Origin of the sequence: Janthinobacterium sp. FT14W (assembly GCF_009208755.1) — a bacterium.
GTDB lineage: Bacteria > Pseudomonadota > Gammaproteobacteria > Burkholderiales > Burkholderiaceae_D > Janthinobacterium > Janthinobacterium violaceinigrum.
Genome location: NZ_WFLL01000045.1, coordinates 1 through 45,399 on the forward strand (window position 1 = coordinate 1; position 45,399 = coordinate 45,399).

Here is a 45,399-nt window from a genome sequence, read left to right on the forward strand (position 1 = left end):
GCCGCGGCGGGCGGCGCGGGCGGCTGCTGCGCCGCGGCGCGGCTGGCCTCTTCGCGGCGCGCCCGTTCCTGCTCGGCGCGATAGGCCGCCTCCGCCTTGGCGACGATGGCCTTGCGCTGCAATTCCTGGTGTTCCTGCAAGGCCGTGGCGGCATCGGCTTCGCGGCGCGCGCGCAACTGGCCCCGCAGCGCTTCCTTGCGCAGCTTGCGCGCCTCTTCCGCTTCGAAATGGCGCTGCGCTTCCTGTTCCCGGCGCAGCTTGTCCTGTCGCTGCTTTTCCAGCGCAGCCGCCTGGATTTCCGCCTTGCGCCGCTGGTCCAGCTCTTCCTGGCGCACGCGCGCCTCTTTCAGCGCCGCTTCGCGGGCCTGTTCCGCGGCCAGCGCCGCCTCCTTCTGCTGCTGCGCCGCGCGCGCCTGCTGCTGGCGCGCCTGTTCCGCCAGCTCTTCGGGCGACGGGCCGGCCGCGCGCTCCAGCCCTTCCAGCAAGGCCTGCACCGATTGGGGCCGCAGTTCCGCCGTCAGGGAAAAACCGTTCTGCAGCACTTGCCACTGCGCGGCATTGAGCGCCTGCGGCGCCGAGGGCAGATGGCTGGCGCTGCGCGCATCGTCGAACGGCATGCGCCCTTCCAGCATCTGGTAAATCATCACGGCCACCGCATACACGTCCAGGCGCGGGCTGGGCTGGCGCTGGTGCGTGCCCGACTCCGGCGCGCGATAACCGTGCGTGCCCGCATTCGGCGTTTCCAGCGCCAGGCTGCTGCCCGCATTGCGCACGCGCGAGGCGATGCCGTAATCGAGCAGCTTGATGTCGCCTTTCGCCGTCAGGAAGACATTGCCCGGCTTGATGTCGCGGTGCACCAGCTTGTGCTTTTCCCACGCGTACGACAGGGCCTCGGCCACCGGCTGCAGCAGTTCCTGCACCGTGGACAGGGGCAGCGCGCCCTCGCGCCCCAGGTAATGCTCGAGATCTTCGCCATCGAGGCATTCCATGATGATGAAATAGCTGGCCGTGGCCGGGTCCTGCGCCCACTCGTAGACGCGCACGATGTTTTCATGCGCGAGCTTGCGCGCCTGCGTGGCTTCCTCGATCAGCAGCTTGGCGTGCGTGGCGCTCTGCGTCAGCTGCGGCGGCAAGATCTTCAGCGCCACCATTTCGCTGCTGCCCAGTTCCGCGTGCGTGGCCAGGTCGGTGGCTTGCCACACCTGCCCCATGCCGCCCGTGCCGATCAGCCGTTCGAGCCGGTAGCGGCGGTTTTGCGGACCGATTTCCTGGCCCGTCATGAAGCCCAGTTCCGTGCCCTGGCGTACGGGCAGCGGCGCGGGCGTGGCGCCGGGCGGCGCGTACTCGGCGTCGAGGATGGCGTTCTTGCGGCGTTCAAATTCCTGCTCGCTGAGCAGCCCGTCGTCGTGGAGGGCGCGCAGTTCCCGCAGTTTGTCTCGTGCTTTTTGCATCATCTGGGGTGAAACGCTTCCATCAAGGCTGCAGGGCGGCGCCGCAGGCGGCGCAGAATTTATCTTCGGGATGGCCCGCGCGCTGCGCATGGCCGTTCTTGCAGCGCGCCGGCGCGACGGCGGCAGCGCCTGGCTGCAGCGCCTGCGCCACGGCCACGCCCAGCTGCGCCTGCGCCGACAGGCCATGCGCGTGCGCCGCATTCTGCAAATTGATCAGGTCCAGCTGCTGGCGCCGTTCGCGTTCCGCCTGGCCTTCCAGGTAGCTGCGTTCCTGCGCCGCGCTGTCCTGCGCCATGCGCAGCGCGTCCAGCGGCGCGACGCTGTTCTCGGCCGCCGCCAGCGCCGCCAGCGCGTGGATCTGCTCGGCGCTCATGCCCGCCTGCAGCTGCACCTTCAGCACTTGCGCCAGCGCGGCCGCGTTCTGCCCGGCGGCCATGGCCACCTTGCCCGTGTCGCTCAGGGAGCCGATTTTCTCGATGCGGTCGATGTCGATGCGCGCCAGTTCGGCCGCATGCGCCTGCTGCGCCAGCAGGGCTTCGTATTCGCCCTTCCAGCGCGCGTAATCGCTTTCGCGCTGCTGCGCCATGGCCAGCAGATCGCGCTGCCATTGCGCTTCCTGTTCCAGCTGGCGCAGCTGCTGGCGCTGTTCCTCGATGGCCAGCGCGTCGAGCTGCGCCAGCTGCGCTTGCTGCTGCAGCTGGCGCGCGTGCACGCCATCGGCCTCGATGGTGCGCAGCAGTTTTTCCTGCTGCGCGATGGCGTCCTCGCGCGCGCCGCCGCGCCGCAGCGCCGCCACCTTTTCCGCGATTTCCGCCGCCTGCACCTGGGCCGCCTCGTCCTTGTGCGCCTCGGCGCGCAGCAGTTCGCGCTGGCGCGCCAGCTGCATCTGGTCTTCCCACTCCTGCACCCGCTCCGCTTCGCGCTTGCGCGCCGCATTGGCCAGCATCAGGCCCTGCCAGGCGGCCTGGTGCTGCTCCGCTTCCAGCTGCGCCTCGCGCCGGGCCGCATCCGCTTCCGCCTGGCGCAGGCGCGCCAGCTGGGTGCGGCGCCCCGTCTCGTCATCGATCAGCAGCGCGCTCTCGATCTGCTGCGCGATCGACTGCAAGTGGACCTGATGGGTAAAACGCTGCTGCGCCAGCTGGATCTGTTCGCGCCCATGCAGCTGCGACAGTTCCAGCTCGCTGCGCATCTTGATGGCGGCCAGCGCCCGCACGTGTTCCCAGTTGGCCGCTTCCTCGGTGCGCTGCGCGCCCTTCTGCGCCAGTTCCTGTTCCAGCTCGCCCAGCGCCAGCGCGGCGCCGTGGTCGAGCGCCTGGCGCCGCGATTTCGCTTCCAGGATGCGGCCATACAGGTCGATCTGGCGTCCGCGCAGCGCTTGCAGGCGCTCCGCTTCCTGGTGATTCAACTCCGCCTTTTCCACCGCCGCATCCTGCTGCAGTTCGGCGCGCCGGTGCGCATGGCGCGCCGCCAGCTCTTCGCGGCGGATGCGCTGCCACTCTTCCTCGTCATACAGCTGGTCGAGCTGCTTCATGCGCTCCAGGCTGTGCTGCTCCAGCGCCTGCGCCGGCGCGCCGCCCAGCCACAGGGTGCCGATGGCGGCGTCGCCGTCGCCCTCGCGCTTGTCGTGCCGCAGGCTCAGCGTTTCCACACGGGCCACGGCCAGGCCGCTGGGCGCCAGGCGCTGCGTCAGGGCCGATTGCAGGCGTTCGTTCAATTCGGGCCGCAGGTCGGCATTCGCATCCATCTCGCGCAGCGCGCGGCTGCCGATGAATTCCAGCGCAATCTGGCGCACGGACGGCAGCAGCAAGGCGTGCAGGTGGGCGCGCGTGACGGCGCCCGGCGCGCGCATGAACTGGCGCGCGAATGCATCGGGCTGGCCCAGCGCGATCTCCACGCGCAGGGAGGCGGCGATGCCCAGCAGTTCCGTACTGGCCAGGCCCGGCAAGTCGAATTCCAGGCTGACGGCGTCGGCGCGCGCGATCAGCACTTCGGCCGGGCGCGCCGGCAGCAGCGCGGGCAGGCGGGCAAAGAAGGCGGCGCTGTCGTAGTCGCCGGCCGGTATCGAGGTGAAAGCGTCCGATTGCACGATCCAGGCGCGCGACTCGGCAGGCACCTGCAGGCGGCGCGCCGCGCTGCCGAACAGCGAGGACAGTTCGCGCACGCCAAAGAACAGCGCCAGTTGCCCATCAGCAAGATGCCATTGATTGGCATGCAGCACCGCATCGCTGTCGGGGGCGCCCAGCGACAAGCCGCATTGCGCGCAATAGCCGGCGGCAGCGCCGTTCTTGTGCTCGCAGCGGGGGCAGCGGGCGCCGCCAAAACCAAACAATTGGAACATGTGTGACTCCTGATGAGAATTATTGTGTGCGCAACCCCGCTGCTGTGCCGATTCTAGCAGGACAGCTGGCGCCGCACCTGCCGCGCGCCGCGCGTGCACGACACGGCGCACAACACTGTGCAGTGTCAAATAATGCCATAGGGCAATTGCATTCATATGCACGGATACAGGGCTAATTAGGCCTCAATTCAAGCGGTCGCCCGCCAGCCCCGTGCGCAGGCATTTCAACGCCGTTTTTTTGCAGGCCATCCCGCCAAAACCACGGCTGGTCGCATCCGCATGGCGCCGCGGCGCGCGCATGGCTACAGTGCAGACATACCCACCCGCCACCCGAAAGGAACGATCATGAAAACCCTGAAAAACATGGAAGCCATTTTCACCGTCGCCGTCGCCATCGCCTGCGGTGCCAGCTATGCCAGCTTCACCCAGCCAGCGGCGGCCAAAGCGGCCGCTACGGCGCAGGCCGGCGCCAGCCCCGTGGTGGTGGTCAGCGCCAAGCGCCTGACGGAACAGGAAAAGAAAATCTCGCTGATCGAAGAACGGCAAGCCTTGCTGGGCAACGCCACCGCCAGCACCCTGTGAGCCGCCCATGCCGACTCCACGCCGCCTGGCGCACTGCCGATAGGCGCCGCGCCAGGCCGCCATTTGCCTCCGATTTGTATCTGCCACGGATACACGGACACACAGCATTGTGTCAATTGTAATAAGTTGAATCAAAGGCGATCCGCTCGCCCGCAAGCGCCTATAGTCCATTTCACGCAATCACCGAAATGGAGCACACCATGAAACCCATCACACTCTACGCAGCAGCCATGCTTGCCATCAGCACCGCAGCCTTCCTGCCCGCGCAGGCGATGGCACAGAACCAGCTCGGCGTCAGCATTGTCATCGGTAGCGCTCCGCCTCCGCCCCGCTTTGAAAGCGTGCCCGCGCCGCGCGCCGGCTATGTATGGGCGCCCGGCTACTGGAACTGGGATGGCCAGCGCCATGTCTGGACCGGCGGCGAATGGCTGCGCGAACGGGGCGGCAACCAGTACCGCCGCGCCGCCTGGATACAGGAAAACAACCGCTGGCGCCTGGACCGTGGCGGCTGGGTCGCCGCGCAAGTGCAGCCCGTGCGCTATGACGAGATCCGCATCGCCCCGCCGCCGCCGCGCCGCGAAGCCATCCCGCGCGCCCGCCACGGCTACATCTGGGCGCCCGGCCACTGGGAATGGCGCAGCCAGCGCTACGCCTGGACACCCGGCGTGTGGATCGCCGAACGTCCCGGCTTTGTGTATGCGCCGCCCGCCTGGAACCAGCGCGACGGCCGCTGGCAGATGGAGCAGGGCCGCTGGTCGCCACGGGGCCCGAACGGCGACCGTGACCGCGACGGCATCCCCAACCGCTATGACCGCGACAATGGCAACCGCCACGACCGCGATGGCGACGGCATCCCGAACCGCGACGACCGCCGTCCCGACAACCCGCGCCGCAGCTAGGCAGCATTGACACCAAGGCCACCGTTCGCGGTGGCCTTGTCATTTTCCCGACACATCCGTGTATTAACATCGCGCGACGATCAATCACACTGCGCGAGAAAGATTCACGATGGCGATGGAAACTGCCGGCTTTACCTACGGTTCGGACACCTCGGGCCTGGTCTGGGGCTTCCTGTTTGGCCGCGACGCCCCCCCGCTGGCGCTCGATTCGACGGCCGCACTGGCCTGGCTGGCCGACGGCGCGGCCCGGCCGGCGCAGGAATTCGTCTGGCTGCACTTCAATCTGTCGCATGCGGCCAGCGAAAAATGGCTGATGACGCATACGCAGCTGGCCGACGAATTCTATGAAACCCTGCACCAGGGTTCCCGTTCGACGCGCATCGAACAGGCGGAAAACACCCTGATCGCCGTGGTCAACGATGTGGTGCACAATTTTTCGTTCGAAGCGTCCGACATTTCCACCATGTGGGCCAGCGTGGCGCAAAACCTCGTCATCACGGCGCGCCGCGCGCCGCTGCAGTCGATCGAGCGCCTGCGCCAGGCCGTCATCAAGAACCACGAACCGATCCGCTCGTCGGTGGAACTGCTGATCCACCTGCTGCGCGACCAGGCCGACGTGCTGGTCAACATCGTGCGCGACGCCGTGGCCAGGGTCGACGATATCGAGGACCACTTGCTGGCCGGGCGCCTGGTGCCGAAGCGCGAAGACCTGGGCGCCATGCGGCGCGTGCTGGTGCGGCTGCAGCGCCTGCTGGCGCCGGAACCGGCCGCCCTGTTCCGCCTGCTGCAACGTCCGCCCGCATGGGTATCCGAACTGGACAGCCTGGAACTGCGCCAGTCGACGGAGGAATTTTCCGTGGTCCTCAGCGATATGTCGTCCTTGCAGGAACGCATCAAGTTGCTGCAGGAAGAGATTGCCGCCAGCGTCAACGAGGAAAACAGCCGCAGCCTGTTCGTGCTGACCATCGTCACCGTACTGGCCTTGCCGATCAACATCATCGCCGGCATGCTGGGCATGAACGTGGGGGGTATTCCGCTGGCCCAGCACCCGCAGGGCTTCTGGATCATCGTTGCCATCATCGTCACGTTCACGGTCGTGGCTGGATGGCTGGTGGTGCGCGTGCAACGCAATAGTTGATTATTGGAAACACGGCCTGGCAGGCGAACGGCAGGCGCCGTCCGCCGTCACTGCTTGCCGCGCTTAGCGGTGGTATTCGCCAGCCCGTTCAGGCTGGTACACGATTTCCTCGATCTTCACCTTCACCACGCCGCCCGGCATGGGCCAGGCGATGCTGTCGCCGACGGACAGGCCCAGCAGCGCGCTACCGACGGGCGCCAGCACGGAAATGCGGTCGGCCTGGCCTTCCACGTCCTTCGGATACACGAGCGTCAGGCAGAATTCTTCCTTGTTTTCCACCGTGAAGCGCACGGTGGAATTCATCGTCACGACGGTCGGAGGGATTTCCTGCGGCTCCAGCACTTCGGCGCGGCCCAGCTCGTCCAGCAGGGCGGCCTTGTCCGGCGACAGATTATTACCCAAGGCATACAACAACGCTTCCAGTCGTTCCAGGTCCTGTGACGACAAAATAATTTTTGGTTTTTTTTCCAAGATATCCTCACTATTTATCATTAGGGCGACGTCCGGTTTTGCCGGCGGCGAGTTACTTGCGCGCGCGAGGCAAAACAAACAGCATCAGAACGTCCATCATCAGCGGATTATGGACGAACTCGCGGAGCAAGGCCATAGCGTTCTCGCATTCTTCATTAAAATTTATTAAAATCAATGACTTGCAATGGCTTATGCAGACAGGTAGTTAATCCGTTCCACGCCCGCCCGCGGCACGAAGTTATTCTTCATGACATTTTGTTTACCATCGGCATGTTTTTACGAGGAAAAAACCAGCCGGCAAAAAAAGGATTAAAATTCAAGTACGATTATTATTAGAAAGACACGCCCCGTTTTTTCCGCCTGTCTTGCCCCCTTGCCTGCCGCCACCGGCCCGCGGCACGGACAATAAATTGCCGCGTGCCCTGTACTTTCACGCTGCAAAATGACAATATGTCGGCCTTAACAACACGTTGAGAGTTCCGGCTCACTTCGGCTTTCATCAGACTGGAACGTAAAGTATGGCAGGGCGAGGCGGGATCACAGGGGGCGGCGGCAAGCGGGGCCGGCAGGAGAATGCGTCATGATGGCGCCATTGATGCTGCCCTCGGTGCAGTGGCGCGGCGACCGGATTGCCCGGCTGAACCTGCTGGCCGCGGCCGCCATGCTGGCCATGGCCAGCCTGCTGCTCATCCTCTTCCAGTGGTATTCCCTCCAGGCATCGTTCCAGCGCAACCTGCGCATCCAGGCCGACATGCTGGCGCCCGCCGCCGCCCTGGCCCTGCGCCAGGACAACCCTCTTGCGGCGCAACAGCTGCTCGCCCCCCTCGCCGCCGCTCCGCATGTGCAGCAAGCGCTGCTCTACAGCCCGTACGGCGCGCCGTTTGCCCGCTACGCGCGCAGCGGCAGCGATGCCGCCCCCGCGGCGCCGCGCGCCGGCATGCAGACCGATTACCTGGGCGGCCATGCCGCCCTCCTCCAGACCTTGCCCGGCGGCGGCGCGCTGTACCTGCGCGCCAGCCTGGCGCCGCTATACGTGAGCCTGGCGCAATTTTCCGCCTTCACCCTGCTGGTCTGCCTGTGTGCATTCGGCCTGACGGTCCTGATGGTGCGCCGCACGCGCGCCGCCGCCCAGCACGCGGAAAACCATCTGCACTACCTGGCCCACGTCGACCCCGTCACCCAGCTGCCGAACCGCCATGAATTCAACGACGCCCTGGCCTACGCGCTGGCCCGCGCCGACCGCCAGGACAGCAGCGTGGGCCTGCTGCTGCTGGACCTGGACAATTTCAAGGTGGTCAACGATACGCTGGGCCACCACTGCGGCGACCAGCTGCTCAAGCTGGTGTCCGAACGGCTGGTGGCCATCCTGCGCGGCACCGACATCATCTGCCGCATCGGCGGCGACGAATTCGTCGTCATCGTCGAACCGGCCGACGACGCCTCGGAAATGGCCAGCGTGGCGCGCAAGATCCTCGCCGTGCTGGCCGAACCGTTCGCCCTCGAAGGCCACCAGCTGTATGTCAGCGCCAGCATCGGCGTGAGCCTGTACCCGTTCGACGCGCAGGATGTGGCCACCCTGACGCGCAACGCCGACACGGCCATGTACCACGCCAAGCACCAGGGCAAGAACCGCTACGCCGTATTCCAGTCCGAGATGGAGCTGCGCGCGCAGCGCCGCCTGCGCATGGAAGCGAACCTGCGCCGCGCGCTGCAGAATGAGGAACTATATCTGCACTACCAGCCGCAGATCGACCTGCGCAGCGGGCGCATCGTCGGCGTGGAAGCGCTGATCCGCTGGCACTGCCGCGAAATGGGACAGCTGAGCCCCAGCGAATTCATCCCCGTGGCCGAGGAAAGCGGCATCATCGCCGACCTGGGGCGCTGGGTGCTGCAAAGCGCCTGCCGCCAGGCCGCTGCCTGGTGCAAGGCGGGCTTGCTCGATTCGCTCGAGCACGTGGCCGTCAACCTGTCGGCCTGCCAGGCGCGCGACCCGGGCCTGATGGACGATATCCACGCCATCCTGCACGAAACGCAGCTGCCGCATGGCTTGCTGGAGCTGGAAATCACGGAAGGGGTATTGATGGACAATGTCCACGCCAACGTGGAACTGATGCGGCGCCTGCAGGACACGGGCATCCACCTGTCGATCGACGATTTCGGCACCGGCTATTCCTCGATGTCGTATCTGAAACGCCTGCCCATCGACCAGCTGAAGATCGACCGCAGCTTCGTGCACGACCTGCCCGGCGAGGGCGAGGCCATCGTCACGGCCATCATCGCCATGGCGCACAGCCTGCATCTGAAAGTGGTGGCCGAAGGCGTGGAAACGCTGCAACAGGTGGAGTTTTTGCGCAAGGCGGGCTGCGACAATGCGCAGGGCTTCTTCTTTGCCCGTCCCATGACGGCGGCGCAGCTGACGGCATTGCTGCTGGAGCGGCGCGACTGGAGTACGCGCACGATCCTGCCGGCGTAAAAAAAGGGCAGAACTGCCTGTTCTGCCCTTGGCGCCTACTGCATATTCATCAAGCCAATTTTGCCGAATGCTCGCGCGTGGCGTGGAACGTCAGCTTCGGCCAGCGCTCTTCCGTCAAACGCAGGTTCACGCCCGACGTGGCCAGGTAGGCCATGTTGCCGGCCGCATCGTAGGCCACGTTGTGGCCCAGCGCGTTCTCGAAATCCTGCAGGATGCGCTTGTCGTCGCAGCTGACCCAGCGGGCGCTGCTGATGCTGGTGCCTTCGAACACGGCATCCACGCCATACTCGTTGAGCAGGCGGCTGGCCACCACTTCGAACTGCAGCACGCCGACGGCGCCCAATACCAGTTCGCCGCCCTGCACCGGCTTGAAGACCTGCACCGCGCCCTCTTCGCCCAGCTGCTGCAAGCCCTTGTGCAACTGCTTGATTTTCAAGGGATTACGGATGCGCACGGAGCGGAAGAAGTCCGGCGCGAAGTACGGGATGCCCGTAAACGTCAGCATCTCGCCTTCGGAAAAACTGTCGCCGATCTGCATGTTGCCGTGGTTCGGCAAGCCGATGATGTCGCCCGCGTACGCCTCTTCCACCTGTTCGCGCGAGGAAGCCATGAAGGTCACCACGTTCGACACCTTGATCTCGCGCCCCAGGCGCAGGTGCTTGACCTTCATGCCGCGCTCGAAACGTCCCGAGCATACGCGCAGGAAGGCGATGCGGTCGCGGTGGGCCGGGTCCATGTTGGCCTGGATCTTGAAGACGAAGCCCGTGAATGGCTGCTCGGTCGGATCGACGGAACGCACGGTGGCGTCGCGCGGGCGCGGCGCCGGCGCCCAATCGACCAGCGCGGACAGAATCTCGCGCACGCCGAAATTGTTGATGGCCGAACCGAAGAACACGGGCGTCTGCACGCCGGAGAGGAATTCCTCCAGGTTGAACGGGTTCGACGCGCCGTGCACCAGTTCCACTTCCATGCGCAACTGGTCCATCTCCAGCGGGAACATCTCCTGCAGGCGCGGGTTGTCGATGCCCTTGATGATTTCGAAGGCGCCGTCGGCCTTCTCTTCACCGGCCTTGAACAGCATGATCTCGTCTTTCAGCAGGTGATACACGCCGCGGAAGTTCTTGCCCATGCCGATAGGCCAGGTGACGGGCGCGCACTGGATCTTCAGCACCGATTCCAGTTCGTCGAGCAGGTCCAGCGGATCGCGCGTCTCGCGGTCCATCTTGTTCATGAAGGTGACGATGGGCGTATTGCGCATGCGGCACACGGCCAGCAGCTTGATCGTCTGCGCTTCCACGCCCTTGGCCGCATCGATCACCATCAGCGCCGAATCGACTGCCGTCAGCACGCGGTAGGTATCTTCCGAGAAATCCTGGTGGCCCGGGGTGTCGAGCAGGTTGACGACGTGGTCGCGGAATTCGAACTGCATCACCGAGGAGGCGACGGAAATGCCGCGCTGCTTCTCGATCTCCATCCAGTCCGACGTCGCGTGACGGCCCGATTTGCGCGCCTTGACGGTGCCGGCCATCTGGATCGCGCCCGAGAACAGCAGCAGTTTTTCCGTCAGGGTGGTCTTGCCCGCATCCGGGTGGGAAATGATGCCGAAGGTGCGGCGGCGCTGCACTTCGCGCGCGATCACGGCCGGCGCCTTGCTGCTGGCCGGCGCCGCGGCGTTGTCCGCACTGTCGCTGGAATCGGGGGGAATGATGTCGTTCTCGTTGGCCATATTGGTGACCATAATATGGCCCTCGCAAAAAACCCTCGATTTTACAGAAGGATCGGCCTTCCGTGTGAACTGCTTCACTCTGGCGAACGGCAAAATTGACGCGGGAATCGGGCAGGCTGCCGCGCACTTCATCAAGGGGTCACAATCCGCAGGCAACATTGCACTGCAGAAATGTTGCCACCCTACCCTGGAAATCCGATGAAAATCCTCCTCACCCCCGCCATCCGACTCATGCAGCGCTTGCGCCTGCTGCCCAAATTCATGCTTGTCTGCCTCGTCTTCCTGCTGCCGCTGGCGCTGGCGACCACCCTGCTGATCTCGGAACTGGGCAAATCGCTGGCGCAGGCGCAGGATGCGCAGCGGGGCGTGGCCTATGTGCGCCAACTGCAGGAAGGCACGCGGCTGCTGCAGCAGCGGCGCGGCCTCGAGCACTTGCGCCTGAGCGGCAAGGCGGGCATGGACAACACGGCCCTGAACGCGCGCATCACGGCCGCGCTGGCGGCCCTGGCGCGCTTGCCGGCCGGCGCAGGCCTGCCCCAGGCGGCCGAACTGACGAAACAGTGGCAAGCCCTGCTGGGCCGCCAGGCGGGCCTCGCGGCGCGCGACAGCTACGCGGCGCACACGGCTCTGCTGCGCCAGGCCGCCAAGCTGGGCCAGCTGGTGGCCGACCGCTCGCACCTGAGCCTGGACCCGGACGCGGGCGCCAACCACCTGAGCGCCGTCTTCACCGCCACCCTGCCCGACTTGGCCGAGAGCCTGTCCGACATCGGCGGGCGCGGCGCCGCCTACATCGACACGGGCCTGTTCGAGGCGAACGAAGACCAGCTCGTCAACGCCAACGCCCTGATCGCGCGCCACGAACTGGAACGCCTGCCGGCCCGCTACGACGAAATCCTTGCCGCCAAGCCGGAACTGCGCGCCAGCCTGCAAGGGGCGCTGAAAGCCGTGCCGGCCGCGCTGGCCTTCCTCGAACGCACGAAGAATGAAGTGACGAATTCCTACGACCAGACGTCGGGCGCGCAATTCCACGCAGCCGGCATGCAGGCCATCGACGCCCTGCACGCGCTGTCCGGCGCCTCCGCCAGCGCCCTGCACGATCTGCTGGCGCAGCGCATCGCCCGCGACGAGGCGCGCCGCGCCCTGATCCTGGCGGCCATGCTGCTGGTACTGCTGGCCGCCGCCTACCTGTGCGCGGGCTTCTACGCCGCCTTCGCGCGCGACGTGACGCAGTTGCGCGTGGCCGTCGGGGCGGCGGCGGCGGGCGACCTGTCGCAGCGCATCACCTCGCAGGCACACGACGAAATCGGCGACCTGGTACGCGACTTCGGCGCCATGACGCACGGCCTGGCCAACCTGGTGCAGGAAATCCGCGGCGGCGCGGCCGTCATCGCCGCGGCCGGCGCCGATATCGCGCAGGGCAACGCGGCCCTGTCCGGCCACACGGCCACGCAATCGGACGCCCTGGGCGCCACCGTGGACTCGATGCGCGAACTGACGGCCACCGTGGGCCGCAACGAAGCCCACGTAGGACAGGGGCGCACCCTGGTGGCGACGGCGGCCGACGTGGCCCTGCGCGGCGGCCAGACCGTCGGTGCCGTGGTCGAGACCATGGCCTCGATCAAGGCCAGCTCGCACAAGATCGTCGACATCATCGGCGTCATCAACGGCATCGCCTTCCAGACGAATATCCTGGCCCTGAACGCGGCCGTGGAAGCGGCGCGCGCGGGCGAGCAAGGCCGCGGCTTTGCCGTCGTGGCATCCGAGGTGCGCAGCCTGGCGCAGCGCTCGAACGAGGCGGCACTGGAAATCAAGCGCCTGATCGGCGATTCCGTGGCCACCGTGGATGCGGGCGGCGAACTGGTGAATGCCGCCGGCAGCACCATGCGGCAAGTCGTCGACGCGGTGCAGCAAGTCGCCGTGGTGATCGGACGCATCAGCAGCGCCGGCGCCGAGCAGAATGGCGAGATCGCCCGCATCAACCAGGCGCTGGCGCAAATCGACGACATGACGCGCCAGAACGCGGGCCTGGTCGACGAAGCCCGTGCCGGTTCGCAGCGCCTGCACCAGGAAGGCGAGGCGCTGACGCAGGCCGTCAGCCGCTTCCGCCTGGGCGAACACGAGGCGCCCGGCGCGCGCCAGACACCGGCCGCTACCGTGCGCGACGGCTTGCCCAGCGTGCGTCCGGCCGGCCTGTGGAGCGCCAACAAGCCCCGCGTCATATCACAAAATCGCGCAGAACGGCGCAAGGCTAGCTAGTCAAAAGTGTGCGCGTAGGACTAGGACTACAATTCCGCCTCAAAAGAGACTACAAAGTGGCGACTGCTAATCTTATGTTCGCCACTTACATAAGCTTTTAAAGTAGCTACATCGCGATCTGCACCGCGCGGTCGAAAAAAAACGCTGTTATCCGATGGATGCGGCACGGCTTTCGACCGGCAACGCGGCAGTCGCACTCCGATGTAAAAAGCCTGTGAGGAATACTATGAGCCATACTCAACTTAGCACCCCGGTCCAGAAGAACCAGTTGCTGCCGCGCGCCATGCCGGCGGCCGGACGGGAAATCAAGCTTGCGTCGCGGGTTAGCCTCAGCAGTGCCCAACAGAATGAATTGCTGGCCGCCCTGCCGCGCGCCGCACTCGAATCGCTGTTTGAAGACCTGGAACTGGTGGAACTGCCTTTCGGCAAGGAACTGTATGCCTACGGTAACAACCTGGAATACAGCTACTTCCCCACCACGGCCATCATTTCGCTGCTGTACGTGATGGAAGACGGCGCCACGACGGAAATCGCCGTCGTCGGCCATGAAGGCGTGGCCGGCGCCTCGCTGCTGGCAGGCGAGCGCGCCATGTGCACGGCCGTCGTGCAAAGCGCCGGCTACGGCTACCGCCTGAAGACGCAAAGCCTGCGTGATGCCTTCAATCAAGGCGGTGCCCTGCCCCAGCTGCTGATGCGCTACACCAATGCCCTGTTTGCCCAAATGGCGCAGAACGCCGTCGGCGGCCGCCACAGCTCGATCGAGCAAAAGCTGTGCCGCTGGCTGCTGGACCGCCTGGACCGTTCGCCATCGAACGAATTGAAAGTGACGCAAGAACTGATCTCGATCATGCTGGGCGTGCGCCGCGAAAGCATCACGGCAGCCGCCGGCAAGCTGCAGGAAGAAGGCTTGATCCATTATCGCCGCGGCAATATCACGGTACTGGACCGCGCCGGCCTGGAATGCTATGCGGGCGAGTGCTACAAGGTCGCCAAGACGGAATACGACCGCCTGCTGCGCGACGTTTCGCGCTGCTGATCCGCTGCTGCGCCGCTGCCGCCAAGCCGGCGGCATGGATAAAAAAATGGCCGGGCTGCATGCCCGGCCATTTTTTTATCTCAAGAAAAATTACACCTCGGCATCCGCATCGATATCTTCCGGCTCCGGCGTCAGCGGCAGCGGAATCACGGCTTCCACGCAAGTGCCCTTGCCTTCCGGCCCCTGGCGCACGGTCAGGGTACCGCCCAGCAGCAAGGCCCGCTCGCGCATGCCCAGCAGGCCGTGCGACATGGGTTTTTGCAGGGCATCTTCCGTGATGCCGATGCCGTCGTCGATCACGCGCAGCACCAGGCCATGCTCGTTGCGCTTCAATGTCACGCTGACCATGCCCGCGCGCGCATATTTGAGGATGTTGGTCAGCGATTCCTGCACGATGCGGAACAGGGCGATCGTCAGGGTGGCTTCGCGGTTGTCGATATTGATGGCCACGTCGGTATCGCAGCGCACCGAGCTCATGCGCGTAAAATCCTCGCAATAGCTTTCGATGGCGGCGCACAGGCCCAGGTTGTCCAGCAGGCTGGGCCGCAGGTCTTCGACGATGCGGCGCTTGAGTTCCACCGTTTCCAGCAAGGTTGCCTTGGCGCGGCGCAATTGTGCCGCCAGTTCCGGCTGCGTGTGCGCCAGTTGCTGCGTGACGGCCCCCAGATCCATGCTGATCGACGTCAGATTGGCGCCCAGCTCATCGTGCAGCTCGCGCGCCAGGCGCGCCTTTTCGACTTCGTTGACGCTGATCAAATGGCGCGACAGCACGGATAACTGCTCCGTGCGCTTGCTGACCGTCGATTCCAGGGTGTCGTTAGCATTTTGCAAAGCATACTCGACGGCCGCGCGGTTCTGGAAGCTGCGCCGCACCAGCTGGTAAAACATGACCAGCACGAGGATGGCCAAGGCATTGATGCCGATGCCAAGCAGCACGGCTTTCTGGTACTCATGATAAAAAGCGGCACTGCCGGACGACAGCGCTTCATTCTGCTCGCGCGTCATGATCACCACCTGCAGGCGGATTTCATCCATGGTGGCGCGGTCATCGGTCACGCGCGAAATGTTGACGATCTCGGCCAGCCCGCCCTGTTTGTAGACCTCGATCGACTGTTGCAGCATCGACATCTTGCGACGGATCAAGCTTTGCAGCTGGCCCAGGTTTTTCAGCTGGGTGGGACTGCCCGCAAGCAAGGTTTGCAGCTCATTGAATTCATTCTCGATTTCGGTGGAAGCCGTCTTCGACGGTCCCAGATACGTTTCGGAGCCGGAAATGAAATAGCCGCGCAAGCTGCTTTCCGCATCGAGCACGAGCACGTTCAAATACTGCAGGCGGTCCGCCACGCGGGCGCTCTGACTGAGCAAGGCGTTCGTGCCCTTCAACGACTGCAGATTATGGAAGAGACTGAAACCATTGAGTACAAGCAATAAGGCGCAAGTTACGCACAGGATCGTCTTGTAGAGGGGCAGGCGGTGATTCGGGGCCGGTTCAACGGTGAAATACATCCTGATGTGCATCCTTAGCAAGGTTCGGCGCGGGAAAAAGCGCCGGCGCCGGCCAATTATAGTCCTCGCCACAGACTGCTGCACTGCACAACATCAAGTTGTGCCGGCTAGCTGGCTGCGCGATCATGCTGCCATGATCGCACCGCTACGCTAGTCAAGCAAATTGTTTTTCATTGCGTAATAGGTCAAGTCGCTGTTGGATTGCAAGCCCATTTTTTCCATGATGCGCGTACGGTAAGTACTCACCGTCTTGATACTCAGCGACAAGGCCACACCGATATCGGACACGGTGGCGCCCCGCGCCAGGCGCAAAAAGACCTGGAATTCGCGGTCCGACAACTCCGTATGCAGGGCCGCGTTCGTATCGCGGTCGAACGACTGCGCCAGCAATTCGCCCACGGTGGAGCTGACGTAGCGGCGCCCCTGGAACACGGTGCGCACGGCCGTCATCAGCTCGTCGGCTTCGCATTCCTTGTTCAGATAGCCATTCGCGCCCATCTTGAACAAGTTCAATGCATATTGCTGCGCAGGATAGCCGCTCAGTATCAGCACGGGCAACTCCGGCTGGCCCTGGCGTATCGTGCGCAGGGTATCGATGCCGCTCTGGTCGGGCATGGCGATATCGAGCAACAGCACATCGCAAATTTCGCGGCGGGCGATATCGAGCGCTTCGCGCCCCGTACCGGCTTCCGCCACGACACTGAAATCGCTTGACGACGAAAAAATCTGTTTGAATCCAGCTCGTACTATTTGGTGATCATCACAAATGGCAACGCGTATCATTGTTTCCCCTTAAATTTTCCTGGCCTGGGAAAGACTACCGGAACCTGAACGCTGCTCCGGTTCAGCGTCACTAACAAAAACGCAACATTAACATTATATTTAAAATATGACGCGCCGTACGCTACCGGCAACGCCCGGGCGGCAAGCCCATGCAGCCTGGTCGGCCCGTATCGGACAACCCGACCTATATTGGTACAAATCTTATTTTAGCAAGTTTAAAATCGCAATTAATTCGTTCCGTATCCACACGCGGTCCAGTGGCGCTTCCTGCGGCAAGACGGGCAAGGCCGGCAGCACAGGCAGCTCGTCGGGGACGGCATGCGATGCGCCACGGCTATCGAGCTTGTTGCGCGCGCCGCTGATGGTAAAGCCCTGCTCGTACAACAGTTCGCGGATGCGGCGTATCAACAGCACCTCATGGTGCTGATAATAACGGCGGTTGCCACGTCGTTTGACCGGCTTGAGCTGGGAAAACTCCTGCTCCCAGTAGCGCAATACATGCGGTTTGACGCCGCACAACTCGCTCACCTCGCCGATCGTGAAATAGCGTTTCGCCGGAATGGGCGGCAAGGCGATCAACTCGGTTTTACTGATGCGCTCGTTCATCGCCACTCACTCAGGCAGCACGGGCCAGCGGACTGGTCTCTTCGACCATGCTTTTCAGCTTCTGGCTCGCATGAAAGGTCACGACACGGCGCGCCGTGATGGGGATCTCTTCGCCCGTCTTCGGATTGCGGCCCGGCCGTTGCGGCTTGTCGCGCAACTGGAAATTGCCGAAACCGGACAACTTGACGGCCTCGCCCCGCTCGAGCGCATTGCGGATCTCGTCGAAAAAGGTCTCGACCATATCTTTCGCTTCGCGCTTGTTCAGGCCCACTTGCTCGAACAACAGTTCGGCCAGCTCAGCCTTGGTCAAGGTGGGTAAATCTTTTTCCGCTTCCTGGCGCACTTTGGCAACCAGCATGGCCCGATGCAGATCGGCGGCCAGTGCGGATTGCAGTACGGCGGAATCAACGTCGCTATTATTAATTTTCCTGCCCTGCCTTTTTCTGTGCGCCCGAGCCCGCCACATGGCAAGCTCGTCTACGGTTGACGACGGAAAGGCCGTCACGCTGGGCGACGGCCGATCCGGTAATTACGAACGCAATTTCGCGTCGTGGCCCTGCTTGGCCGCATCGATCAGGACAGCCATCAGGCCATCGACGACATCGTCTTGCAGGGTGTTTTGAGTATCTTGCAAGCTAATCCGGAAAGCAAGGCTTTTTTCATCCGCTTCCAGCCCTTTTCCACGATATTCATCAAATAAAACAATGGCTTGCACGATACGCGCTGCCGGGCTCGCCTTGGCGGCGGCGTGGAAGCTGTCGAGCAGATCCTGCACGGCCACCGATTGCTTGACGACGACGGCCAGGTCGCGGCTGGCGCCAGGGAATTTCGAGATTTCCTGGTACACGGGCACGATGCGTTGCGTCAGGGCAGCGGCGTCGACTTCGAACAGCACGGGCGCCAGCGGCAGGTCGTATTTTTGCATCCAGCGCGGGTGCAATTCGCCGATGAAACCGATGACCTTGCCATCGAGTTCCACGTTGGCCGAACGGCCTGGATGCAGGGCCGGATGCTCTGCCTTGGTGAAACGCAAGACCAGGGGCGCAAACAGCGCTTCCAGGTCCGCCTTCACGTCGAAGAAGTCGACCGTGCGTGCAGCCTGGCCCCACTGTTCGTCCGCCACCGCGCCGTAGGCCATGGCCGCCACGCGTTTTGGCTGCGCGTAACCTGCCACCGACAGGGGACCGTTTTCCACGCTGTCGTCGCGCTGGTAGATGGCGCCCACTTCGAAGATGCGCACGCGGTTCGTCTTGCGGTTCAGGTTGTAGCGCACATTGGCGATCAGGCTGCCGATCAGCGAAGAGCGCATCACGCTCATCTGGCTGGCGATCGGGTTCTGCAATTTGATCGGGTTTGTATTGCCCGAGAAATCGCGCTCCCATGCCGTATCGACAAAGCTCATGTTAACCACTTCCTGGAAGCCCAGGTCGGCCAGCTCATGACGCACCGCAAACAAGGAGCGGGTATTTTCCGGTGCAATCTGCATCACGTTTGCGGCCACGGGCGGCAAGGTCGGGATGTTTTCAAAGCCATACACGCGCGCCACTTCCTCGATCAGGTCTTCCTCGATCTCGATGTCGAAACGGTAGCTGGGCGAGGTCACGGAAAACACGCCGTCGGCCAGGGTGAATGGCAGGGCCAGGCGCGTGAAGATATCGGCGATCAGCTCGTCGTTGAGCGGCACGCCGATGACTTTTTGCGCGCGCGCCGTGCGCATCGTCACAGGCTGGCGCTGCGGCAGGTTCACCACGTGGTCGTCGACGGGGCCGACGGTGGTGGCCGGCGTGCCGCAGATTTCCACGATCAGGGCCGTGATGCGCTCGATGTGCTCGACGGTGGTGGCGAAATCGACGCCGCGCTCGAAGCGGTGCGCCGCATCGGTGGAGAAATTCAGGCGGCGTGCGCGGCCTTGAATCGCGTTCGGCCACCAGAAGGCCGCTTCCAGGTAGATGCTGTCCGTATCGTCCGAAACGGAACTGGCGTCGCCGCCCATGATGCCGGCCAGCGATTCGATTTCCTGCTCATCGGCAATGACGCCGAGCCACTCGTCGACGGCGATGGTATTGCCGTTCAACAGCTTGACGGACTCGCCCGCCTTGCCCCAACGCACGTCGAGGCTGCCGTGGATCTTCGCCAGGTCAAACACATGGCTGGGACGGCCCAGTTCCAGCATGACATAGTTGGAAATATCGACCAGGGCCGACAGCGGACGCTGGCCGCTGCGCTCGAGGCGCTGCTTCATCCAGTCCGGCGTGGCTGCCTTGGCGTTCAAGCCGCGGATGACGCGGCCCGTGAAACGGCCGCACAGGTCCGGCGCGCTGACTTTTACTGGCAACACTTCGTCGCTGGACACCGGCACGGTGCGGAACTGCGGCGCATTCAGGGGCACGCCCGTCAAGGCCGATACTTCGCGCGCCACGCCCAGCACAGACAGGCAGTCCGCCTTGTTCGGCGTCAACTTGATGGTGAATTTCAAGTCGTTGAGCGCAAAGTAATCGCGGAAATTCTGGCCGATGGGCGCGTCGTCCGGCAATTCCATCAAGCCGGCGTTTTCTTCCGACAATTTCAATTCGCGCGCGGAGCACAGCATGCCTTGCGACTCGACGCCGCGCAGCTGGCCCACCTTGATTTCAAACGGCTTGCCATCGGCGCCAGGGGGCAGCACGGCACCCGCCATCGCGCACACGACTTTCAAGCCCGGGCGCACGTTCGGCGCGCCGCAAACGATGTTGAGCATGGTGCCCGTGCCGACATCGACCTGGCACACGTTCAGGCGGTCCGCATTCGGATGTTTTTCCATCTCCAGGACCAGGCCCACCACCACGTTCGAGAACGGCGGGGCGACAGGATCGACGTCCTCGACTTCGAGACCGGACATGGTCAGCAGATGGGCCAGTTCGTCCGAAGTCATCTTCGGATCGACCATGGTACGGAGCCAGTTTTCGGAAAATTGCATAATCAAGCCTTCAAAGGATCAAAGCTCACAGCGCGAGCGCACAGGCGCTCAAGCGCCATGAATCAAACGGAACAATGCTTAGTTGAACTGCTTCAGGAAACGCAAGTCGCCTTCATAAAACAGACGCAGGTCGTTGATGCCGTAACGCAGCATCGTCAAGCGTTCCAGGCCGGAGCCGAAAGCAAAACCGATGAATTTCTCGGGATCGAGGCCGAAGTTCTTCACCACGGTCGGATGTACCTGGCCGGCGCCCGACACTTCCAGCCAGCGGCCTTTCAGCGGGCCCGAACCGAAGGCGATGTCGATCTCGGCCGACGGTTCCGTAAACGGGAAGTACGATGGACGGAAGCGCACTTGCAGGTCGTCCGTCTCGAAGAAGGCCTTGACGAAATTCAGGTACACGCCCTTCAGGTCGGCAAAGCTGATGTCTTCGGCGATCCACAGGCCTTCGACCTGGTGGAACATGGGCGAATGGGTGGCATCGCTGTCGACGCGGTAGGTGCGGCCCGGCGCGATGACCTTGATCGGCGGCGTGTGCGTGCGCGCATAGCGCACCTGCATCGGGCTCGTGTGCGTGCGCAGCAGCAAGGGCTTGCCATCGGTATCGTTGCCATCGATGTAGAACGTGTCCTGCATGGAACGGGCTGGGTGGTTTTCCGGGCTGTTGAGCGCCGTGAAATTGGTCCAGTCGTTCTCGATTTCGGGGCCGTCGGCCACGTCGAAGCCGATGGAGCGGAAGATTTCCTCGACCCGCTCCCACGTGCGCATCACGGGATGGATGCCGCCGGGCATGCGGCCACGGCCTGGCAGGGTCACGTCGATCGCTTCGGCGTTCAGGCGGCCTTGCATCTGGGCATCGGCCAGCGCGTCACGGCGCGCCGTCAGCGCGTCCTCGATCTGCACTTTGACGGCGTTGATCAGGGCGCCCTGCGCCTTGCGCGCGTCCGGGTCCAGCTTGCCCAGGCCCTTCATCATTTCAGTAATCTGGCCAGTCTTGCCCAGGTAGCGGGCTTTGGCGTTTTCAAGTGCGGCAGCGTCTGCGGCGGCGATAAAGTCAGCCTGGGCCGAGACGACGAGTTCTTCTAGGGAGTTCATGCGGCTTTTCCTGTTTTGGACATCAATTCTGGACTCAGTTATCTAAAATCCAACAATCAAAAACGGAAACGGGGCATAAGGTTCACACCTCTGCCCCGCTCTTTATAACGTCACCCTGCGGATGACGCTGTGCAATGACCGTGCTTACGCAGCGATTTTTGCTTTAACTGCGTTGACAATCGCAGCGAATGCTGGCTTGTCCATCACAGCCATATCGGCCAGGACTTTACGGTCCAGTTCGATATTTGCTTTTTTCAAGCCGTTCATGAATACGCTGTACGTTACGCCATGCTCACGGGAAGCAGCGTTGATACGGGCGATCCACAGGCGGCGGAAAACGCGCTTCTTGTTGCGGCGATCGCGGTAAGCGTATTGGCCAGCGCGCATAACTGCTTGCTTGGCAACACGGTATACACGGCTGCGGCGACCACGGTAGCCTTTAGCTTGAACAAGAATCTTCTTATGACGGGCACGAGCTGTAACCCCACGTTTTACTCTAGGCATAGTAACTCCTTAAATTGAGTGTGAGATTAAGCAGTCGGCATCATGCGCATGACGGATGTGACATCCGATGCGTTGATGTTACGGGTACCGCGCAACTGACGTTTGTTTTTGGTGGTTTTCTTGGTCAGGATGTGGCGTTTGAACGCGTGACCCGACTTGACTGTTCCACCTGGACGCACGCGAAAACGTTTTTTCGCGGAGCTTTTGGTCTTCATTTTAGGCATAGCAATCTGTCCTCTTACGGACAGCTCCATTTATAACAGGATTGCAGGTGGCAACACGACGCTGCGCTTAGATGCCTGCTTTCACATGTTGTGCAGCGGATGCGAGTCCACTACAGTTCGCGCGGCCCGGACATTACTGGCCGGGCCGCGCAAATTCTGCCTGGGGTTTGACGCCGTGCCAATGCTGGCACGCGCAGTTTCCACCCACAGTAAAACGCTATTGTAACTTACTTCTTCTTCTTAGGCGAAAGAACCATGATCATTTGGCGGCCTTCCATCTTCGGGAACTGCTCGACCTGGCCGTACGGCTCCAGGTCGGCTTTCAGACGTTCCAGCATGCGGAAGCCAATATCCTGATGCGCCATTTCACGACCGCGGAAACGCAGCGTGATCTTGGTTTTATCGCCATCTTCAAGGAACTTGATGAGATTACGCAACTTGATATTGTAGTCACCATCATCAGTCCCCGGACGGAATTTGACTTCCTTCACGAGGATGATCTTTTGCTTCAATTTGGCTTCGTGAGCTTTCTTTTGCTCCGAATACTTAAATTTGCCGTAGTCCATCAAACGGCACACCGGTGGCTGCGCGGTAGGCGCAATTTCCACCAGGTCGACGTTTGCCTCTTCCGCCAGGCGGAAGGCTTCAGCCAAACTTACGATACCGAGTGGCTCGTTATCGACCCCGCTTAAACGCATTTCAGGGGCAGTGATTTCGCCATTGATGCGATGTGACTTGTCAGTAGCTATTGTAATTTCCTTTAAAAATCTTGTAAGACGGTCGTGCAGCGAGTTTCCTCGTCAGGCCTTGGTGTCGACTTCATGTTTGAGTCGCTCTATCAGGGCATCGACGGACATGACGCCCATATCGACATTGCCCCGCGCCCGCACGGCCACTGTATTCGCATCCCGCTCTTTGTCGCCAATCACTAAGATGTAAGGCAATTTTTGTACGGAATGTTCACGTATTTTATAGGTAATCTTCTCGTTACGCAAATCAGCCTGTACGCGCAGCCCCGCTTTGCGCAGTTTTGTTGTTACTTCTTGTACATAATCAGCTTGAGCGTCGGAAATATTCAACACCGACACTTGCACTGGCGACAACCACAGCGGCATGGCGCCCGCGTAGTGTTCGATCAGGATGCCGATGAAACGTTCCAGCGAACCCACGATCGCGCGGTGCAGCATGATGGGCACCTGGCGCGTGTTGTCCACGGCCACGTATTCGGCACCCAGACGGCCCGGCATCGACGGGTCGATCTGCACCGTGCCCACTTGCCATGCGCGGCCCAGGCTGTCTTTCAGGTGGTATTCGATCTTCGGGCCGTAGAACGCGCCCTCGCCCGGCAATTCCGTCCATTCCACGCCACAGGCGCGCAGGGCCGAACGCAGCGATTCTTCCGCCTTGTCCCACGATTCTTCCGTGCCGATGCGGCTATCCGGACGCAAGGCCAGCTTCACGTCGATATTCGTAAAACCGAAGGCCGTGTAGACGTCCATCGCCTGCTGGTGGAAAGCCGTCACTTCGGCGGCGATCTGTTCTTCCGTACAGAAGATGTGGCCGTCATCCTGCGTGAAGCCGCGCACGCGCATCATGCCGTGCAAGGCGCCCGACGGCTCGTTGCGGTGGCATTGGCCGAACTCGCCGTAGCGCAATGGCAAGTCGCGGTAGCTGCGCATGCCGTTGTTAAAAATCTGCACGTGACCAGGGCAATTCATCGGCTTCAGCGCGTAGGCGCGGTTTTCCGATTCCGTGATGAACATGTTTTCACGGTAATTATCCCAGTGACCGGTTTTTTCCCACAGGCCACGGTCGAGGATTTGCGGCGCCTTGACTTCCTGGTAGCCGTTGACCTGGTAGACATTGCGCATGTATTGCTCGACCTGTTGCCAGATCGACCAGCCTTTCGGATGCCAGAAGATCAGGCCCGGCGCCTCTTCCTGGAAATGGAAGAAGTCCAGCTGCTTGCCCAGCTTGCGGTGATCGCGCTTTTCCGCCTCTTCCAGGTTGTGCAGGTACAACTCCTGGTCTTCCTTCCTGGCCCAGGCCGTGCCGTAGATACGCTGCAGCATCTCGTTTTTCGAGTCGCCGCGCCAGTAGGCGCCGGCCAGCTTCATCAGCTTGAACACTTTCAGCTTGCCCGTCGATGGCACGTGGGGGCCGCGGCACAGGTCCGTGAACTTGCCTTCGGAATACAGCGACACTTCCTGGTCTGCCGGAATCGAACCGATCAGCTCAGCCTTGTACGCTTCGCCGATACCCTTGAAGTATTCGATGGCTTCGTCGCGGGCCACAACCTTGCGCGTGACCTGCTCGTCCTTCTTGGCCAGTTCGGCCATTTTCTTTTCGATCGCCGTCAGATCTTCCGGCGTAAACGGACGCTTGTAGGCGAAGTCATAGTAAAAGCCATTGTCGATCACGGGACCGATGGTCACTTGTGCTTCCGGGAACAATTCCTTGACGGCATACGCCAGCAAGTGGGCCGTCGAGTGGCGGATCACTTCCAGACCATCGGCATCCTTGTCCGTGACAATCGCCAGTTCCGCGTCTTGCTCGATCAGATAGGAGGTGTCGACCAGCTTGCCGTCGACCTTGCCCGCCAGAGCAGCCTTGGCCAGGCCGGTACCAATATTGGCCGCAACCTGGGCCACGGTGACCGGGCCGTCAAATTGACGGGCGGAACCATCGGGAAGTCGGATTGTAAGCATATTGATCTCCATATCGGCGCTGGCGCCAGGTAAAACTGCAATGAGTGATGGGTAAAATAACTGAAAGGAAAACGCAGACGCAAAAAAACGCGGACTAGCCGCGTTTTTCACTTTCTTGAGACAAAGGAAACCCGTTCGACTAGCGTCACTCCCAAAGCTTGGTAGTAGTTCGCGGTGTCATAACCGGTTTTACCTTTCTCTCTAACTGCATTCTGGTGGGCGGTGAGGAATTCGAATCCCCGACCCCTTGGATGTCGACCAAGTATTCTAACCAGCTGAACTAACCGCCCGTAAAACTTTTGTTGATCATTGTATTTCAAATGACCGCTTGCGGCTTGCGCCAGCTTAAAAACCATCTACTGCAAAATTCTGGTGGGCGGTGAGGAATTCGAATCCCCGACCCCTTGGATGTCGACCAAGTATTCTAACCAGCTGAACTAACCGCCCCGAAGACCAGCATTATAGAGAGGCTTTCCCAGAATGACAAGGGCTGTTTTGCAGGAAACTTTAATCATTTCTCCGGGCGTCAGCCTCCTTTATATGGAGTGGGCCCGGGACACCTGGAATGCCGCTAGAATCGGGGCATGAACTCCACCTTATTAGCCTGGCTGAAAGCCCTGAGCCGCGTCTGCGGTTTCGAAACGGCCGACTCTTTCCCGCCCGGCCATCCGTATGCGCGCACGCGCTGGAATGCGGCGTACTTCGATATCGCTTCCGACGTCAAACCCGACGAGATGGAACGGCGCATCTGCGCGGCCATCGTCAACACGCCGAGCGTCTTCGCCTATATCGCCAATCCCACGCCGCGCATGCAGCGCGCGCTGCTGAACGTGATCCACGACCGGCTGCGGCGCCAGCCCGGCGCGGGAGCCACGGACCTGGTGTTGTTGCTGATCAATGCCTACGCCAGCGAGCACATCACGGAAGCCGTGCCCGGCTTGCGCACCCTGATCTACAACACGGAACAGGAAGACACGAACCTGCGCGTGCATGCCATCCTGGAATTGCTGGTAGGCACGCCACGGGGGCTCGACGTGATCGACATGTAGTCTTCACGCATGATTGGCGGGCACATGGCGCGCCCGCCAGCGCATGAATGGCGTTTCCACCACGCTATATAAGAGCCAGCCCGTGGCGATGCTGAGAATAATCATGACCAGCATGGCAGGCAGGCTGTCCGGCCCGTAGCCAAGATCCTGCAGCACGGGACGCAGCACGATGCACAATTGCTTGTGCAGCAAATAAATCGCATACGACCACAGGGCCAGGCTGGCCGTGCCCGGCACGCGCACCCGGTACAGCAGACTGGCAGGACTCAGCGCGGCCACCAGCAGCAAGGCAAAACTAGCAGCCAGGGCAGGATAGCCGAATACCGTCACCCCATAGCCATAGTGATCGGTCAGAAACACATAAAACATCAGCGCCGTCCCGGCCATTCCCGCCAGCAAGGTGCGGTTGCCCTGCGACGTGAGGCGCGCCCACGCGGCCGGGTGGTAGTTTTTCAGCAGCGCCAGCGCCACGCCCGCCACCAGCTCGTCGAAGCGGCACCACGAGGCGTAATAAATGTACCTGTAATAGCCGAGGCCGCCGCGCGGCACGTGCACATATTCCTCCCACAGATAGGCGCGCAGCAGCATGCCCACGATAAAGCTGGCGGCCACGGCCAGCCACGCCCACAGCAGCGACTTGCGGCAGGCGGCAATCAGCAGCGCCACGGCGGGCAGCAGCACGTAGCACTGCTCTTCCACGCACAAGGACCAGGCATGGGAAAACGCCGTGCCCGGCGTCAGGTTGATGTTTTGCGTAAACGTCAGGAATTTCCACAGCGGCAGCAGCGCGCTGTCGCCGCGAAACGCGGGCCACAAATAATACAGGGCCAGCACGACATAGAAATTGGGCAAGGTGCGCAGGAAGCGGCGCGCATAGAAACGCGGCAGGGAAAAGCCGTGCGCGCTGCGCAGGGCGGCAAAGATCTGGTTGCCGATCAAATAGCCGCTGAGGGCAAAGAACAGGTCCACGCCCGTCCAGCCGATCTCTCCCCAGAAGCCGAATGCCCCGCCGTCGCTGACGAACAGCAAATAATGATTCATGAAGACGAGCACGATGGCCAGCGCGCGCAAGGTATCGAGGCCGGACAGGCGCGGGGAAGATGGGGAAGACGGCATGGATATCAGCAAGGGAAAACAACGGTGGCGCCGATCATGCCACGCCAGAGGGCGGCATGGCCACATTTTTGCGGGCGCCTGCCGCGAATCCCGCTAAAATATGCCGACCCCGCTTTTCCCTCCCGCAACAGCATAGGATATGTCCAGCATGAGCAGCGCACTCCACTTCAAGTCCATCAACTACACGGGCCAGGGCAGCGGCCCGCGCCTGATCGTCACGGGCGCCGTGCACGGCAATGAAACCTGCGGCACCAAGGGCATCCACCGCGTGATGGCTGAACTCGACAGCGGCGCCCTCTCGATTCTCGCCGGCAGCGTCACCTTCGTGCCCATCACCAATCCGCTGGCCTACGCCAAGGGCGTGCGCAGCGGCGACCGCAACCTGAACCGCAACCTGTTCCCGAACGACAATCCGCAGGATTTCGAAGACCGCATCGCCAACTGGCTGTGCCCGCTGTTGGGCCAGCACGACGTGCTGCTGGACTTGCACTCGTTCAATGCCGACAGCCAGCCTTTCGTCATGGTGGGGCCGCGCAACAACGATGGTCCGCTGCAACCGTTCAAGCATGAAGACAAGGAACGCGCGCTGGCGCGCCGCCTGGGCGTGCGCCGCTTCGTCGACGGCTGGCTGCATGCCTACGGCCAGGGCGTGCAGCGCCGCCTGGGCAATAGCGACCAGGTGGGCCTGGTCTTGCGCTATGGCGTGGGCACGACGGAATACATGCGCTCGACGGGCGGCTACGCCCTGACCCTGGAATGCGGCCAGCACGCGGACCCGGCCGCGCCGGACGTGGCCTACCGCGCCATCATGAACACGCTTGCCTTCCTGAGCTTCATCGACGCGCCGCAGCCGCAAGCCATCGCGGATGCCGACATGGAAGCGCTGAACATGGTCGTCGTGCACGACAAGCTGCACGCAGACGACCGCTTCATCAAGACCTGGTCCAGCTTTGACAAGGTCAAACAGGGCGAGCAGATCGGCGTGCGCGCGGACGGCACGCCCGTGACGGCCGAATTCGACGCCTACATCCTGTTCCCGGACGTCAACGCGCAAGCCAATGCCGAGTGGTATTACCTGGCGCGCGTGGCCAGCAGCTTTTGATTGGAGCCTGTTCCAGCAGGGAGCGTCATCTGCGGGTAGTTCACCAGGAGCGCGGACAAGGCGTGAGGAGGACGCGTGGCAAGCCATGCGACGACGCTCAACGCAGTCCCCGCTTCTGAGGGGCGCCAGCAGGGGGATGTATTCATCTACTGGGATAGGCTCTTAGTGGCCCACCGACTTGGAAAACAGGTTGATGACAAGCACGCCGGCAATGATCAGCCCCAGGCCGATCAGGGCCGGCGTGTCCAGGCTTTGCTTGAACCAGAACCAGCCCACGGCGGAAATGAGCACGATGCCCACGCCGGACCAGATCGCGTACACGATGCCGGTAGGAATGACCTTCAAGGTCAGGGACAAGCACCAGAAGGCGATGGCGTAGCCGATCACGGTGACGATACCGGGCACAAGCCGGCTGAAGCCATCGGACGCCTTCAAGGCGCTGGTGGCGATGACTTCGGCGATGATGGCGATGGCCAGGTAGAAATACGTCATGGCGAGGCTCATGCGACAGTCCTTTCAAGGTAGTAAAAACAACAACGCCCTGCCCGCCCGCCACCTGTTCGATCAGGACGGCGCAACGGCGCAGGGCGTTTCAGGAAAACGGCCTTACTGCGGGCTGAGCAGCTTCAAGCCCAGGATGCCGGACACGATCAGCGCGATGCAGGCGATGCGCGCGGCGCTGGCCGGCTCGCCCAGCACCATGATGCCGAAAATGGCCGTGCCCACGGTGCCGATGCCCGTCCAGATCGCGTACGCCGTGCCCAGCGGCAAGGTGCGCAAGGCCAGGCCCAGCATCACCACGCTGCCCAGCATGGAAATGGCGGTCAGTACGGATGGCAGGGGGCGGGTAAAACCGGCGCTGTATTTGAGGCCGATGGCCCAGCCGATTTCCAGCAAGCCAGCCAATACCAAAATGATCCACGCCATACACTTCTCCTGAGGCGGCAGGGTCGTCCCCGCCATGCAGCCCCGTCATCGAGCGGGGTCGTCCCCACAGGAGCAAAGGGAAAAGTATACCATCGGGTGAAAACTCTTGCCGCAAGCACATTTTTCTAGTGCTGCCACTCCATTCAAAAGTTGCCAAAAACCATGCTGGTGGCCGCATAATCGCTGCATCTCAACCATTCAGGAGCGACGATGCACATTCTGGCCCAGGTTCTTACCGCTCTCATTCTGCTGCTGCACGTCTACATCGTGTTGCTGGAAACCGTGCTGTTCGATGCGCGCGGACGCAAGGTCTTTGGCCTGTCCAAGGAAAAGGCGGAGATCGTGCGTCCCGCCATGTCCAACCAGGGCTGCTACAACGGCTTCCTCGTCGCCGCGCTGGCGCTGGGCTTTTTTTACCCGGACGCCGCCATCGCCCATGCATTCACCGTCTTCGGCCTGGCATGCATCGCCGTGGCCGGCGTGTGGGGCGCGCTCACCGTCATGACGCGCATCCTCTACCTGCAAACGGTGCCCGCCGTCATCGCCTTGCTGCTGTTCCACTTTTCCTGATCCTGCCGGGGCGGCCTGCCGGCCGTCCCACCCTCTGCCTGCGCATACCCCAAATGGGTGATGTTTCCAAAAAACATGCCCGATACAATTCCTTGTAGCAATAAAAAAGATACCACCAGACACCATGGTGACAAGTAATCGTCCACAGGGGAAATCATGCACGCACATCCAACCACCTTTGCCGTCACTTTGCTCGGCTGCCTCATGCTGTCCGCCTGCGGCGGTGGCGGCAGCGACAGTGGCTCTGGCAGCGGCTCCAGCAGTGCCGGCGGCAGCGGCGGCACGTCGGCAAACTGCCAGTACAGCAACCTGATCGGCGATGCGGAACGCAAGCAGGCCAGCGCCTGCGGCATCCAGGTATCGGGCAACTACGCCCAGGCGGACTCCGGCTACGACAGCGTGGTGGCCGCCTGCAAACATGGGCAGAAAACCACGGCCGACACCTACTACAGCGGCACCTACCAGAAAATGGTCGACTACGCGCGCGCCGTGAGCAAGGAACTCGGTTGCGGCCAGAACAATGGCACCACCTTGCCCAACAACAGCACGGCAAGCAACTACAATTTCTGCGTCAAAAGCACGAACGTCAATGGTAAGCTCAGCTATGAAGGTGCTTGCTACGGCCCCGTCAAATCCGGCGAAGGCGGCTGCGGCAGCGGTTATAACTATGTGAGCCAGTACGCCAGCCTCAGCACGTGCACGGCGGGCGGCAAGAGCTGGCTGGAATCGCGTTAAGGAGGATGGCCGCCGCCGCGGCCCCCTTTGTCTTGTCCCTTGCCGCCATGAGGATTGCCTATGACGCCATCGTTCGCCGTCGCCAGCCAGGCGCTGATTACCCTGATCTACGACGCGGCCACGCAGCATGGCGCCTGGTCGCAATTCCTGGCCGCCTTTGCGCAACAGCTGCAATCGCACGCGGGCTTGATCTGGGCCAATGATTTCAGCAACCGCTCGGTCGACGTCCAGCTGCCGGGCAGCGGCCTGGCCGCCACCTATGGCTTCGAAGCGCACGCCCTTGCCAGCTTTGCCGGTTATTACGGCGCGCGCAATGTGTGGCTGGAAGACGCCACCCTGCACCGCGAAGGCGCCGTCGTCACCGGCTCCATGCTGTTTCCCGACCATTGCCTGAAGAAAACCGAATACTGGACGGACTGGCTGCGCCCGCAGGAGATCTTTTATACGGCGGCGGCCATCGTCGAGCTGCGCGCCGAGCGCTCCACGAATGTCACCGTGGTGCGCCGCGAACAGGCCGGCGCCTACGACGGGGGCGAGCTGGCGCTGATCCGCACGCTGATGCCGCACCTGCAAACGGCTTTTTCCCTGCAGCGCAAGCTGCGCCGGCTGGAAATGCTGTCCCAGAGTTCCACCCAGGTACTGGAACTGCTGCCGTTTGGCGTGCTGCTGCTGGATGCCACGTCGCAATTGCTGTACGCCAACGAACGGGCGCTGGCCATGACGGCTGCCACACGGCTGCTGCAGCTGCGCGAAGGCGCGCCCCTGTATTGCCCGCGCGAAGCGGACAACGGTGCGCTGCGGCGCCTGCTGCACGAGGCTGCGCAAACGGGCACGGCAGCAGCAGGCGGCCCCGGCGGCGTACTCAAGCTGAACGGATTGACGGGCGAACAGCTGCGCCTGCGCGTCACGCCCCTGCCGTCCTGGCACAGCCCGTTCGGCGCGGCCAGCGCCATCGCCGTTTTCCTCAGCGACAGCAGCGACCTGATCACCTCGCTGGCGGCCACCCTGCGCAATTTCTACGGCATGACGGTGGCCGAGGCGCGCCTGACGGAAGCGCTCGTCAACGGCTATTCCTTGCAGGAATACGCCGATCGCCAGCGCATTTCCATCCACACGGCGCGCACGCAGATCAAGAGCGCCACCGCCAAGGCCGGCGCCCAGCGCCAGGTGGACCTGGTGCGCATCGTGTTGACGGGCCCGGCCGTGCTGCAGCGCACCCCCCTTCCCGCCTGACTTCACCCCAAAACAGGGGCCGCCAGCACGCTTTTCATTTATATCGTAAAATTACGATATTAGAATTTAAGAATCACGATATATACATCGTTGAAAAGCGAATTGTATGTTCAGGAGAAACAACATGGATATCGACGCCATCCACAAGGCGCTGGCCAACCCGGTACGCCGGCAGATTTTGCAATGGCTGAAAGAGCCGGAGCAGCACTTTCAGGAACAGGACCACCCGCTGCACCTGGGCGTGTGCGCCGGCCTGATCGACCGCCGCCTGAATCTGTCGCAATCGACGGTGTCGGCGCACCTGGCCAGCCTGCAAAAAGCGGGCCTGATTTCAGCAACAAAAGTGGGGCAATGGAGTTTCTTCAGCCGCAATGAAGCCACCATCCAGGCCTTCCTCGAACACATGCAGCAAGGTTTGTAAGCACCTCCCGTCTCAACGCCGCCCGACCGGCACCTACAAGGAAATGATAATCATGGCAACTTTATTCGATCCCATCACCATTGGCAGCCTGCAACTGAAAAACCGCATCATCATGGCGCCGCTGACGCGTTCGCGCGCCGGCAACCCGGGCCGCGTGCCCAACGCCCTCATGGCCGAGTACTACACGCAGCGCGCGTCGGCCGGCATGATCATCTCGGAAGCGACGGCCGTTACGCCACAGGGCGTGGGCTATGCCGACACGCCCGGCATCTGGTCCGAAGAACAGGTGGAAGGCTGGAAACAGATCACCAAGGCCGTGCATGACGCGGGCGGCCTGATCGTGCTGCAGCTGTGGCATGTGGGCCGCATTTCCGCGCCCGTCTTCCTCGATGGCGACTTGCCCGTGGCGCCCAGCGCCGTCAAGCCGGCCGGCCACGTGAGCCTGGTGCGCCCGAAACAGGAATTCGTCACGCCGCGCGCGCTCGATACGGAAGAGATTCCCGGCATCGTGGCAGCCTACCGCCTGGGCGCCGAGAATGCAAAAAAAGCGGGCTTCGACGGCGTGGAAATCCACGGCGCCAACGGCTACCTGCTTGACCAGTTCCTGCAAGACAGCACCAACTTGCGCACCGACAACTACGGCGGTTCGATTGAAAACCGCGCCCGCCTGATGCTGGAAGTGACGGACGCGTGCATCGAAGTCTGGGGCGCCGACAAGGTGGGCATGCACCTGGCACCGCGCCGCGATGCGCACGACATGGGCGATTCCGACCCGCGCGCCACTTTCGGCTATGTGGCACGCGAGCTGGGCAAGCGCGGCATCGCCTTCATCTGCGCGCGCGAAGCGCTGGGCGAAGACCGCCTGGGGCCCTACCTGAAACAGGAATTCGGCGGCGTCTACATTGCCAACGAGAAAATGGACAAGGCAGCGGCCGAAACCCTGCTGGCCAAGGGCGAAGCGGACGCCGTGGCCTTTGGCCTGTGGTTCATCGCCAACCCCGACCTGCCCATCCGCCTGCATAGCGACGCGCCATTGAATCCGCTGAATGCGGACACCCTGTACGCGCCCGATGCTGCCGGCTACACGGACTATCCGGCACTGGCGGCCCAAGCCTAAGCTCAGGCTCCGGCTTCAGCAACAGCGCCCAAAGGCAGCGCTCAAGGCGACAGCGCCGCGGGCAGCAGCTGGCTGCGCATCCCCCAGGCGGCGGGCGCCACGGCATCGACGCAGCAAACTGCGTGGTGCGGTGCCCGCCGCCGTATGTTGGGCGCCGCTCCCTGCCCTTCAGCGCCATCGGCGCCGTGCCGGCCGGGCCGGACGGCGCGCCTGCACGCTGCTGAAGACACGGCGTATCACGTCGGCCGGCACGGCATGCTCGCGCAGGTAGGCCGTCGCCACCGTCCTGCCCAGGGCGTGATGAAACGCCACGCCCCGCTCGACGAGCTCGGCCATCACTGTGTCCGTTCGGACATACTCTTCAGCCACATCCTCGCTACTGTTTTTCATGCCACGGCTCCATGTCTGGTGGATCAGCACTGCATCAAGTTTTGACCGCATTGGGAGCATTTAGTGCCCGACACAGTGCGCAAGCATGGTTAAAATAGCAGCAGCACTCGCCCCGACACCGCATGAATAGCGGCCTCGGCTGCTTGTCGCCACCGCCAGCCCCGTATAGAATGCCTGCGCAGAATTTTTGCTTCAAGGAAAATGGCCACCAGCGCCATCCCATTAAGAACAGTGTCACTGAAGGGTATCAATGGACGATTTATTTGTACAAGCGGGCGACTTGCCGACCTGGCACCAGCGCTGCGCGCTGCGCGTGCTGCATCTGTTTGGCTGGCGCATGCGCTTCCGTCCCCTGCCGGGACCGCGCGGCATCGCCGTCGTCTATCCGCACACGTCGAACTGGGATTTCATGGTGGGCCTGTTCGGCAAATGGGCGCTGTCCTTGCCGTTCCGCTGGCTGGCCAAGGATTCCCTGTTCCGCGGCCCCATGGGCAAGGTGCTGCGCTACCTGGGCGGCGAACCCGTCGACCGCAGCACCACCAGCGGCACGATCCAGCGCCAGGCCGAACGCATGCTGGCCGCCGACTGGTACTGGCTGGCCATCACGCCGGAAGCGACGCGCAGCTACCGTCCGAACTGGAAAAGCGGCTTTTATCACCTGGCCCTGGCCGCCAAGGTACCGCTGTTGCTGGTGTACATAGACTACCCGAACAAGGTGCTGGGCGTCGTCGACCATCTCTATTTGACGGGCGACAAGGAGGCCGACATGGCCGCCATCGCCGCCGTGTATGCGGGCCACCAGGGCTTGCACCCGGAAAAGGCGGCGCCCATCGTGCTGTCCGAGAAGCGCCCCGGCGCTTAATTCATCCCCATCAGCACCACGCCGGCGGCCGTCAAGGCCACGCCGGCCAGGCGCAGCACGCGCTCGGCCAATACCTGGCCGACGAAACGTCCCGCAAACAGCAGCATGGCCGACGCCAGCAGGAAGCCGCACGCGGCCGAAGCGGCCGGCAATTCCCGGCCATGCGCATTGCCATGCGCGAGTGCAAACACGCCCACGAGCAGCATGCCCAGCCAGTTCGGCACGGCCAGCGCCAGCGCGATGGCCAGCCCCACCAGCGCCACCGTGGCGGCAATCCCCGTTTCCAGCCCGGGAACGCGCAAGCCCGCCATGCCGGCCAGCGCGCCCAGCAGCATCATGCCGAGAAAGGTGGCGGGCTGGGCCAGGCCGCGCCGCTGCTGTCCGCCCCAGATGCCCACGCCCAGCATGGCCAGCAAATGGTCAATGCCCGTGAACGGATGGGCGAAACCGGCCAGGAAGCCGGCACTCTCGCCGTGGCCGGGGTGCGCCATGGCAGGCAAGGCCAGCAGGCACAGCGTGGCTAGGGCGGCCGTTTTCGTCATCAATCTTGCGTTCATTGCAACTCCTTGCCTGGTTGGTCGAGCAAACCTTGCTCGCGGATAAAATCGATCACGACCTGCACGCCGTCGCCGCTGCGCAGATTGGTCAACACGAACGGACGTTCGCCGCGCATGCGTTTCGCATCCTGCGCCATGATGTCGAGGTTGGCACCCACATACGGTGCCAGGTCCGTCTTATTGATGATGAGCAAATCCGAGCGCGTGATGCCGGGCCCGCCCTTGCGCGGGATTTTTTCGCCACCCGCCACGTCGATCACGTAAATCGTCAGGTCCGACAGTTCCGGGCTGAAGGTGGCGGCCAGATTGTCCCCGCCCGATTCGACCAGGATCAGGTCGAGATTCGGAAAATCGGCCTGCATGCGCGCGATCGCTTCCAGGTTGATGGACGCGTCTTCGCGGATGGCCGTGTGCGGGCAGCCGCCCGTCTCCACGCCCATCAGGCGCTCAGCCGGCAAGGCATCGGCGCGCAGCAGGATTTCCATGTCTTCCTTGGTATAGATGTCATTCGTGATGACGGCCATGTCGTAGCGCTCGCGCATGCCCTTGCACAGCATTTCGCACAGGGCCGTCTTGCCCGAGCCGACGGGCCCGCCGATGCCCACGCGCAGGGGATTGGATGGTATTGAGGTCATGTTTGCTCTCTCATAAAATTATTCAGGAACGGTACAGCCGGCTGTACTGCACTTCGTGCCGCATCGACAGCAAGGACAGGCCCGGCGCCCAGTTGCCCATCTCGTCGTCTTGCAACGTTTGCGCCGTCAGCGCGGCCGCTTCCAGGTCGGGCCGCAGCGACAACAGCAGGCGCTGGCCCGCCACCTGCCCCAGCGGCACGGATTTCACGCACACGAGCACCTGGTTTTCCGCCCAGGCGAACAGCATGGCCAGCAGCGCCTCTTCGCGCGGGATGGCCAGCGCCGCCACGGCGCACGCATACGCGGTGGGCAGCGCCACTTCCGGCTGGCCCTGCAGCATGTCGATCAGGACGCCGTCGGCTACGTCCAGTTCGGCCAGCAATTTGCTCAGCGAATAGCCCATCTGGATGGTTTCGGCGCGAAATTCCGCCGTGTCGCGCGAAGCGATGAAGCGCTCGCTCCAGCGCTGCACGGCGCCCAGGTCCTGCGCTGCGAACGCCTGCATCAAGCGCCAGCACAGCGGCGCTTCCCAGCGCGCCACCACTTGCGCCAGATGCTGGGCGATCCAGTCGCGCGCCGTGGCTGCATCCGTCACCAGGCCCGATTCCAGCGCCGCCTCCAGCCCCTGCGAATAGCTGTAGGCGCCGATCGGCAAGGCCGGGCTGGCGAACTGCAGCAGATGCAGCAGGGCCGACGCCTGCATCATGCGGCGCCTGGCGTATCACTGGGACGGTGGATTTTCTGCCGCAGCGGCACGGGCGCCAGCAAGTGCTGGCCGTGGCCGTCGTGGTGGCCATGGCCGCCGCCATACGCGCCCGCCTCGGGCTCGAACGGCGCGCTTTCTTCCGTCACCGTCGCCTGCAAGCCCTCCAGCATTTCCTTCAACACCACGTCCTTGCGGATGCGTAGAAAACCGTTGCCCACCTGCGCCTGCGTGTGGCGGTTCCCCAGGTGGAAAGCGCAGCGCAGCAGGGTATGCGCATCGAGGCAGCGCACCAGGTAGGTCGGTTCGCGCGCGGCGACGATCTGCACCACCTGTCCTTCCGGTCCCGTCATGCGCTCGCCGTCGCGCAGCACCGTGCCGCGCACGGTGAACACGGCCACGTCCTCGCCATTCGACAGCACGGCGCGCAGCCGGCATTTTTCGCGCTGGTCGTAGGGCAGCACGAGTTGGGCAACGGCGGCGCGCGGATCGTCAGCCGCCAGTCTGGTATGCAATGTGAGCATGCTTGTCTCCTGCCTAAAATAGAAAATAGCGCTGCGCCATGGGCAGCACGGACGCCGCCTCGCACACGAGCAGCTGGCCATCGGCGCGCACGGCATAGGTTTCCGGGTCCACTTCCATGTGCGGCGTGGCGCCGTTGTGGATCATGTCGGCCTTGCGCAAGCCGCGCATGTTTTTCACGGCGATGAGGGATTTGTTCAGTTTGAGCTGGTGGCCGATATCGAGCTCGTAGGCTGCCTGCGACACAAACGTAAACGACTTTTTCAGGCCGCCGCCGAAGGCGCCGAACATCATGCGGTAGTGCACGGGCTGGGGCGTGGGAATGGACGCGTTCGGGTCGCCCATCTGCGCGGCGGCGATCATGCCGCCTTTTAAAATCATCGACGGCTTGACGCCGAAGAAGGCCGGTTTCCACAGCACGATGTCGGCGATCTTGCCCGCCTCGATGGAGCCCACCACGTGCGATATCCCGTGCGTGATGGCGGGGTTGATCGTGTACTTGGCGATGTAGCGTTTGGCGCGGAAGTTGTCGCTGCGTGCCGTGTCGGGCGCCAGCGCGCCCCGCTGCACCTTCATCTTGTGCGCCGTCTGCCAGGTGCGCATGATCACTTCGCCCACCCTGCCCATGGCTTGCGAATCGGACGACATCATGGAAATGGCGCCGATATCGTGCAGGATGTCTTCCGCGGCGATGGTTTCGCGGCGGATGCGCGATTCGGCAAAGGCCACGTCTTCCGCAATGGCCGGGTCCAGGTGGTGGCACACCATCAGCATGTCCAGGTGCTCGTCGAGCGTGTTGACGGTGAACGGGCGCGTGGGATTCGTCGACGAGGGCAGTACGTTGGACTGGCCCACGGCGGCGATGATGTCGGGCGCATGGCCGCCGCCCGCCCCTTCCGTGTGAAACGTGTGGATGGTGCGGTCCTTGAAGGCGGCCAGGGTATGCTCAAGGAAGCCGCCCTCGTTGAGGGTGTCGCTGTGCAGCGCCACCTGGATATCCATGCGGTCGGCGACGGACAGGCAATTGTCGATGGCGGCCGGCGTGCTGCCCCAGTCCTCGTGCAGTTTCAGACCGATGGCGCCCGCGCGCACCTGCTCTTCCAGGGGCAGCGGCAGGCTGACGTTGCCTTTGCCCATGAAGCCCAGGTTCATGGGAAAGGCATCGGCCGCCGCCAGCATGGCGTGCAGATGCCACGGTCCCGGCGTGCACGTGGTGGCGGCCGTGCCCACGGCCGGCCCCGTGCCGCCGCCCAGCATGGTGGTCACGCCGCTCATCAGGGCTTCCTCGATCTGCTGCGGGCAGATGAAGTGGATGTGCGTGTCGACGCCGCCGGCCGTGACGATCATGCCTTCGCCGGCGATGATCTCGGTGGCGCCGCCGATGGCCAGGGTCACGCCCGGCTGGATGTCCGGGTTGCCCGCCTTGCCGATGCCGAAAATCAGGCCGTTCTTCAGGCCGATGTCCGCCTTCACGATGCCCCAGTGGTCGAGGATGACGGCATTCGTGATCACGGTATCCATCACCTCGGCCGCGCAGCGCTGCGACTGGCCCATGCCGTCGCGGATCACCTTGCCGCCGCCGAACTTCACCTCTTCGCCGTAGATCGCATAGTCATGCTCGATCTCGATGAACAGTTCCGTGTCGGCCAGGCGGATGCGGTCGCCCGTGGTGGGGCCGAACATCTCGGCATATGCGCTGCGGGGAATGCTGGCCATCTCAATCCTTTCCCGGTGGAGTGTCTTGCAGTTCGCCCATCACTTCGCCATTGAAGCCGTAGACCTTGCGCTCGCCCGCCAGCGCCACCAGTTCCACCGTGCGCTGCTGGCCCGGTTCGAAGCGCACGGCCGTGCCGGCCGTGATGTTCAGGCGCATGCCGTAGGCGCGCCAGCGCTCGAAGGCCAGCGCCGGGTTGACCTCGAAAAAGTGGAAATGCGAGCCCACCTGGATGGGCCGGTCGCCCCGGTTGGCCACCACCACGGTGGCCGTGGCGCGGCCCGCATTGAGGCTGATTTCGCCTTCTTCCAATTTGTATTCGCCTGGTGTCATGAGGGGCTCCTTCAAGGATCGCGTTACGCTTGCCGGCGGGTCGCTGGCGCAAAAAGCAGCCAGGGTGCGGGTGGCGCCCTGGGCGGTCAAAAAAACTACGGTATCGGGTGGTGCACGGTCACCAGCTTGCTGCCATCGGGGAAGGTCGCCTCCACCTGGATATCGGGGATCATCTCGGCGATGCCGTCCATGACGTCGGCGCGCGACAGTATTTTCGTCCCGTCCGACATCAGCTGCGCCACGGATTTCCCATCGCGCGCGCCTTCCATGATGGCGGCGCTGATCAGGGCCACCGCTTCCGGATAATTGAGTTTCAAGCCGCGCGCCAGGCGCCGTTCGGCCAGCAGCGCGGCCGTAAAAATGAGCAGCTTGTCTTTTTCGCGGGGAGTCAGGTCCATGGTTTTCCTTGCGCTTCTTTCCTGATTAAGTGTTCCAGATGCTAAGTGTTCCAGATGCGGGGCACGACGGCGGCACGCCCCAGCGCGGCGGGGCGCAGCAGCTGCCAGGCGGCCAGCATGACGCGGCGCGCCGCCTCGCTGTCGTCGCACAGCAGGCGCACCGCCACCAGCGATTTCATCTGCGTGGCGCCAAACAGGGCGCCGGCCGGCACGGCGATCTCGCGCAGGGCCGCCAGCACGGCGGGCGCCAGGGGGCGGCCGACGGCGATCAGGGTGGCGCATACGGTGTGGCCCGCCAATCCCAGGGGGCTGGCCATCAACGCGCCGCCGGCGGCCAGCACGCCCTGCTCCCACCACAGCAGCTTGCCGCCGCGGCGTATCTGCACCTGCTGGCTGATGCTGCCGGTGTTGAAAATTTCGCCCGAGGCGCTGCGGCCCAGGCAGACGATGTCGCAGCCGATGTAGCCCGCGTCCGCCGCCAGTTCCACCTCATGGCGCAGGCGCACGCAAGCCTGGTCGAAGAAGATGCTTTCCTGCGGCAGCCACTCGATGGCGGCGCCGCTGCCCGCGCGCAGCACGATGTGCTGGCCCGAGACGTGGCCGTTCGCGCGGTACCATTTGGCGGCGCCCGGGGAAGTGAGCAAGGCGTGCGCGCCCTCGCCCGCCGTGGCGTCGACGGCCAGCTGGTCGCCGCCCACCACGCCGCCGGGCGGGTGGATGATGATGGCGTGGCAGACGGCATTGCCTTCCGGATACAAGGGCTTTTGCACGCGCAGGGGGCCGCTGTGCGCGCGCTCGACCAGGCGGCTGACGCCATCGTGCCAGGCAAAGCCCAGGCGCAGCTGCGCGTGCCAGGCGCTATGCGCGCCGGCGCCGGGAGGCAGGATGGAATGGGTGCTGTCTGGCATGCGTCGCAATCGTATGAAGATACGACAGACAAAGCAGGATATGTGCCAGCGCTACACGGGGAAAAGGTGAGAATCGCGCACCGTCACGCGGCAGGCGCACCAGCATGGTGCAGCCATGCGTGCACGCCGCGGCGCGGTGCGCGTCTAGGCGACGGCCAGGGTGCGCCGTTCGCGCAGCAGCGCCGTCAAGGCGTCGGCGGCCAGGGGCCGGCTGAAATAATAGCCCTGCATTTCGTCGCAGCCATGCTCCGTCAGGAAGTCGACCTGTTCGCGCGTTTCCACGCCTTCGGCGATGACACGCATGTCCAGGTTGTGCGCCAGCGAGATGACGGAGCGGGCGATGGCCGCGTCGCTGCTGCTGGTGGTGACATCGTCGACGAACGATTTGTCGATCTTCAGCACGTCGATGGGGAAGCGCTTCAGGTAGCCCAGGCTGGAATAGCCCGTGCCGAAGTCGTCGAGCGAGATACCCACGCCGATATCCTTCAGGCGCGTGAGGGCCGCCACCGCCTTGTCCGGATCGCCCATCACCGTGCTTTCCGTGATCTCGATGCCCAGGCAGGCGGGTGCGATGCCGTATTTGCGCAGGGCCGCTTCGACGAACGGCACCGTGCGGTCCTGCGCGAACTGCTTGCCCGACAGGTTGACGGCCACCTTGATGCTGCCCAGTCCCGCGTCGTGCCAGGCGCGGATCTGCGCGCACACGCTTTCCAGCACCCATTCGCCGATGGCCGTGATCAGGCCGTATTCCTCGGCCAGCGCGATGAACAGGCCGGGCGGCACCTTGCCCAGCACGGGATTATCCCAGCGCAGCAGGGCTTCCGCGCCCAGCATGGCGCCCGTGCGCAAGCACATCTGCGGCTGGTAGTGCACTTCGAATTCGTCGCGGCCGATGGCGCCGCGCAGCTGCTGCTGCATGGCCAGGCGGGCGCGGATATCGCTGCCCATGCGCTCCGTGAAGAAGGCGTAGTGGTCGCGCCCCATTTCCTTGGCGCGCACCAGGGCCGTGTCGGCGTGGCGCAGCACGTCATCGAGGCTGTCGCCGTCGGCCGGGCACATGGCGATGCCGATGCTGGTGGTCAGCGCCAGGCGTTCGCCGTCGACGCTGAGCTCTTCGCGCAAGCCGGCCAGGATGGTTTGCGCCAGCCCCAGGGTGCGCCCCAGCAGCGCGTCGTCCTGCAGCAGGATCTGGAATTCGTCGCCGCCCTGGCGCACCACCGTGTCGCCTTCGCGCACGCAGCCGGACAGGAAGCGCGCCACCACCTGCAGCGCCTTGTCGCCCACGGCCTGGCCGTGCGAATCGTTGATATTCTTGAAGCGGTCCAGGTCCAGGCACATCAGCACCACCTGCTGGCCGTCGCGCACGGCGTTCGCGCGCGCCTGCTCGAAGCGTTCGCGCAGCAGCACGCGGTTCGGCAAGCCCGTCAGCGCATCGTGGTAGGAAAGGAAATCGATCAGGTGCTGCTCGGCCTTGCGCTCGCTGATATCGAGGAAGACGCCCACGTAGTTGACGACGGCGCCGTCGGGGCCGTGCACGGTGGAGACGCTGAGCAGGCAGGGATAGGTGTCGCCGCTCTTGCGCCGCGTCTGTACTTCGCCCGACCAGCAGCCGCTGCTGCGCAGGCCCTGGCGCATGGCCAGCAGCACCGCTTCGCCCGTGTATTCGGCGTGCAGGCGCATGATGTCCGTGCCCACCACTTCCTGCGCCGCGTAGCCGGTAATGCGCGTAAAAGCGGGATTGGCCGTGACGATGACGCCGGCCGAATCCGTGATCAGGATGGCGTCCTGGGTGGCCTCGAAGACCTGGCCGGAAAGGCGCAGCAACTCCTCGTTGGCGCGGCGGATCTGCACTTCGCGCGCCAGGGTGCTGGCCACCTGCTCCAGTTCGGCCGTGCGTTCGGCCACGCGCCGCTCCAGGTTGGCGCGCTCCTGCGCCAGCTGCAGCTGCGCCCGCGCCAGGCGCACGTGCGCATCGGTGCGGGCCAGGATTTCCTCGGCCTGGAACGGTTTGGCGATGAAGTCGACGGCGCCCAGCGCAAAGCCGCGCACCTTGTCGTCCGTATCGTACTGGGCCGACAGGAAGATCACGGGCACCTGGCGCAGCGAGGGAATTTCCTTCAGGCGGCGGCACACTTCAAAGCCGTCGAGGCCCGGCATGCGCACGTCGAGCAGGATCAGCTCCGGCGGGCGCGCCTGGGCCGTCCACAGGGCCAGTTCGCCGTTCGGCGCCTGGCGCACCGCATAGCCGGCGCCGCCCAGCAAATCACTCAACAGCTTCAGCGAAGCGGGCGTATCTTCAACGATCAGTACTTCGCCCTTAGCATTCACTTCGGAAAAATCGCGGTGCATGTAGCAGTTCTCTCAGCTTTGGATGAGGCGCGGCGGTCGGTTGCCGCGCTGGACAAGACATTTCTTTGCGATGAACTACGTACTATCATCATAATCTTTATTGCAATTTAGCACCATCCATCGACGGCATTTTGGCCGTCTTTTCATCGAATCCGATGTTGTCAGCCCACACTTTCACGTGTGCGCCAATGCGCCTTCGTCCTCCAGCAAGACGCACAGCTGCCGGTACTGATGCTGGTCGAGCATGGCCTGCAGCGGCGCCAGCAAGGGCGCCGCCGCCGCAGGCAGGGCCGCCAGCAGCAGGGCCACCCTGGCCAGGTTCAATTCGCGCAGCGCCACCAGCAAGGCCGCGCGCTCGTCCGGAGCCAGCAGCTGCAGGTCCGTCGCCTGCAGCGCCGGCGGCGCCTGCGCCAGCGCCGGCATGGACGGCGGCACGGGCGCCGGCACGGGCGCCAGCGCCGCCTGCGCGGGTATGCTGAAACGGAAGGTGGCGCCCTGCCCCGGCAGGGACGCCACCGTCAGCTCGCCTTTCATCAGCTGCACGAATTCGCGCGAAATGGCCAGGCCCAGGCCGGTGCCATCCTTCGGTCCCGCGCTGTCGGCCTGCACGAAAGGCTCGAAGATGCGCTGCTGGTCTTCCGCGGCGATGCCGATGCCCGTATCGCTGACGGCGAACGACAGCATCCATTGATCGCCGCCGCGCCGCTCGCCGCGCACGCGCAAGGTGACCTTGCCGCTGCCGGCAAACTTGACGGCGTTCGACATCAGGTTCAGCAGCACCTGGCGCAGGCGCGTCGCGTCCAGCAGCACCGCCGCCGGCAGGTCCGCGCAATCGAGACGCAGGGCCAGGCCCTGCTGCTCGGCGCGCATGCCCAGCATGTCCATCACTTCCTGCAGCAGGGGCGCCAGCGCCACCACGGCCGTCTGCGCCTGCAGACGCCCCGCCTCGCCCTTCGACAGTTCGAGGATTTCATTGATCAGGGTGAGCAAATGATTGCCGGAGCGGTGGATGATGGCCAGGTTGCGCTTTTCATCGTCCTGCATGTTGGGCGAGGCAGCCATCAGGCGCGAAAAGCCGATCACGGAATTCAGGGGCGTGCGCAGTTCATGACTCATGTTCGCCAGGAAGGTGCTCTTGGCGCGGTTTGCCGCCTGCGCCTGGCTGACGGCCACCGACAAGGCGCTCGTGCGCTCGGCCACCAGCTCTTCCAGGTGGTGGCGGTGGCGCAGCAATTCCAGTTCGGCTTCGCGGTGCGCCGTGATGTCGTAGTTGGAGCCCACCAGGCGCATGGGCTGGCCCAGCCCGTCGCGGAAGATCACGGCATCGGCCTTGATATAGCGTACGGTGCCATCGGGCCACAGGATGCGGTATTCGTGCGTGAATGCCTGGCCGGCGCCCAGCGCGGCGCGCAGGGCCTGCTTGGCGGCCGGCACGTCGTCCGGCATCAGCGCCGCACGCCAGATCGCCGCCGGCGACATGCCGCGGTCCGCATCGGCCTTGAACTGCGCGTACATCTGCTCATCCCACTGCAGTGCGTCGCTGCAGACGTTCCAGTCCCAGATGCCGATGCTGGCCGCGCCCGTGGCCATCTGCACGCGCTCCTCGCTGCGCTGCAGGGCGCGGTAGCGGCTGTCGAGCAGCGCCACCATGTCGCGGATGGAGCGGTACAGGGTGCGCAGCTCGCCCAGGAACCACGCTTTCGGCGGCGTGCCGAACGCTTCGCCCTGCCCCGCCTTGACGCCTGCCGCGTACTGGCCGATCGCCTTCAGGGGCTTGAGCATCAGACACCACATGAGCAGCCAGATGCTGGCCACCAGGATCACGTCGAGCGCCACGATCATGGCGCCGATGCCCAGCGCGCGCTGCTGCAGCTGCGCATGCAGCAGGGCCGGCGTCGCGTACACGGCAACGCTGCCGATGACTTGCCCGCCTATCGTCACGGGGCGCCGCTGCACCAGCCAGTCGGGTTCGGCGGACAGCGAGGAAAAGCTGCCGATGGCGCCGTCCCCATTGCGGCGCAGGACCAGCGCTTCCCTGCCGATGCCCGGCGTGAGGGAACTGGCCACCAGCTCGCGCTTGCCCAGCATGCTGCGCATGATGGCCTGCATCTGCTTTTCATCGAGATTCCACAAGGGCAGTTCAATGGCCACGGCCAGCTGGTCGGCGCTCACGGCCAGGCTGCGGTGCAGCTGCTGCCAGCGCTGCTCCCGTTCGGACTCATAGAACAACACGGCAAACACCAGCAGCAGCACGGTGACGACAAAGGTCAGGGCCACGCTGACGGCCAGCACGATGGACACGCCGCCCAGGCGCTCGCCTTCGGGTGCATGCATCGTCATGCGTCTTCGCCCTGCGGCTCGCCGGCCAGCTGCGCCAGCAAGGCGCACAGGGGCTGATACTGGTGCTGTTCCAGCATGGCGGCGATATGCGCGGCCAGCTGCGGCAGGCTGGTCGCCACGCCGGCCAGCACGATGGCGCTGCGCCGCAAGTCGAGAGCCTGCACCGACGCGAGCAGCGCCTGCCGTTCGGCCGCGCCCAGCTGGCCCAGCGCCTGCTGCAGGTCAAAGACGGCCGCCGGCACGCGCGGCGCGGCGGCGGCCGTGCGCTGGAAGCGCACGCCCAGTTGCTGCTCCAGCATGGCGAACAGGTGCTCCTGCTCGATCGGCTTGCGCAGGAAGCCGTCGGCGCCGGCCGCCAGCGCCTCCTGCTTTTCTTCCTCGAAGGCGGAGGCGGTCATGATCACCAGCCGCGGTTGCGCCAGCGCCGTCTGCGCGCGCAGCCAGCGCGTCAGCGCCAGGCCATCCATGTCCGGCATGCGCCAGTCGCTAAGCACCATGTCGTAGCGCTGCGCCGCCAGCATCGCTTGCGCCTGCGCGCCGCCCGCCGCCTCCTGCAGCTGGAAGCCCAGCGGCGCCAGCAGGCCGGCCAGCAGCTTGCGGCAGTTGTCGTCATCGTCGACCAGCAGCACCATGCGCCCGCGCTGGGCCGGCGGCAGGCGCGCCACG

Annotated in this window: 43 protein-coding genes and 2 tRNA genes; 14 read left to right on the forward strand and 31 right to left on the reverse strand. The window is 63.7% G+C overall.

The window, feature by feature from the left end; translation table 11 throughout:
* On the reverse strand, positions 1-1,454 hold a 1,454-nt coding region (locus GCN74_RS23260; RefSeq protein ID WP_193317218.1), incomplete at its 3' end, for a protein kinase domain-containing protein.
* Positions 1,455-1,473: 19 nt separating this feature from the next.
* On the reverse strand, positions 1,474-3,789 hold the full coding sequence (locus tag GCN74_RS23265; protein ID WP_152258873.1) for a hypothetical protein: 2,316 nt from the start codon (positions 3,787-3,789) through the stop codon (positions 1,474-1,476).
* A gap of 345 nt (positions 3,790-4,134) precedes the next feature.
* Here GCN74_RS23265 and GCN74_RS23270 point away from each other — a divergent pair, with 345 nt between their 5' ends.
* The 3 genes from GCN74_RS23270 (at position 4,135) to GCN74_RS23280 (ending at position 6,408) form a co-directional block, all read left to right on the forward strand.
* Positions 4,135-4,371, forward strand: a complete 237-nt coding sequence (locus GCN74_RS23270) for a hypothetical protein (protein ID WP_152258874.1) — start codon at positions 4,135-4,137, stop codon at positions 4,369-4,371.
* A 200-nt stretch (positions 4,372-4,571) separates the two neighbouring features.
* Positions 4,572-5,270, forward strand: coding sequence for a YXWGXW repeat-containing protein (locus tag GCN74_RS23275; RefSeq protein WP_152258875.1), 699 nt, complete (start codon positions 4,572-4,574; stop codon positions 5,268-5,270).
* Between the two features lie 109 nt (positions 5,271-5,379).
* Complete coding sequence (locus GCN74_RS23280) at positions 5,380-6,408, forward strand: transporter (protein ID WP_193317219.1); 1,029 nt, start codon at positions 5,380-5,382, stop codon at positions 6,406-6,408.
* 63 nt (positions 6,409-6,471) lie between these two features.
* On the opposite strand, the gene rnk is transcribed toward GCN74_RS23280, so the two are convergent.
* A complete protein-coding gene (rnk, locus tag GCN74_RS23285) occupies positions 6,472-6,879 on the reverse strand; it encodes a nucleoside diphosphate kinase regulator (RefSeq protein WP_162835757.1) in 408 nt (135 codons plus the stop codon).
* Between the two features lie 580 nt (positions 6,880-7,459).
* On the opposite strand from rnk, the gene GCN74_RS23290 reads away from it, so the two are divergent.
* Positions 7,460-9,352 carry a putative bifunctional diguanylate cyclase/phosphodiesterase gene (locus GCN74_RS23290; RefSeq protein ID WP_152258876.1) on the forward strand — a complete coding sequence of 631 codons (1,893 nt, stop codon included), beginning with the start codon at positions 7,460-7,462 and terminating at the stop codon, positions 9,350-9,352.
* Between the two features lie 49 nt (positions 9,353-9,401).
* Here GCN74_RS23290 and GCN74_RS23295 read toward each other — a convergent pair whose 3' ends face one another.
* Positions 9,402-11,078 carry a peptide chain release factor 3 gene (locus tag GCN74_RS23295; protein WP_152258898.1) on the reverse strand — a complete coding sequence of 559 codons (1,677 nt, stop codon included), beginning with the start codon at positions 11,076-11,078 and terminating at the stop codon, positions 9,402-9,404.
* Positions 11,079-11,276: 198 nt separating this feature from the next.
* On the opposite strand from GCN74_RS23295, the gene GCN74_RS23300 reads away from it, so the two are divergent.
* Positions 11,277-13,334 (forward strand): methyl-accepting chemotaxis protein, encoded by a 2,058-nt coding sequence (locus tag GCN74_RS23300; RefSeq protein ID WP_152258877.1) that lies wholly within the window; start codon positions 11,277-11,279, stop codon positions 13,332-13,334.
* A 226-nt stretch (positions 13,335-13,560) separates the two neighbouring features.
* Positions 13,561-14,370: a Crp/Fnr family transcriptional regulator gene (locus tag GCN74_RS23305; RefSeq protein ID WP_099411578.1), complete on the forward strand. Its 810-nt coding sequence runs from the start codon at positions 13,561-13,563 to the stop codon at positions 14,368-14,370.
* A gap of 90 nt (positions 14,371-14,460) precedes the next feature.
* Here GCN74_RS23305 and GCN74_RS23310 read toward each other — a convergent pair whose 3' ends face one another.
* The 12 genes from GCN74_RS23310 to GCN74_RS23365 all read right to left on the reverse strand — a co-directional run bounded on the left by GCN74_RS23310 (position 14,461) and on the right by GCN74_RS23365 (position 25,199).
* Entirely contained in the window at positions 14,461-15,876 is a 1,416-nt protein-coding gene (locus GCN74_RS23310; protein ID WP_152258878.1) for a CHASE3 domain-containing protein, read from the reverse strand.
* Between the two features lie 150 nt (positions 15,877-16,026).
* Positions 16,027-16,659: a response regulator transcription factor gene (locus GCN74_RS23315; protein WP_034783185.1), complete on the reverse strand. Its 633-nt coding sequence runs from the start codon at positions 16,657-16,659 to the stop codon at positions 16,027-16,029.
* A 201-nt stretch (positions 16,660-16,860) separates the two neighbouring features.
* Positions 16,861-17,265 carry a MerR family transcriptional regulator gene (locus tag GCN74_RS23320; protein WP_152258879.1) on the reverse strand — a complete coding sequence of 135 codons (405 nt, stop codon included), beginning with the start codon at positions 17,263-17,265 and terminating at the stop codon, positions 16,861-16,863.
* A 10-nt stretch (positions 17,266-17,275) separates the two neighbouring features.
* Positions 17,276-17,623 carry an integration host factor subunit alpha gene (locus GCN74_RS23325; RefSeq protein ID WP_010399205.1) on the reverse strand — a complete coding sequence of 116 codons (348 nt, stop codon included), beginning with the start codon at positions 17,621-17,623 and terminating at the stop codon, positions 17,276-17,278.
* 171 nt (positions 17,624-17,794) lie between these two features.
* A complete protein-coding gene (gene pheT / locus GCN74_RS23330; RefSeq protein WP_152258880.1) occupies positions 17,795-20,221 on the reverse strand; it encodes a phenylalanine--tRNA ligase subunit beta in 2,427 nt (808 codons plus the stop codon).
* A 78-nt stretch (positions 20,222-20,299) separates the two neighbouring features.
* On the reverse strand, positions 20,300-21,316 hold the full coding sequence (gene pheS / locus GCN74_RS23335) for a phenylalanine--tRNA ligase subunit alpha (protein WP_034751917.1): 1,017 nt from the start codon (positions 21,314-21,316) through the stop codon (positions 20,300-20,302).
* A 144-nt stretch (positions 21,317-21,460) separates the two neighbouring features.
* Positions 21,461-21,820: a 50S ribosomal protein L20 gene (gene rplT / locus GCN74_RS23340; protein WP_010399214.1), complete on the reverse strand. Its 360-nt coding sequence runs from the start codon at positions 21,818-21,820 to the stop codon at positions 21,461-21,463.
* A 26-nt stretch (positions 21,821-21,846) separates the two neighbouring features.
* A complete protein-coding gene (gene rpmI / locus GCN74_RS23345) occupies positions 21,847-22,044 on the reverse strand; it encodes a 50S ribosomal protein L35 (RefSeq protein ID WP_038493025.1) in 198 nt (65 codons plus the stop codon).
* Between the two features lie 227 nt (positions 22,045-22,271).
* Positions 22,272-22,832: a translation initiation factor IF-3 gene (gene infC, locus GCN74_RS23350; RefSeq protein ID WP_205711303.1), complete on the reverse strand. Its 561-nt coding sequence runs from the start codon at positions 22,830-22,832 to the stop codon at positions 22,272-22,274.
* 12 nt (positions 22,833-22,844) lie between these two features.
* Positions 22,845-24,752, reverse strand: coding sequence for a threonine--tRNA ligase (gene thrS / locus GCN74_RS23355; RefSeq protein WP_152258881.1), 1,908 nt, complete (start codon positions 24,750-24,752; stop codon positions 22,845-22,847).
* Positions 24,753-24,965: 213 nt separating this feature from the next.
* Positions 24,966-25,042: transfer RNA gene (locus GCN74_RS23360), tRNA-Val, on the reverse strand.
* An 80-nt stretch (positions 25,043-25,122) separates the two neighbouring features.
* Positions 25,123-25,199 (reverse strand) — tRNA-Val (locus GCN74_RS23365).
* A gap of 137 nt (positions 25,200-25,336) precedes the next feature.
* Here GCN74_RS23365 and GCN74_RS23370 point away from each other — a divergent pair.
* Positions 25,337-25,801 carry a hypothetical protein gene (locus tag GCN74_RS23370; RefSeq protein WP_152258882.1) on the forward strand — a complete coding sequence of 155 codons (465 nt, stop codon included), beginning with the start codon at positions 25,337-25,339 and terminating at the stop codon, positions 25,799-25,801.
* Between the two features lie 3 nt (positions 25,802-25,804).
* On the opposite strand, the gene GCN74_RS23375 is transcribed toward GCN74_RS23370, so the two are convergent.
* A complete protein-coding gene (locus GCN74_RS23375; RefSeq protein WP_193317220.1) occupies positions 25,805-26,917 on the reverse strand; it encodes an acyltransferase family protein in 1,113 nt (370 codons plus the stop codon).
* Positions 26,918-27,056: 139 nt separating this feature from the next.
* On the opposite strand from GCN74_RS23375, the gene GCN74_RS23380 reads away from it, so the two are divergent.
* A complete protein-coding gene (locus GCN74_RS23380) occupies positions 27,057-28,019 on the forward strand; it encodes a succinylglutamate desuccinylase/aspartoacylase family protein (protein WP_152258883.1) in 963 nt (320 codons plus the stop codon).
* A 162-nt stretch (positions 28,020-28,181) separates the two neighbouring features.
* Here the strand turns inward: GCN74_RS23380 and GCN74_RS23385 are convergent, their stop codons facing one another.
* Positions 28,182-28,511, reverse strand: coding sequence for an SMR family transporter (locus GCN74_RS23385; RefSeq protein ID WP_152258900.1), 330 nt, complete (start codon positions 28,509-28,511; stop codon positions 28,182-28,184).
* A 114-nt stretch (positions 28,512-28,625) separates the two neighbouring features.
* Positions 28,626-28,946, reverse strand: a complete 321-nt coding sequence (sugE, locus tag GCN74_RS23390; RefSeq protein ID WP_152258884.1) for a quaternary ammonium compound efflux SMR transporter SugE — start codon at positions 28,944-28,946, stop codon at positions 28,626-28,628.
* 210 nt (positions 28,947-29,156) lie between these two features.
* On the opposite strand from sugE, the gene GCN74_RS23395 reads away from it, so the two are divergent.
* From GCN74_RS23395 to GCN74_RS23415, 5 genes are all read left to right on the forward strand, one after another.
* Positions 29,157-29,516 carry a DUF1304 domain-containing protein gene (locus GCN74_RS23395; protein WP_152258885.1) on the forward strand — a complete coding sequence of 120 codons (360 nt, stop codon included), beginning with the start codon at positions 29,157-29,159 and terminating at the stop codon, positions 29,514-29,516.
* A 156-nt stretch (positions 29,517-29,672) separates the two neighbouring features.
* The gene (locus GCN74_RS28910; RefSeq protein ID WP_193317222.1) at positions 29,673-30,251 is read left to right on the forward strand and encodes a hypothetical protein; all 579 of its coding nucleotides are present in this window, start codon (positions 29,673-29,675) and stop codon (positions 30,249-30,251) included.
* Positions 30,252-30,311: 60 nt separating this feature from the next.
* Positions 30,312-31,484, forward strand: coding sequence for a helix-turn-helix transcriptional regulator (locus GCN74_RS23405; protein ID WP_152258886.1), 1,173 nt, complete (start codon positions 30,312-30,314; stop codon positions 31,482-31,484).
* Between the two features lie 124 nt (positions 31,485-31,608).
* Positions 31,609-31,905 carry an ArsR/SmtB family transcription factor gene (locus GCN74_RS23410; RefSeq protein ID WP_152258887.1) on the forward strand — a complete coding sequence of 99 codons (297 nt, stop codon included), beginning with the start codon at positions 31,609-31,611 and terminating at the stop codon, positions 31,903-31,905.
* Between the two features lie 52 nt (positions 31,906-31,957).
* Positions 31,958-33,022, forward strand: coding sequence for an alkene reductase (locus GCN74_RS23415; RefSeq protein WP_152258888.1), 1,065 nt, complete (start codon positions 31,958-31,960; stop codon positions 33,020-33,022).
* A gap of 168 nt (positions 33,023-33,190) precedes the next feature.
* Here GCN74_RS23415 and GCN74_RS23420 read toward each other — a convergent pair whose 3' ends face one another.
* Positions 33,191-33,412 carry a hypothetical protein gene (locus GCN74_RS23420; RefSeq protein ID WP_152258889.1) on the reverse strand — a complete coding sequence of 74 codons (222 nt, stop codon included), beginning with the start codon at positions 33,410-33,412 and terminating at the stop codon, positions 33,191-33,193.
* 250 nt (positions 33,413-33,662) lie between these two features.
* On the opposite strand from GCN74_RS23420, the gene GCN74_RS23425 reads away from it, so the two are divergent.
* Complete coding sequence (locus GCN74_RS23425) at positions 33,663-34,274, forward strand: 1-acyl-sn-glycerol-3-phosphate acyltransferase (protein ID WP_152258890.1); 612 nt, start codon at positions 33,663-33,665, stop codon at positions 34,272-34,274.
* On the opposite strand, the gene GCN74_RS23430 is transcribed toward GCN74_RS23425, so the two are convergent.
* The 11 genes from GCN74_RS23430 to GCN74_RS23480 form a co-directional block, all read right to left on the reverse strand.
* Positions 34,271-34,831: a HupE/UreJ family protein gene (locus tag GCN74_RS23430; RefSeq protein WP_226939184.1), complete on the reverse strand. Its 561-nt coding sequence runs from the start codon at positions 34,829-34,831 to the stop codon at positions 34,271-34,273. The genes GCN74_RS23425 and GCN74_RS23430 overlap by 4 nt on opposite strands.
* Positions 34,828-35,466 (reverse strand): urease accessory protein UreG, encoded by a 639-nt coding sequence (ureG, locus tag GCN74_RS23435; protein ID WP_152258891.1) that lies wholly within the window; start codon positions 35,464-35,466, stop codon positions 34,828-34,830. The genes GCN74_RS23430 and ureG overlap by 4 nt, the downstream gene beginning before the upstream one ends.
* A gap of 22 nt (positions 35,467-35,488) precedes the next feature.
* Positions 35,489-36,169: an urease accessory protein UreF gene (locus tag GCN74_RS23440; RefSeq protein WP_152258902.1), complete on the reverse strand. Its 681-nt coding sequence runs from the start codon at positions 36,167-36,169 to the stop codon at positions 35,489-35,491.
* On the reverse strand, positions 36,169-36,693 hold the full coding sequence (ureE, locus tag GCN74_RS23445; protein ID WP_152258892.1) for an urease accessory protein UreE: 525 nt from the start codon (positions 36,691-36,693) through the stop codon (positions 36,169-36,171). The genes GCN74_RS23440 and ureE overlap by 1 nt, the downstream gene beginning before the upstream one ends.
* A gap of 13 nt (positions 36,694-36,706) precedes the next feature.
* Positions 36,707-38,407: an urease subunit alpha gene (gene ureC / locus GCN74_RS23450; RefSeq protein ID WP_152258893.1), complete on the reverse strand. Its 1,701-nt coding sequence runs from the start codon at positions 38,405-38,407 to the stop codon at positions 36,707-36,709.
* Position 38,408: 1 nt separating this feature from the next.
* On the reverse strand, positions 38,409-38,738 hold the full coding sequence (locus tag GCN74_RS23455) for an urease subunit beta (RefSeq protein ID WP_076571695.1): 330 nt from the start codon (positions 38,736-38,738) through the stop codon (positions 38,409-38,411).
* A 95-nt stretch (positions 38,739-38,833) separates the two neighbouring features.
* The gene (locus tag GCN74_RS23460; RefSeq protein WP_034751936.1) at positions 38,834-39,136 is read right to left on the reverse strand and encodes an urease subunit gamma; all 303 of its coding nucleotides are present in this window, start codon (positions 39,134-39,136) and stop codon (positions 38,834-38,836) included.
* Between the two features lie 41 nt (positions 39,137-39,177).
* Entirely contained in the window at positions 39,178-40,044 is an 867-nt protein-coding gene (locus GCN74_RS23465) for an urease accessory protein UreD (protein WP_193317223.1), read from the reverse strand.
* Between the two features lie 144 nt (positions 40,045-40,188).
* Positions 40,189-42,393, reverse strand: a complete 2,205-nt coding sequence (locus GCN74_RS23470) for a GGDEF domain-containing response regulator (RefSeq protein WP_152258894.1) — start codon at positions 42,391-42,393, stop codon at positions 40,189-40,191.
* 174 nt (positions 42,394-42,567) lie between these two features.
* On the reverse strand, positions 42,568-44,733 hold the full coding sequence (locus GCN74_RS23475; RefSeq protein ID WP_152258895.1) for a sensor histidine kinase: 2,166 nt from the start codon (positions 44,731-44,733) through the stop codon (positions 42,568-42,570).
* Positions 44,730-45,399 (reverse strand): response regulator (locus GCN74_RS23480; protein WP_152258896.1); only part of this gene is annotated, 670 nt, incomplete at its 5' end. The genes GCN74_RS23475 and GCN74_RS23480, both read right to left, overlap by 4 nt.

Bases quoted from the DNA above. Each gene is read 5' to 3' on its own strand.
- GCN74_RS23265 (WP_152258873.1), bottom strand. From the start codon at position 3,789: ATGTTCCAATTGTTTGGTTTTGGCGGCGCCCGCTGCCCCCGCTGCGAG.
- GCN74_RS23270 (WP_152258874.1), top strand. From the start codon at position 4,135: ATGAAAACCCTGAAAAACATGGAAGCCATTTTCACCGTCGCCGTCGCC.
- GCN74_RS23275 (WP_152258875.1), top strand. From the start codon at position 4,572: ATGAAACCCATCACACTCTACGCAGCAGCCATGCTTGCCATCAGCACC.
- GCN74_RS23280 (WP_193317219.1), top strand. From the start codon at position 5,380: ATGGCGATGGAAACTGCCGGCTTTACCTACGGTTCGGACACCTCGGGC.
- GCN74_RS23290 (WP_152258876.1), top strand. From the start codon at position 7,460: ATGATGGCGCCATTGATGCTGCCCTCGGTGCAGTGGCGCGGCGACCGG.
- GCN74_RS23295 (WP_152258898.1), bottom strand. From the start codon at position 11,078: ATGGCCAACGAGAACGACATCATTCCCCCCGATTCCAGCGACAGTGCG.
- GCN74_RS23300 (WP_152258877.1), top strand. From the start codon at position 11,277: ATGAAAATCCTCCTCACCCCCGCCATCCGACTCATGCAGCGCTTGCGC.
- GCN74_RS23305 (WP_099411578.1), top strand. From the start codon at position 13,561: ATGAGCCATACTCAACTTAGCACCCCGGTCCAGAAGAACCAGTTGCTG.
- GCN74_RS23310 (WP_152258878.1), bottom strand. From the start codon at position 15,876: ATGTATTTCACCGTTGAACCGGCCCCGAATCACCGCCTGCCCCTCTAC.
- GCN74_RS23315 (WP_034783185.1), bottom strand. From the start codon at position 16,659: ATGATACGCGTTGCCATTTGTGATGATCACCAAATAGTACGAGCTGGA.
- GCN74_RS23320 (WP_152258879.1), bottom strand. From the start codon at position 17,265: ATGAACGAGCGCATCAGTAAAACCGAGTTGATCGCCTTGCCGCCCATT.
- GCN74_RS23325 (WP_010399205.1), bottom strand. From the start codon at position 17,623: ATGCTGGTTGCCAAAGTGCGCCAGGAAGCGGAAAAAGATTTACCCACC.
- pheT (WP_152258880.1), bottom strand. From the start codon at position 20,221: ATGCAATTTTCCGAAAACTGGCTCCGTACCATGGTCGATCCGAAGATG.
- pheS (WP_034751917.1), bottom strand. From the start codon at position 21,316: ATGAACTCCCTAGAAGAACTCGTCGTCTCGGCCCAGGCTGACTTTATC.
- rplT (WP_010399214.1), bottom strand. From the start codon at position 21,820: ATGCCTAGAGTAAAACGTGGGGTTACAGCTCGTGCCCGTCATAAGAAG.
- rpmI (WP_038493025.1), bottom strand. From the start codon at position 22,044: ATGCCTAAAATGAAGACCAAAAGCTCCGCGAAAAAACGTTTTCGCGTG.
- thrS (WP_152258881.1), bottom strand. From the start codon at position 24,752: ATGCTTACAATCCGACTTCCCGATGGTTCCGCCCGTCAATTTGACGGC.
- GCN74_RS23370 (WP_152258882.1), top strand. From the start codon at position 25,337: ATGAACTCCACCTTATTAGCCTGGCTGAAAGCCCTGAGCCGCGTCTGC.
- GCN74_RS23375 (WP_193317220.1), bottom strand. From the start codon at position 26,917: ATGCCGTCTTCCCCATCTTCCCCGCGCCTGTCCGGCCTCGATACCTTG.
- GCN74_RS23380 (WP_152258883.1), top strand. From the start codon at position 27,057: ATGTCCAGCATGAGCAGCGCACTCCACTTCAAGTCCATCAACTACACG.
- GCN74_RS23385 (WP_152258900.1), bottom strand. From the start codon at position 28,511: ATGACGTATTTCTACCTGGCCATCGCCATCATCGCCGAAGTCATCGCC.
- sugE (WP_152258884.1), bottom strand. From the start codon at position 28,946: ATGGCGTGGATCATTTTGGTATTGGCTGGCTTGCTGGAAATCGGCTGG.
- GCN74_RS23395 (WP_152258885.1), top strand. From the start codon at position 29,157: ATGCACATTCTGGCCCAGGTTCTTACCGCTCTCATTCTGCTGCTGCAC.
- GCN74_RS28910 (WP_193317222.1), top strand. From the start codon at position 29,673: ATGCACGCACATCCAACCACCTTTGCCGTCACTTTGCTCGGCTGCCTC.
- GCN74_RS23405 (WP_152258886.1), top strand. From the start codon at position 30,312: ATGACGCCATCGTTCGCCGTCGCCAGCCAGGCGCTGATTACCCTGATC.
- GCN74_RS23410 (WP_152258887.1), top strand. From the start codon at position 31,609: ATGGATATCGACGCCATCCACAAGGCGCTGGCCAACCCGGTACGCCGG.
- GCN74_RS23415 (WP_152258888.1), top strand. From the start codon at position 31,958: ATGGCAACTTTATTCGATCCCATCACCATTGGCAGCCTGCAACTGAAA.
- GCN74_RS23420 (WP_152258889.1), bottom strand. From the start codon at position 33,412: ATGAAAAACAGTAGCGAGGATGTGGCTGAAGAGTATGTCCGAACGGAC.
- GCN74_RS23425 (WP_152258890.1), top strand. From the start codon at position 33,663: ATGGACGATTTATTTGTACAAGCGGGCGACTTGCCGACCTGGCACCAG.
- GCN74_RS23430 (WP_226939184.1), bottom strand. From the start codon at position 34,831: ATGAACGCAAGATTGATGACGAAAACGGCCGCCCTAGCCACGCTGTGC.
- ureG (WP_152258891.1), bottom strand. From the start codon at position 35,466: ATGACCTCAATACCATCCAATCCCCTGCGCGTGGGCATCGGCGGGCCC.
- GCN74_RS23440 (WP_152258902.1), bottom strand. From the start codon at position 36,169: ATGCAGGCGTCGGCCCTGCTGCATCTGCTGCAGTTCGCCAGCCCGGCC.
- ureE (WP_152258892.1), bottom strand. From the start codon at position 36,693: ATGCTCACATTGCATACCAGACTGGCGGCTGACGATCCGCGCGCCGCC.
- ureC (WP_152258893.1), bottom strand. From the start codon at position 38,407: ATGGCCAGCATTCCCCGCAGCGCATATGCCGAGATGTTCGGCCCCACC.
- GCN74_RS23455 (WP_076571695.1), bottom strand. From the start codon at position 38,738: ATGACACCAGGCGAATACAAATTGGAAGAAGGCGAAATCAGCCTCAAT.
- GCN74_RS23460 (WP_034751936.1), bottom strand. From the start codon at position 39,136: ATGGACCTGACTCCCCGCGAAAAAGACAAGCTGCTCATTTTTACGGCC.
- GCN74_RS23465 (WP_193317223.1), bottom strand. From the start codon at position 40,044: ATGCCAGACAGCACCCATTCCATCCTGCCTCCCGGCGCCGGCGCGCAT.
- GCN74_RS23470 (WP_152258894.1), bottom strand. From the start codon at position 42,393: ATGCACCGCGATTTTTCCGAAGTGAATGCTAAGGGCGAAGTACTGATC.
- GCN74_RS23475 (WP_152258895.1), bottom strand. From the start codon at position 44,733: ATGACGATGCATGCACCCGAAGGCGAGCGCCTGGGCGGCGTGTCCATC.